The following is a 57,112-nucleotide window of genomic DNA, read 5'->3' as shown; positions in this document are numbered from 1 at the left end:
TCGGTCGCGACCGGGGCGGCGTCATCCCCGCACTGGGACGGGCCACCGCCCGGGCGCTCGTTCTGGGCATCGACAGCGATCGGCTGTTCCCCGTGGAGCACCAGCAGATCATCGCGGCGAACCTGCCGGGTAGCATCGACAACGGCGAGGCCGTTGTCATCTCATCCGAGTACGGGCACGATGGTTTTCTTATCGAAGAAGCCCTAGTCGGGGCTGAGATTAGACGACTTTTCGAACCGTAACAACCACCCCGGCACTACCAGCACCATTCGCTAGTATTGCTCACAGGGGGAAATACATGGCTCCACCGAACACCCGCGAAGAACCAGTACCGGTTATTCGCGTTGCACTTGTCGACGATCACCGTCTGGTTTTGGACGGACTGGTCGCGGGATTGCATAGCCCAGAGACGGGCATCGATGTGGTTGCAAGCGAAACCACGTGGGGTGCCCTTCTGAATCATGCCCAATTCCCCGTGGACGTCGTGGTTCTCGACCTTCGTCTCGAAGACGGAATTCCGGTCGGCACCAAGGTCCGCTCTCTCGCCGCGATCGGCACCGCCGCCGTCGTCATCAGCCGGCACGCCGACACATCATCCATTACCGCAGCCCTCCAGGCCGGTGCTCTGGGGTTTGTGGCCAAGACGGAGTCGGTGTCGGAACTGCTCGTGGCAATCCGGTCTGCCGCCGCTCACCAGCGGTACCTGTCCCCCGCGCTCACTGCGGCGCTGACGGAGTTTACGGCCGCACCCGACCCGGGACTCGGCAAGCAGGAACTCCGCGCGCTGGTGCTGTACGCGGGCGGCCGCTCGATCAAGGAGGTCGCTGTCGACATGACAACGACCGAGGAAACCGTCAAGTCGTACATCAAGCGCGCCCGGCGCAAGTATCGCGACATTGGAATCGACGTGGGCACGCGCATTCTGCTGCGGCGGCACGGGATTCGTGAGGGCTGGCTCAGTCCCGAGTAAAACGGGAACGGGAGCCGGGGCCACAGGTACTCCTGCGACCCCGAGCCGACCCCCCGGTCAAGTCCGATTCCTGACGAATCGGACAGGGCATCTCAATTCGGGCGAGATGCGATATCCAGGTCCAGTGCTAGGACACAAAACCCGATTTTCGTAACTGTGACGGCACTGAAAGTTCAGTACGCCCCTCTGGACAAATCGACCCTACCCCGCAGATCGCGCGGGATCGAGCGGAGCGTCACCCCCACTAGGGGTGGCAATCTGGCACCATATGATCACCATGGATCTCATCGCCAAAGAGCGCGATCGCCTTCTGCAACGCGCTGCCCGGCTTCTCGGTCTGTGCGGAACAGCCGCGGGCCTTCTCAGCATCAGCGTGCCCGGAGTGCTGCCCCTCACCTCCTACCTGCTATGCCTGCCCTTCGTGATCGTGCTGATCGGAAGCCACATCATGGTCGGCCGCACCGCCTCCCTGTGGTGGCCAGTGGTCGGCATCGCCTCCGGCTCCGTCGTCCTCGTCGTGGCCCGATTTGCCTATGACACGCCCTCCCCCTCCCTCGCGGCGGCCCTCGCCCCCCTGGCCGGGGCCGGGCTTGCGAGCTTTGCCTTCGTCCTCACCAGCAGCGTCGTACGCCTTGCCCTGCTCGGCTTCGGTGCTGCCTCCGGCACCCTCATCGTCCAGCGGGTGGGAGCGGACCCGGGAACGATTTCCGCCGTCGCCACGGCCGTCCTGCTCGGGTGGGCCATCGCCTGCTTCCTCAGTTACTGGCTGACCGCCAGCGTGCCCCGGGCGGCACGACGGATCTACAGCATCGGTAAGGCGCACCGTGCGGAACGTCAGGCTAGCGAGACGGAGGCCCAGCGCCGCCAGTCCGCGCGACTTCTGCACGACACGGTGCTGGCCACGCTGACGCTCTTCGCCCACTCCGGCGTGGGGGTCGCCCCGGCAGCCCTCCAGCAGCAGGCAGCGGATGACGCGCGCCTCCTGCGACAACTGCGGCTGGGGGCGACCCCGACACCCCAGTCCTCGGGCACCTACAACCTCGAACCGGTCGAGGAGACCGTGCTGGGCACCACCCTCGAGTCCGTCAAGCAGCGCTTCGGCCGGATGGGCCTGGAGGTGAGCTGGCACGGCACGGGACAGGTTCTGTTGCCGAGCGACGTGCTGGATGCGTTCCTGCTGTCGCTTGCCGAGTGCCTCGAAAACGTACGACGGCACTCTGGCGTGACCGAGGCCCACGTGACGATCACGGATGACGCCACCACCGTGCGCGCCATGGTGACGGACGCCGGCGTCGGCTTCAACCTGGCCGGCATCGACGAAGACAAACTCGGGTTCAAGGAATCCGTGGTCGGCCGTCTCCGTGAGGTCGGCGGCAACGCCCGTCTCTTCTCCAGTCCCGGAGCCGGCACCACTGTCGTTCTGGAGGTTCCCAAGTGACCACGTCCTACTCCCCACCCGATGAAAACACCCTCGGCGTCAGTGTGGGAGCGCGTGCGCGGTCGCGGGGCGCCACCGGCACCACGGGCGTCGCCAAGGCACTCACCCAGGCGAGCCAGCGCGGGGCCACCCTCGGTACCGGATACCTCGGTATCGGTTCGGCCATCATCAGCGGGGCCGGTGCCCTGTACGGGCTCGTCCTGTTCGCCGCCCGCTGGGATGACTACCCGTCCGTACTTCCGGCGATCGTGGCCTGGGCGTTGTTCATCGTGACGTTTGTCGCGACATCCGTGTCCCTCTCCGTCCTCGGCGACCGGGTACCCGCCTGGCTGTTCCCCGTGTACCTCGCCCTCCTCGCAGCGGTCGTGGCCTTCGACTTCGCGGCGATCTGGTCCCTCGACAACATCGGCGCGCACGCCACCAGCTCGATGATCGCCGGGTTCGGACTGTTGTTCGTCGTGACGTTCAGGCCCGCGCGTGAGGTGCTCTTGGCCACGGGAGTACTGGCCGCCGCCTTTATCGCCGCCATCGTCCTGACCACGCCACTGACGGCGGACACCGTCCCCGTGCAGGTGGGCGCCGTGGCCATCGCCGTTCTTCCCCCTGCCATCGGTGTCTACATCGTCGGCGGCTTCCGCCGGATGGTGCAGCTCGAGTTGGACAGGGTGCTCGTGCAAAGCACCGTGTCCGCTCCCCGCTTTGCGGTGGGAATGCTTGCCTCGGAGGAACTCGCCCGCCTCGACCTCGCGGCCGAAGAGCTGCTGAACTCGGTGGCGACGGGAACCACCGCGCTCCCCCTCGCGCCGAAGATCGCCTCGGTCGCGGCATCCCTGGCGACAGAGCTGCGCCTGCACCTGATCGAGGGCCGTCGCGAGACCTGGTTGTTCCACGCCGTGACCGAGTCAGAGATTCTCGGGAAGGCCGTGACCCTGACCGACCGGGGCAACCTTGCCGGCCTGCTCGACCCCGCCCAGCGGGACGGATTGCTCTCCGCGGCGTGGCTTCTCGTGAGCGATACCGCCAAGCCCAGCGCGACCCGAACCGTGCAGATCTCGGTCGGACCGGTCGCGGCAAGTGCTGAACGGCTTTCAGCAAATAAGATCGTGGTACCGATCGTGATCACCACTACTGAAATTCCGCGAAACCGCGTCGATCCCGCAGCTTGGGATTCGATAAGGAAAGTGGGCCGATACAGTGATTCCACGGAGAACTCCAGCCTGAGGGTCGACATCGAGTGTCTCGTCGACAATCCGGCCAAGCAGTAACCCCTCGTTGATCGCCTGGCGGCCCACCGCCGACGACCGACCCGCACCGTTCTAGACGACATCGAACCGACGTTCGACCGAAAAGATGATGAGGTTCGACAGTGACATCAAGTGACCCGATCCGTTTGGCTCTCGTGGACGACCACAGGATGCTGTTGGGTGCCTTGACCGAGTGGATCCGCAACGCAGCGACCGACATCAACATGGTTGCCGCGGTCACGACCTGGCCGGAACTGCTGACGCACCCAGAGTTCCCCGTCGACGTTGTGCTGCTCGACCTCGATCTCAAAGACAACATCCCGGTATCGCTGAAGATCTCGACGCTCAAGACCACGGGCGTCAAGGTGGTTCTGATGAGCACCTACTCCGAGCCCAACGTCGTGCGCGAGGCCCTCGCCGCCGGCGCCCTCGGATACCTCGTCAAGAGCGAGGAAGCCGACATGATCGCGGAGGCCATTCGTGCCGCGGCCGTCGGTGAGTCCTTCATCTCCGCCGAGCTCGATCTCGCGCTGAACTCCGGCGAGGTTGGCGGAGCACCCAAGCTCAGCGCACAGGAGCGTCGGGTCATGGCCCTGTATGGCGGAGGCGAACCGGTCAAGGCCGTCGCGTTCCAGCTCGGCATCTCCGAGGAGACCGCCAAGAGCTACCTCAAGCGAATCCGCGAGAAGTACCGTGTCGCGGGAATCGACGTCGGAACGAAGGTTGCGCTACGAAAGCGCGCCATCCAGGACGGCATCCTTCTGCAGACCGAGTCCTCCGCTCCCGCCTGATCGGCTGCGCTGGCGTGCCGCGACGAGGATGCTGACGACAACCAGCAGCACCCCGGGCACGCAGAGCGCGAGACCGACCCAGGTCGGCGCCAGGTAACCGAGTCCGGCGGCGATGACGACGCCTCCGAGGTACGCGCCGAGGCTGTTGCCCAGGTTGAGTGACGCGTGGTTGACGGCGGCCGCCAGCGTCTGGCTGTCACCGGCGACCTCCATCAGACGAGTCTGGATCACCGGCGAGAGCGCGGAGGCCGAACCGCCGACGAGGAACAGGAACACCAGCAGTCCCGGCACGGTCTGGGCGGTGAGCGCCAGCCCGAGCAGCGACACCGCGAAGATGCCGAAGAAGATGAACAGGCCGGGCATGAGCTTCCAGTCGGCTACGCGTCCGCCGACGAGGTTGCCCAGCGTCATTCCGAGCCCGATGCACACAAGGGCGACCGGAACGAACGACGCGTCGAGGTGCGTCACCGAGGTGACGACCGGCGCGACATAGGAGTAGACGGCGAAGAACCCGCCGAACCCAATGGCACCTGTCGCGAGGGCCAACCACACCTGGATGCGTCCGAACGCCCGCAGTTCCCGGCGCATGGTCGCCTCGGGGTTGCCCGCCTGGAACGGCACGAGGAACGCGACGGCGACAAAGGTGGCGGCAAACAGTGCCGCGACGACAAGGTAGGCAACGCGCCATCCCGCAACCTGGCCAAGGAACGTGATCGACGGCACACCGATGACGTTGGCGATGGTGAGCCCCGACAGCACGATGGCGATGCCCTGTCCGCGCTTGCCCGGGCCCATCAGTTCAGCGGCGACCAGCGCCGCAATACCGAAATACGCGCCGTGAGGAAGTCCCGCGATGAAACGCGCGGCAACGACCCATCCAAAGGTCGGGAGGAGAGCGGATGCCACGGTGCCGAGGGTAAACGCGATGAGCAGCGCGAGCAGCAGCTGCTTGCGGGGGAATCGCGCCGACAGCGCCGCGATCGTGGGGGCACCGACGACGACACCGAGGGCGTAGGCGGAGATCAGCAGACCCGCCTGCGCGTTGGCGTCCGCGTGGGACGTGGCATAGAGGTCCGGGAGCAGGTCGCTCGCGAGATTCGGAAGAAGTCCCATGGCAACGAACTCGGTCGATCCGATGGCGAATCCGCCGAGGGCGAGGGCGAGAAGCGCCATGCGGATGCGGGCGGGCGAGAGCGTTGTCATGTGCTGGGGTGAGCCATTCGTGTGATGGGGCGGAAGGGGACAGCTCACCGATGAGCAGTGCGGGACGGGCGGCTGAACGCGCGCCGGGTGCTTCTACTGTAGATCGCCCGGAGGCGAAATCAATGCGTGGCTAGTCGCGGGGGAAAGATTCTGGCGCCGCGAGTACACGCTCTACGCGTTCGACCTTGCCGGTGATCTCGCCTGTGTGGCCGGGGCGGATGTCCGCCTTCAGCACGAGAGAAACCCGGGTTCCGAACTTGCCAACCGCGTCGGTGGCCGCCTTGACGACGGCGAACACCTCGTCCCAGTCGCCCTCGATGGTGGTGAACATCGCGTCGGTGTGGTTCGGAAGCCCGGATTCGCGCACGATGCGGACGGCTTCGGCAACGGCGAGGTGCACGGAGTCGGCGGGACCGGATGTCTCGGGGGCGGCGCCGCTGGGCGCGACGGAGAAGGCTACAAGCATGATTACTCCTTGGGTGGGGTGTGGAGGTCGTGCGTGTCGGTGTGAGCGACAGTGTGAGCGGTGGTGGACGCGCCGACCGGAGCAAGCGGCCACACCGACGGGAGCCAGCTGGTCGGTTCATCCAGGCGTTCGTGGCGAACACCAACGCGGGTGAGTCGCCACAACGAATGGACAGCCCAGCCGAAGACAACGAACAGGAGGATGTTGCGCGAGCTCAGGACGATAAGGGCGAGGGGTTCCGTGTTGAGCACGTGCGAGTACGCGTAGGGATAGAACGCCTGCGTGAGCAGGGCGAGCACGAGCACCATGATCGCGGGAGCGCGGAACGGGCGACCGTGACCGGCGGCGTTGGTCGCGAGTCCTAGCAGCACGGGCACAACCAGCCACGTCAGGTATTGCGGAGATCCGACCTTGTTGAACGCGATCAGGGCTGAGACGAAAGCCAGCGCGAGGGGCGGCAGCATTTCGGAGACCGGCGCCTGGCGGCGAACCCCGAGCAGACCGAGAGCCGCGACGCCGATCACCGCGATCACCAGAAGCGGATTCATGAGCTTGGCGGCAAGGTCCGCTCCGGGACCCGAGACCTGGAAAGTCAGGATCTCCTGACTCCAGTAGACGGAAGCGCCCGGAACCTTGGCGAGAGCCTCCCACATCCAAATGGTGCTGACGGGCGCCTCGACCTGGAGGCCACGACCCGTCTGCTCGGTAATAAAGCTGAAGACGTGCAGGCCACTGCCGAAGGCGAGGGCCAACCCGATGATTGCCAGGCTCGTCGATACCGCCATGACGATGACCCGACCCCGCACCTTCGACGAGATGACGATGGCCGCAAGAATCGCGACGGGCCAGATCTTGATCCAGGCACCGAGGGTGAACAGGAGCGCGGCAACGCGCGGCCGGCTGGCGAGCAGCATCACACCAACGATCGCCAGCGGGATGGTGATGGAGTCGATCCGGCCGACGGCGACGGGACCAAGAAACAGCAGGAACGCCGTCCACCACCAGCCGAGGGCGACCGTGGTGCGTCCGCGTCCCCAGCCCGTCAGGAACGCGAGGGCGACGGCGTCGAGCACCATCACCATGCTGAGCCAGGTGCTGCTGTAGAGGGCGAACCCGAAGGCCGCCGAGGCAAACATGGGAACGATCGCGACGATCGGGTACACCCACGGAGCGTCGATACCCACCCAGTAGTTCGCGTACACGCCCTGCTGCATCCAGCCCAGGTAGACGTTGGACACGTCGCCCATGGGCTGGCTCGAGTTGTACAGGTTGATGTAGCCGAGCCACAGGTGGACGAGGACGAAGACCGCCCACAGGATGAGGTGGCTGTGGGAGATGGTGGAGAAGAACGTGCGCAGCCGCGCCTGCTGTGGCGCGGTTTCCGTCATGGGGTCAAGCGTAACCGCAAGCCGGACGACCTCTAGCGCAGACGCAGCAGGGCGGCGATCGTGGACGGTACCTCCGCGGCCAGATCCAGGATCGTCAACGGCCCCTCGGCGGACGCCCGGCGTGCGGACAACCCGTGGATCACCGCGGCCGTGGCGGCCAGTCTCGCCAGAAGCGCCGGGTCGTCGGTGATTCCGGCCGCGTGGGTGGCGACAAGTGCCCCGAGAATGCCGCCGAGCGCGTCTCCCGCGCCCGCCGTCGCCAGCCACGGGGTTGCCGACGTCACCGACAGGCGGGTTCCCTCCGGGGACGCGACGTAGGTGGTGCTGCCCTTCAGGAGCACGGTGACGCCCAGCGTCTCGGCGGCCCGCACTGCGGCCTCGGCCGGGTCGGCGGCAATCGTGTCGACGTCCCGGCCGATGACGCGCGCCAGTTCGCGGAAGTGCGGCGTGATCACCACGGGGCCCGTCGCAGAGTCGTGGAGGTCGAACGCTCCCCCATCCAGTACCACGGGAACACCCTGCGACATGGCTTCCGCCATGTACTCCCGGGTCTTTCGGTTGCGGGTGGCGGCGTCCATCCCGGAGCCGATGAGCCACGCCTGCACACGTCCCATCGAGGCCACAGCTTCCGGTCGGCGCTGCAGTACGAGATCGGTGGGGCGACGCGGTCCGATGTACCGCACCATTCCCACGCCCGTGCGCAGCGCCGCTTCCACACCCAGCACAGCGGCTCCGGGGTACTGCGCACTGCCGGTGATCACACCAAGCACGCCGCGCGTGTACTTGTCGTCGGAATCGCCGGGCACAGAGATGTGGGCGGCCGCGTCATCCGGTGTCCACGAAAGAAATTCGCTCATGTAGCTCACGATAGTTTGGAGACCATGACCCTGCGTATCCCGTCCCGAGTTGTTGTCTTCGACTACGGCGAGGTGATTTCGATTTCACCGACAGAGCGGGACCGCGCGGAGTTGCTCGCACTCGCCGGAATCGATCCCGCTGCCGACGCAGAATTCTGGGCGAGTTACTGGGCCCACCGCGACGGTCTCGACCAGGGAACGCTGTCCGTACACGACTACTGGGCACTCATTGCTGCAGAGATCGGCGTTGAGTGGTCGGCGTCCACGGTGCAGATGTTGTGGGCATGCGACTTCCGCGGCTGGATCAGCGTCGAGCCCGGCACGATCGATCTCATCGATGAGATGTACCGCGGCGGTACCCGCCTTGCCCTGCTGTCCAACGCGGGCTTCGACTTCGCCGGCCCGTTTCGGTACTCCCCCATGGGGCGATACTTCGAGCGCATCTTCGTCAGTGCAGAGATGGACGCGATCAAGCCCGACCCGGCGATCTACGCGGAGGTCGCGGACGAATTGGGAATCGACCTCACCGACATGGTGTTTGTAGACAACAAGAGCATCAACACAGATGCCGCCGCTGCCCTCGGGGTAACGACGCATCACTTCGTTGGTGTCGCGGGTCTCAGGGATTTCCTGACAAACCTCGCCGAGCGAGAGGTCGCCTAAGCACTATGCCGTCACTTTTTGATCCCATCACCCTGCGCGAAACCACCATTCGCAACCGCATCTGGGTGGCCCCCATGTGCCAGTACTCGGTGACGAAGCGCGACGGGATCCCCACGGACTGGCATTTTGTGCATCTCGGATCGTTCGCCACCGGCGGCGCCGGGCTCATCATCGTCGAGGCCACCGCCGTGAGTCCCGAGGGACGCATCTCCCCCAACGACGTGGGACTGTGGAACGGCGAGCAGCTCGACGCGTGGGCCCGGATCGTTGACTTCATGCACGCACAGGGCGCGGTCGCGGGAATCCAGCTCGCACACGCGGGGCGCAAAGCGTCCACGTATCCCGCCCTCGGCGGAGACCAGCACGGCACCGTGCCCGAGTCCGAGGGCGGCTGGCCGACGGTCGGTCCGTCGGCTGTCGCGTTCGGCAGCTACGCGGCGCCGACCGCGCTCGACACCGCCGGAATCGACGGGGTTGTCGCCAACTTCGTGCAGTCGGCGATCCGGTCCGTGCAGGCGGGTTTCGACCTGATCGAGCTTCACGCCGCGCACGGGTACCTGCTCCACCAGTTCCTGTCCCCGCTGAGCAATCAGCGCGAGGACGAGTACGGCGGCAGCCTGGAAAACCGGGCGCGTCTGCTGCTGCGCATCGTGCGCGAGATCCGCACGGCGATCGGTGAGACGGTACCCCTCGTGGTGCGGTTCTCGGCGACCGACTGGGCAGAGGGCGGCTGGGACCAGGACCAGACGGCGATCGTTGCCGGCTGGGCGCGGGACGCGGGGGCGGACCTGAGCGACATCTCGACCGGAGGAAACGTCTCGGGCGTCACCATTCCCATCGGCCCTGGGTATCAGGTCAGCTTTGCCGACCACGTCAAGAGCACGGCAGGGGTGGCCACGGCAGCGGTCGGGCTCATCACCGAAGCTGCGCACGCGGAGGAGATCGTGGCATCCGGTCAGGCTGACGCCGTGCTCTTCGGACGCGAGATGCTGCGCGATCCGCACTTCGCCCTGCGCGCCGCACACGAACTCGGCGTGACCCTCGACTACTGGCCCGCGCAGTACCTGCGTGCCCAGTGGACCGACTGACCCAGAGAAATTAACGAACGACCCCGCGCGACCGACGAATCGGTCGCGCGGGGTCGTTTGTCAGTTGCGGCGGGTTGCGTCCTGCACTTCGCCGACGAGTTCCTCGATGATGTCCTCGAGGAACAGCACGCCCTTGGTCGCTCCGGTCTCATCGAACACCCGGGCAACGTGCACGCCGGACCTGCGCATGGTCGCCAGCGCATCTTCGAGGTCGGTCGAGCGGTAGATCGAGATGAGTTGGCGAATGCGCTTGGGCGGGACGGGCTCGCCGAACTCGTCCTCGTCAAGGTCGATGACGTCCTTGAGGTGCAGGTACCCCGTCGGTTCGGCTTCGCCGTTGATGAGCACGTAGCGCGAGAATCCGTGTTTGGCGACCGCCTTCTCGACGTCGGCGGGCGACGCGTCTTCCGGCAGCGTCACGAGATTGGCCATTCCCACGGCCACGTCCTGAGCCTTCTTCTCGCTGAACTCGAACGCCGCGGACAGGGTGCCGGTCGAGTCGGTGAGAATTCCCTCGCGGGTCGACTGCGCCACGATGTTCGCGACCTCGTCGACGGTGAACGCGCTGTTCGCCTCGCTTTTAGGCTCCACCCGGAACAGGCGCAGCACGCCGTTGGAGGTCGCGTTCAGGGCAACGATGATCGGTCGGAAGATCGTCGCGATAAACACCAACGGCGGAGCGAGCAGCAGCACCGCGCGCTCCGGGAGGGAGAACGACAGGTTCTTCGGGACCATCTCGCCGAGAATCACGTGAAGGAACGACACAACTATCAGCGCGATAACGAACGCGACGGTGCCGATGACACCCTCCGGAAGCCCGGTCAGTCCGAGCGGGATCTCCAGAAGGTGGTGAATCGCCGGTTCCGACACGTTGAGGATCAACAGCGACGCCACCGTAATGCCGAGCTGGCTTGCGGCCAACATCAGGGTTGCGTGTTCCATCGCCCACAGGGCCGTCTTGGCCGCGCGCGACCCCTGTTCGGCTAAGGGTTCGATCTGCGAACGGCGAGCCGAAATGATCGCGAACTCCGCGCCGACGAAGAACGCGTTGACGGCCAGAAGGATGACCAGCCACAGGATTCCTGCCCAGTCGCTCATCGGTCACCACCGCCTTCCGTGTTCGGGTCGGGTTCCGGAGTCGGTGTGTACCGAACCCGGTCAATGCGGCGGCCGTCGAGCCGCTCGATCCGGAAGGTGCCCGGCTCGATCGACACGGTGTCGCCCACGACAGGCAGCCGGCCGAGTTCGCTCATCAGCCATCCGGCCACGGTTTCGAACGGGCCCTCTTCCGGCACGTGCACGCCGGTGCGCTCGAGAAGTTCGTCGGGACGCAGGATGCCGGGGAAGGTGAACCAGTCGCGGCTGCGCACCACGTCGGCCTTGGTGCGGTCGTGCTCGTCCGACACCTCGCCGACGAGTTCCTCCACCAGGTCTTCCAGCGTCGCGACGCCGGCGGTTCCGCCGTATTCGTCCACCACGATGGCCAGCTGGAATCCGCGGCCGCGCAGCTCTCCGAGCAGCACATCGAGTTTCATCGTTTCGGGCACCCGCAGCGGTTCGGAGAGGAGCGCCGACACCGGGACATCCGCCCGCTTATCGCGGGGCACCGCCACTGCCTGCTTGATGTGCACGATTCCCACCACGTCGTCGATGCTGTCGTCGATCACCGGGAACCGCGAGAACCCGGTCTTGCGCGCAAGCGCGATGACGTCGGCCGCGGTGAGGGTACGTTCGATACTCGCCAGCCGGGGCCGGGGCGTCATCACGTCCTGTGCGGTGTGGTCGGAGAACGCCAGCGTGCGGGCGAGCAGCGTCGCCGTGTCGCGGTCGAGGCTGCCCTCGAGGGCGGACCGGCGCAGCAGCGAGGTGAGTTCCTCTGCCGTGCGTGCGCCGCTCAGCTCCTCCTTCGGCTCAATGCCGATGGAGCGCAGGATCGCGTTGGCGGAGTTGTTCAGCAGCAGCACGATCGGGCGGAACACCATGGTGAAGCCGACTTGGAAGGGGATCACCAGCTTGGCGGTAGCCAGCGGGAGCGCGAGCGCGAAGTTCTTCGGCACAAGCTCGCCGAGAATCATCGAGACGAGTGTCGCCAGCACGAGCGCGACGATGGTCGAGATAATGCCGACGGATGCCTCGGGCAGCCCCAGTCCCGTGATGGGACCGTTGAGCAAGCCACTGAGCGCGGGCTCGATCGTGTATCCGGTGAGCAGCGTCGTCAGGGTGATCCCGAGCTGGGCGCTGGACAGGTGCGTCGAGGTGATCTTCAGCGCGGCAATCGTCATGCCGAGGCGTTTCTCACCCCGCGCCTGACGAGCTTCGAGGTCCGAGCGGTCGAGGTTGACCAGAGCGAACTCTGATGCCACGAAGAAGCCGGTGCCGATGGTCAGGAGAATTCCGATACCAAGCATGATCAGCTCATACATAGCGGCCACCGGCGTAAATACTGGGAGGGGGGTCATCCATTGTTCAACCGAGTATATAGAGCCATTGTTTCGGGCATGCTGCCGGTTGCTCAGGTATTGCTGCTAGCGGAATCGGGCTTCGGCCCGCCCGGCCCGATCACCAGGAAACGGGCAGGGCCTTTCCCTCTTCGTATCCCGCGGCACTCTGGATTCCGACGAGCGCGCGTTCACGGAACTCGCGGACGCTCGAGGCACCCGCGTAGGTGAAGGAACTGCGCACCCCCGACGTAATCATGTCGAGCAGGTCTTCGATCGACGGGCGCAACGGGTCGAGGTAGATCCGCGAGCTCGAGATCCCCTCGGCGAAGAGAGTCTTGCGCGCGAGTTCGTAGGGGTCGAGGCGTTCGAACCGCTGCTGCACCGCCTTGGTGGAGGCCATGCCCCAGCTTTCCTTGTACAGCAGGCCCGCGGCATCCGTATGAATCGTTCCCGGCGCCTCGATCGTTCCGGCGAACCAGGATCCAACCATGACGGATGACGCGCCCGCCGCCAGCGCGAGGGCGACGTCCCTGGGGTACCGCACGCCGCCGTCGGCCCAGACGTGGGCGCCGAGTTCGTGGGCGGTCGACGCCGTTTCCAGCACCGCAGAGAACTGTGGACGGCCGACGGCCGTCATCATGCGTGTTGTGCACATCGCGCCCGGGCCGACGCCGACCTTGATGATGTTGGCGCCCGCTGCGACGAGGTCGCGCACCGCAGCCTCGGTCACGACGTTGCCGGCGACCAGCGGGATGCCCAGTCCGAGGGCCGCGACCGTGGCGATCGCTCGCAACATGCCCTCCTGGTGACCGTGGGCGGTGTCGAGCACGAGAACGTCGACGCCAGCCGCGGCGAGCGCCTTGGCCTTGCCCGCGACGTCGCCATTGATGCCGAGCGCGGCGGCAACACGCAGTCGTCCGCTGGCGTCCACGGCGGGCGAGTAGAGGGTGGAGCGCAGGGCGCTGCGGCGGCTGAGGGTCCCGACCACAACCCCGTGGTGCAGCACGGGCGCGAAGTCAAGGTCGGCCTCGACCATGAGGTCGAACGCGGCGCGCGGGGAGTCGAGGTCATCGGCGTCGAGCGCGGTCAGCGCCCCGTGCACGAGGTCGCCGAGCCGGGCATCGTGGAGGGCGCTGCCGAGGCGCGCGGCGGGAATGCATCCAACGTAGGCGCCATCGGAGTCGTGCAGGACAATGCCGTGGCCCTCGACGGGCGGGATCTGCAGCAGCGCGTCCGCGACGGTGTCCTCCGGAGAGAGGCTGAGTGGGGTGTCGAACTGCACCGGCTGATCCTTGACCCAGCGGATCGCGGCATCCAGATCCTGAAGGTGCATGTCCTGGGGAAGAACCCCGAGTCCGCCACGCCGGGCGAGCGTCGCCGCAAGACGCGGTCCGGTGACGGAATTCATGTTCGCCGACACGATCGGAATCGTGGCGCCGGTGCCATCACCTGGAGCTAGCGACACGTCGAGCCTGCTGGTGACAGCCGACCTGTTCGGCACAAGAAAGACGTCCGAATAGGTGAGGTCGTGTTCCGGTGTTGTCTCGTAGAACTCCATGAAATAAACGCTACAGCGCCCGGAGTTGCCCACATGCCTTGACCGAACCGATTAGGCTTAACAGTGCTGTGGCCAGGGTAGGTCGCAGGCTATCCAGACGCACAAACAAGTGAAATTGAGAGTGGGCGGTCGGCTGTGTCTAGCCAAGTGACCGGAGTTGCCTCCGAAGACGGTACTTCAGGCGAATTCGGTGCGAACGAGTGGCTCGTTGACGAAATGTATGAGCGGTACATCGTTGACAAGAATTCTGTGGATGCCTCGTGGTGGCCAATCCTCGAGAACTACAAGCCCGTGACCGATCCACACCCCACAACGGCGATCCCCATCGTTGGTACCGGCGACGACGCCGGAGCTCCGGCTCAGGATCCGACCGCAACTCCAACCCCGGCTGACGCGCCGATCAGCGACGCTCCCCCCGCTGAGGTGGCGACCAGCGACGCCTCCGCGAGTGACCAGGCCTCCGGCGGCGAAGCGCAAATCCCCGACGAAGTGACCGCTCCGGCGGCCGCGGCAGCACCGGCGCCCACCCCCGCACCCGCGACCGGCTCACAGCCCGTCGCCCGCACCACCTCCGTGCAGGCCAAGCCGCAGCCGATCCCCGCGGAGGCTCCGACGACGTCATCGACGCCGATCTCCCCCACCGCCGCGACCCCCGCACCCGAGTCCGAGAACATGGTCTCCGCGCTCAAGGGAATGGCGAAGAGTCTCGCGTCCAACATGGACGCCAGCCTCACCGTCCCCACCGCCACCAGCGTGCGCACCATTCCGGCGAAGCTGATGATCGACAACCGGATCGTCATCAACAACCACCTCAAGCGTGCCCGCGGTGGAAAGGTGTCGTTCACCCACCTCATCGCGTGGGCAATGGTCGAAACGCTTAAGGAGTTCCCGAGCCAGAACGTCTTCTACGACGAGGTCGACGGAAAGCCCTCCGTGGTGGTTCCCGCCCACGTCAACCTCGGGATCGCGATCGACCTTCCGAAGCCCGACGGAACCCGCGCCCTGCTTGTTCCCGGCATCAAGCGCGCCGACACCATGGGATTCGGCGAATTCCTCGTCGCCTACGAAGACGTGGTGTCCCGCGCGCGCAGCAACAAGCTGACCGCCGCCGACTTCCAGAACAACACCATCTCGCTCACCAACCCCGGCGGAATCGGTACCGAGCACTCCGTCCCGCGCCTCATGCGCGGCGCCGGGTGCATCGTCGGCGCCGGTGCCCTCGAGTACCCCGCTGCCTTCCAGGGAGCCAGCCCCAAGACGCTGGCCGAACTCGGAATCGGCAAGACGATCACCCTCACCAGCACCTACGACCACCGGGTCATCCAGGGCGCCGGGTCCGGGGAGTTCCTCAAGAAGGTGCACGAGCGTCTCATCGGGCAGCACGACTTCTACGAGTCGATCTTCGCCGCGCTGCGCATCCCGTACGACCCCATTCACTGGGCATCCGACATCAACGTCGACCTCGACGCCCAGGTCGGCAAGACCGGCCGCGTGCAGGAACTCATCAACTCGTTCCGCGTGCGCGGACACCTCATGGCCGATGTCGACCCGCTCGAGTACCGTCAGCGCACCCACCCCGACCTCGAGCTCTCCAGCCACGGTCTCACCTTCTGGGACCTCGATCGCGAGTTCGTCACCGGTGGGTTCGGTGGCCGCAAGTCGGCGCTGCTGCGTGACATCCTCGGCATGCTGCGCGACGCCTACTGCCGCACCATCGGCATCGAGTACATGCACATCCAGGACCCGGTGCAGCGCCGCTGGATCCAGGACCACGTCGAAAAGCCCTACGCGAAGCCCGACCACGACGCGCAGATGCGCATCCTCGGCAAGCTCAACGAGGCGGAGGCCTTCGAGACCTTCCTGCAGACGAAGTACGTCGGCCAAAAGCGATTCAGCCTGGAGGGTGGCGAATCCACTATCTCCCTGCTCGACGCGTTGCTGCAGGGAGCCGCCTCCACCGGCCTCGACGAGGTCGCCATCGGCATGGCCCACCGCGGCCGCCTCAACGTGCTCACCAACATCGCCGGCAAGACATACGGCCAGATCTTCCGCGAATTCGAAGGCACCCAGGACCCCCGTACCGTGCAGGGTTCCGGCGACGTCAAGTATCACCTCGGCACCGAGGGAAGCTTCACGAGCGCAGAGGGCCGCGAAATGCCGGTCTACCTCGCCGCCAACCCCTCGCACCTCGAGGCCGTCGATGGTGTGCTCGAGGGAATCGTCCGGGCAAAGCAGGACCGCCGCCCCATCGGCAGCTACTCGGTTCTTCCGGTCATGATCCACGGCGATGCCGCCATGGCCGGTCAGGGAATCGTCGTCGAGGTGCTGCAGATGTCGCAGCTGCGCGGCTACCGCACCGGCGGAACCATCCACCTCGTTGTCAATAACCAGGTCGGGTTCACCACTCCCCCCGGTGAAGGACGCACCTCGGTGTACTCCACCGACGTCGCCAAGACCATTCAGGCTCCGATCTTCCATGTGAACGGGGATGACCCGGAGGCAGTACTCCGCGTCGCCGAACTCGCCTTCGCCTATCGCCAGGAGTTCCACCGCGACGTGGTCATCGACCTGGTCGGGTACCGCCGCCGCGGACACAACGAGGGCGACGACCCCTCGATGACCCAGCCGCTGATGTACAACCTGATCGAAGCCAAGCGCTCCGTTCGTACGCTCTACACCGAGGCGCTCGTCGGTCGCGGTGACATCACCGCCGAGGAATACCAGGCCGCCCACAAGGACTTCCAAGACCGCCTCGAGCGGGCCTTCGCCGAGACCCACGCCGCGCAGACCGGCTCCATCCCCATCATCACGTCGGACACCGGCGCGGTCTCCGACCTTGAGCGTCCCGATGCACAGCAGGACGACAACGTCGGCGAACCGCAGACGACGGGCGTCGCGTCATCCGTCATCGAACTCATTGGTGACGCATTCGACAACCCGCCCGCGGGCTTCACGGTGCACAACAAGCTCAACGCCCTGTTGAAGAAGCGTCTCGACATGAGCCGCAACGGATCCGTCGACTGGGCATTCGGCGAGCTTCTCGCCCTCGGCTCCCTGCTGCTCGAGGGAACTCCGGTGCGCATGGCGGGCCAGGACACCCGCCGGGGCACCTTCGTGCAGCGGCACGCGGTACTCCATGACCGGGAGAACGGCCAGGAATGGCTGCCGCTCGCCAACCTCAGCGACTCGCAGGCGCGGTTCTGGATCTACGACTCCCTGCTGAGCGAGTACGCGGCAATGGGCTTCGAGTACGGCTACTCCGTGGAGCGCGCGGATGCACTCGTGCTGTGGGAGGCGCAGTTCGGTGACTTTGCCAACGGAGCGCAGACCATCATCGACACGTTCATCTCGTCTGCGGAACAGAAGTGGGGCCAGCGCTCAAGCGTGGTGCTGCTCCTTCCCCACGGCTACGAGGGACAGGGCCCCGACCACTCGTCCGCCCGCATCGAGCGCTACCTGCAGTTGTGCGCCGAGAACAACCTCACCGTCGCGCGTCCGTCGACGCCGGCGTCGTACTTCCACCTCCTGCGCCGCCAGGCGTACCAGCGTCCGCGCCGGCCGCTCGTGGTGTTCACTCCGAAGGCGATGTTGCGGCTGAGGGGCGCCACGAGCAGCGTGGCCGACTTCACGTCCGGCAAGTTTGAGCCCATTCTCGATGACCCGCGCATCACCGGTGACAAGGCCGGAATCAAGCGAGTAGTACTGACCTCCGGCAAGATCTACTACGACCTGGTGGCCGAACTCGCCAAGCGCGAAGAACAGGCAATCGCGATCGTGCGTGTGGAGCAGTACTACCCCACACCGGATGTGGAGCTGATGGCGGTCCTCGATCGGTATCCCAACGCCGACATCGTGTGGGCGCAGGACGAGCCCGAGAATCAGGGCGCGTGGCCGTTCATCAGTCTCGAGCTGTCGAAGAAGGTGGGAGGACGCCCCATTGCCGTGTCATCCCGTCAGGCATCGGCCTCGCCCGCGACAGGTTCCACCAAGCGCAGCGCCCATGAGCAGGCAGCGCTGATCGACCGGGCTCTCTCGCTCTAAGCACCGCCCAGTCCCCCTCATAACGGGTCGCTACCTCGGTAGCGACCCGTTATTTGTTGTACCAACAACCGAACTAAGAGCACGAATTGTCTCCTAACGCTGTGCGTGGAACTAAGCACGGTGGCTAGAACTAAGCACTATGTATCCAAATACCAGCAGTTTCCCAGTAGTACGGAGGAAGATCGCTCTCCGGGCTGTTCATGAAACAGTGAACTCTCTGGGAGAAAAATGCGTAATCAATCAATACTGGCTGTACTACTGGGAACGGCGATCGTTCTGGGGGCCGGCCTCACCGCCCCCGCGATGGCAGCGAATGCCTCCGAGGCATCCACCTCTACCACCACTACTACTTCATCTGCCGACACGGCGGACCGCGTCGATGGCGACATGATCGTCGTGCCCGGGATCACGGATGCACCGACCGCGCCGGCGAAGGCAGCCAACGGCCGTCTTCGCGCCACCGCCGTCACGGTGCACACGATCTATGCGAGTGTCGCCAGCGTGACGAACTCCACCGCCGATGACAACGTCTCGGGCCTCGACCAGACCAGCGTGCAGACACTCGTCGCCGCGATGGACAAATACTGGTCGGCCGAATCCAACGGACACGTGCGCATTCAGTTCGGCGGTTACGAGACGCGTTCGCTCGGACAGGCCACCTGCGCCGGAACCAACGCGGCACTCGCCGCCGATGCAAGCGCTGCCTTCGGCGGCTCCTTTGCCAACTACGCGTGGTCGGGAACGAACCGTCACCTCCTCGTGCTGGCCAAGGAAAGCTGTGGATCGACACCGGTGGCATTCGCCACTGTTGGTGGATCCGGTGGAGAGATCTTCAGCGGCTATGGCACCTCGACGGCCTTCAGCGTGCCGGCGACCGTGCACGAGTTCGGTCACAACCTCGGGTTTGACCACGCCGATGCATCCATCTGTACCAACACCGCCAGCTTTGACGCCAAGATCGCGTCCTTCACGTTCGCCAGCACCGTCTGCCCCACGCAGGAGTACGGCGACTACCTCGACATCATGGGCTTCACCATCGCCTCGGGTCTTCCGCACCTGTCGAGCATCCAGCGCATCAACGCCGGATACATGACCGACTACCAGGCACTCACGAGCGGCACCTCGTCCGTCACCCTGACCGCGCTCGACGGAGCTGCCACTGGAACGCGCGCCCTGAAGATCACCGACCCCAACGATGGCGGTGTCTACTACGTGGAGTACCGCACGTCGTCCGGCGCGGATGCAACAAGCGGAGAGTTCCGCTACCCCAAGTACTGCAACGCCGCGGTCGGCGACGGCTACGTGCTGTGTGGCTCGACCGGGTCATCCTCGACCGGTGAGGTGCGCATCCTGCGGGAGCTTCCCTTCACCGATGGGTACTCGACCTGGTCGGGAACCACCGTCGTCGCCGTCGGTCCCGTCGCCGGTGCGAACGTCAAGACCCGCGACCTGCACCTCGACGCCGGCGAATCGTTCACAGATGTGAACGGTGGCTTCACCGTGTCAGTCGGGTCCCTGAGCCCGTCGGCCGGAGCCGCAGTCACCGTCACGTTCGGAGGCACCGCTCCCGTCGCCAAACCGGTTGCCGCTCCGGCCCCGGTCGCAGCAACCCCCACCACGACCACTCCCGTCACCTCGTCACCGGTGACAACCAAGAAGGCCGCCGCGACGACGATCGCCGTCACGCTCGATCACGGATCCGTGCAGACCTACGGCAAGGCACCGCGCGTCACAGCCACCGCCCGTCTCGCGCGGGTCAACGGCGCCTACCCACAGGGCCGCGTCGCCTTCATTCTCGACGGCAAGCAAACGCTCGCCACCGTGAGAGCGAGCACCAGCGGGGTCGCCGGATACACGCTTCCCGTGTCGATCGCAGGAGGAAAACACAAAATCACCGCCCGGTTCACGCCCTCCAGCGCGGTCTATGGATCGTCGATCAGCAGCGCTCGCGGTCTGATCGTTCGCAAGGCCGTTGCCACCACCACCATCGGCCTCCACACCGCGTCAATCAAGCGGTCGAAGCATGAGTCCGTGGTCGTCATGGTGCGGGCCGCCGGTGTCGCGGCACCCACAGGAACCCTCGTTGCGTACGCAAACGGCAAGAAGCTGAAGAGCTACAGCCTCACGGCGTCCAAGCACGGCAGGGTCACCATCGCTCTTCCCACGTTTGCGAAGAAGGGCACCGTGCGCATCACCGTTACCTACGCGGGTAACGGCAACGTCGCAGCGGATGCCTCGCCGGTTGCCCGGCTCAAGGTAACGAAGTAACAGGCACGTGTGAGCCCGCGGTCGTCATGGTGCCGGCCGCGGGCATCGCGGCTCCCACCGGGACGGAATCTTGTTGGGTACGCGAACGGGAAGAAGCTGAAGAGCTACAGCCTCACGTCGTCCACGCACGGCAGGGTCACCATCGTGTTGCCGAAGTTCGCCACGACGGGCACCGCGCGCATCACCGTCACCTAAGCGGGTAACGGCACCATCGCAGCGGATGCCCCGCCGGTCACCCAGCTGAGGGTGACGAAGTGACTAGGACTGCAGCTGGCTCAGGCGACCGAGGACGGCTGCACGCAGCTCATCGGGAGCCTTTTCCTGGCACGCCTTACGGACCTTCTCCGAGAGGGTGAGTCCGATGAGGTGCTCAGACGAGCAGTCAACACAGGTGTTGAGGTGCTCGGAGATGTCGCTGAAGTCAGCGTCGCTCAGTTCACGGTGCAGATACTCTTCGAGTTCTGACTTGGCCTTGTCGCAACCGCAGTCGGTCATTTCGTGCTCCTTGAAACTTTTTGCCGCGTTGACGCGGGCTTGGCCTCGATGCCACGCTCACGCGCATAATCGGCGAGAAGGTCCCGCAGCATGCGACGGCCGCGGTGGAGGCGGCTCATCACGGTGCCCACGGGGGTTTTCATAATGTCGGCGATCTCCTGGTAGGAGAACCCCTCGACGTCTGCGAAGTACACGGCCATCCGGAAGTCCTCCGGGATCGACTGCAGAGCTTCCTTGACATCGCTGTCGGGAAGGTGATCGATGGCCTCAGCTTCAGCCGATCGCGTCGACGTTGACTGGGTGACAGATTCGGCGCTGCCGAGCTGCCAGTCTTCGAGGTCGTCAATCGTTCCCTGGTAGGGATTGCGCTGGTTCTTGCGGTAGTTATTGATGAAGGTATTCGTCTGGATGCGGTACAGCCAGGCCTTCAGATTGGTGCCCTGCTGGAACTGCCCGAACGCCTGGAACGCCTTGATAAAGGTTTCCTGCACAAGGTCGGCGGCGTCGGACGGGTTGCGCGTGAGGCGCATGGCAGCCGCGTAAAGCTGATCCATATAGGGGATCGCCTGCTCTTCGAAGAGCTCTCTCGGGTCTGCCGGCTCGGTTGTGTCAGTCATCAGCAACAATTCTAGGTCGCTGAGAGTCGGGGCCTCGGGCGCGATGTTCAGTACAGCCACTCGGTCACCCTCCGTTTCGTCGTGTGCGGGTGTAATTACCCGCCGATACAGGGCATAACCTCTGCCGCACCGCCGCTATTCCATGGATGGGCACCCTCGTGATTGGTTACTCTGGTCAGTGATGGCCATATCGAAGATCGCGCAGCCCCAGTTCAGTCCCTATGGGGACGATCAGCCGGTTCCGGATGACACACCCGGCGCATGGCCGGCCCCGGCTGCGTCCGGACCGCTGTCCGCGTCCCTGCAGCTCCCCGGATCGAAGAGCCTGACGAATCGCGAGCTGGTGCTCGCAGCGCTGGCGGATGGACCATCACTGCTGCGCGCTCCCCTGCACTCCCGCGACAGCGCCCTGATGATCCAGGCCCTGCGCACCCTCGGCACACGCATCGACGAGGTCGAGGGCAGCGGCGCCTTCGGACCCGACCTGCTCGTCACCCCGGGCGAACTCACCGGGGGCGGCTACATCGACTGCGGTCTCGCCGGTACGGTGATGCGCTTCCTCCCTCCCGTCGCCGCGCTCGCCCTCGGGCCAGTCGCATTTGACGGCGACGAGGGAGCACGCCGGCGTCCCATGCGCACGGTCATCGACGCCTTGCGGGCACTGGGTGTCGACGTAAACGACGACGGTCGCGGTGCGCTCCCCTTCAGCCTGTACGGCACCGGATCGGTCGAGGGAGGGGAACTGTCCATCGACGCCTCGGCGTCGAGCCAGTTCGTGTCGGGTCTGCTGCTCGTCGCGCCGCGCTTCACCCGCGGCCTCGCCCTCCGCCACACCGGCGAGAAGCTGCCGAGCCTTCCCCACATCGAGATGACGATTGCCACGCTCGCAGCGCGTGGTGTGGTGGTCGAAAACCCGGAACCCGGCGTCTGGGTCGTTCCTCCGGCGGTCATCCGCTCGCGTGACGTCGATCTGGAACCCGACCTGTCGAACGCTGCCCCCTTCCTCGCGGCGGCCGTCGTCGCCGGGGGTACCGTGTCGATCCAGGGCTGGCCCGTGGAGACCACCCAGGTCGGGGCGCACCTCGCCCGACTCCTTCCCCTGTTTGGCGCGACCGTCACCGTCGACGGCACGACCCTCACGGTGGACGGCGGCGCCGGCATCGTTGGTGGCGCCACCTTCCCCGGCGTCGACATCGACCTGAGCATGGGCGGCGAACTCGCTCCCCCGCTAGTCGCTCTGGCTGCCCTCGCGTCCTCCCCCAGCCGCATCACTGGCATCGGTCACCTCCGCGGACACGAGACCGATCGCCTCGCCGCCCTCGCCGCAGAGATCAACGCGCTCGGCGGATCGGTGACCGAGCTCGATGACGGGCTGGAGATCACCCCGCGTCCGCTCCACGGCGGTCTCTGGCACAGCTATGAGGACCACCGCATGGCCACGGCCGGCGCGCTCCTCGGCCTCGCCGTCGAGGGCGTCTTCGTTGACGACATTGGCACCACGGCCAAGACGCTTCCCCAGTTCCCCGAACTGTGGGCGGGTCCCCTGCTGGGCATCTCCCGCCCCAGCGTGAACCCCCTCGAGCTGCTGTAGTCATGAGCTGGCTCACCGACGTCGAAGACGACGAATACGACGAGTACGACGAATCCGCGATTCGCGTGCGCCCGAACCCCAAGGGCAACAAGCCACGAACCAAGATTCGCCCGGAGCACAACGACTCGGTAACGGGTCGCGTGATCTCGGTCGACCGCGGCCGGTATGGCGTCATCGTCGACGAGGGCACCCCCAAGGAACATCGCGCGATCTCGACCCGCGCACGCGAACTCGGCCGCAAGGCGATCGTCACGGGTGACTTCGTCGACCTGGTCGGCGACACCTCCGGTGACGACGGAAGTCTGTCGCGGGTCGTCCGGGTGCAGCCGCGCAGTTCGCTGCTGCGGCGGAGTGCGGATGACACGGACGCCGTCGAACGGATCATCGTCGCCAACGCGGACCAGATGTTGATTGTCGTGGCCGCCGCAAATCCGGAGCCGCGACCTCGCCTCGTCGACAGGTATCTCGTGGCGGCCTTTGACGCCGGGATCACGCCGATCCTCGTGCTGACAAAGACCGACCTGGCCGACCCGTCGAAGTTTCTCGCCAATTTCGCGGGACTCGAACTCCGGGTCATCCGCAGCTCCACTGATGAATTCCCGATCGCGGAGTTGAAGGAGATGCTCGACGGCCACACGACCGTCGCCGTCGGACACTCCGGAGTCGGAAAGTCCACACTCGTCAACGCCCTCGTTCCCGATGCAAACCGCGCCATCGGCCGGGTCAACGACGTGACGGGGCGGGGACGCCACACGTCCTCGTCGACCATTTCGTACCGCGTCGGCTCCGGCTGGATCGTCGATACCCCGGGTGTGCGGTCGTTCGGGCTTGGGCACGTGAATCCCGACAACATTCTGCGGTCGTTCGGCGACCTCGCAAAGATCGCGGAGGGGTGCCCCCGCGGCTGCACGCACCTGCCGGATGCCCCGGACTGCGCGATCGTGGAAGCGGCCGACCGCGGCGACCTCGGTGAAATCGGCAAGCTGCGACTCGACTCCCTTCAGCGACTGTTGGCAACGCTCGCGTAACCTGCCGCCGCTACGCTGGCGGGGTGACCGATTACTCTCTCTCCGATGACCTGAGTCTGGCCATCGCCCTCGCCGGTGATGCCGACCACATTGCGCTCGACCGTTACACAGCGCTCGATCTCGTCGTCACGACGAAGCCCGACCGCACGCCCGTCACCGACGCCGATCAGGCCGTCGAGCGGTCGATCCGTGCGGGTATCACCGCGGCACGTCCGCACGACTCCATTCTTGGCGAGGAATACGGCACCGAGGGCGAGTCATCCCGACAGTGGATCATCGACCCGATCGACGGCACCGCCAACTTCCTCCGCGGCGTTCCCATCTGGGGAACGCTCATCGCTCTCGCGATCGACGGCGTTCCCGTCGTCGGCGTCGTCAGCTCCCCCGCGCTCGGGCGTCGCTGGTGGGCAGCCAAGGGCCATGGCGCGTGGCTCGAGGTCGACGGCGAAGCGGCAACGCGGCTGTCCGTCAGCGGAATCTCCGATCTCGCCGATGCCTCCCTCAGCTACAACAGCCTGCAGGGCTGGGATGAGGCCGGGTACCTCGACGAGGTCATCTCCCTCACCCGCTCGGTCTGGCGGTCGCGCGCGATCGGCGAGATGTGGGCGTACATGCTCCTCGCCGAGGGCGCCCTCGATATCGTCGGTGAGTTCGACCTGCAGCCCTACGACATGGCCGCGATCATCCCAATCATCGAAGAGGCCGGCGGCCGCTTTACCTCGGTCGAGGGCGAGGACGGCCCCTGGCACGGAAGCGCGCTGGCAACCAACGGCGTGCTGCACGACGCGGTGCTTCCGATCGTGCGAAAGTCCGGCAAGTGATCGTCACCCGCGGCCGACTGCTCGCCTCCGCCCTCCTGCTCATTGCCGCGACCGCCCTGAGCGGCTGCAGTGCGTTCGGCCCCGATACCTCGGTCGTGAAGGGTGACGGCGACAGCACGGATGTCTTCACCCTCAAGATCGGCGACTGCCTCAACGACGCTGCCGCCGATGGCGAGGTTTCCAGCGTCCCGACCGTTGACTGCGCGGAGCCGCATGACACCGAGGTGTTCGACGCCATCACCCTCACCGATGAGACCTACCCCGGCGACGACGCTCTCGGTAAGGAAGCCGACGAGGCCTGCCTCGCGGCATTCCCTGCCTTCGCCGGCATTGCCTACGATGACTCCAACCTTGACTACTCGTCGTACTACCCGACCGAGGCGAGCTGGAAGAAGCAGGACCGCGCCGTGACCTGCCTCATCCTGTCGCTGGACCCCGAGGGCAACGTGACCAAGACCACCGGCACGCTCAAGAACGCCAAGAAATAGCAGGACGAGTGGATGACCCGGTCGCCGCGCAGCGCGCCCGACTCTTCGCGGTCGCCCTCGCCCTCGTCGCCGCAACATCCCTGTCCGGGTGCGTCACCATCGTGCAGGCACCTCCCGACCCATCGCCCAAACCCAATGTGGTGGGCAGGAGCGCGGACGCGTTCGCGATCACGATTGGCGATTGGCGATTGGCGATTGCCTAAACGACACCCAGGACGACGAAGAAGTCGAAACGGTGCCGATCGTTAGCTGCAGGATTTCCCATCACAGCGAGGTGTACGACGATGCCGTCATAGCCGGGACCGAATACCCCGGCCTGGAGGCACTCGGAGAAGAAGCGGACCAGGTCTGCAAGAAGTCCTTCGCCGAATTCGTCGGAATCTCCTACGAAGACTCAGGCATCGACTTTTCCCGGTACATTCCCACCGAAGGCAGTTGGGAATCCGGCGATCGACTCATTACGTGTGTCGCCAGGGCAGTCGACATGAACGGCAACTGGGCACAGACCACGGGCACATTGAAGAACGCGCGCTGGTAGGGCGGCCGGGCGGATGCCCCGGGGTGCCGCAGTATTTCGATAGCGGAGGAGATCGTGTCATCCACTGCCCTGAGACGCGGTGAAATGACCGAATCTCCTCCCCCAGTGAAATCCCGGCCGAGGGATCGAGTTGTGTCGGGGATCGTCCAGCACACTTCGGCTCCCGGCGCGCGGATGCACAGCGCCCGAACGCACGCCTGTAGGGCGGCCGGGCGGATGACCCGACCGCCCCGCCCCGCGGCTAGGACTTGACGCGTCCCGACGGCAGGAAGAGCGCCGTCACGGCAGCGAGCGCGAGTGCTCCGGCCCCGACGATCACGGCGGGGACAGCCGCATCCACGTAGTGCGTGGGGTCGAGCTTTCCGCCCGCCCCCGTAAATACCGCCGCCAGCACGGCGATACCGAGGGCCACCCCGATCTCCCGGACGGTGGCGTTCGCGCCGGATGCCTTCGCCTGGTCGGCGGGCGCCATGTTCACCAGCACGGCGGTGGTCGACGGGGAGAAGACGAGCCCCATCCCCACACCCGTGATGAGGAACGGCAGGAACATTCCGCCGAAGGTCAGATCCACCGACATGGTCAGCGCGATCCACAGCACGCCGATGGCCTGTAGCGACAGTCCCGCGACGATGAGTACCCGGGTTCCGACCCTCGGCACGATGAAGCCCGTCAGCGGAGCGATGACGAGCGGGGCGAGAGTCCACGGCATCGTCATCAGTCCGGCCTCGAGCGGACTGTGCCCCTGCACGACCTGCAGAAACTGGATGAGGATGAAGATCGATCCGAAGATGCCGAAGCTGAAGACGAGACCGACGATGTTCGCCAGCGTGAAGCTACGGTCACGGAAGAGGCGTAACGGCAGCAGCGGGGCATCCACCCGCGACTCCCAGACGATGAACGCCGCGATCAACACGGCGCCGAGAATGAGGGAGCCCATGACCTCGAGGCTGTCCCACCCCGCTTCGTTGCCGCGCACGATGCCGTAGACGATCCCGAGTACGCCGACTCCGACCAACAGCAGCCCGATGACGTCGGCACGCACCCGCGCCCCGAAGCTGTTGGGAAGGGCGGCCAGCGCCAGGGGAATGGCGATGACCCCGAACGGAACGTTCAGCCAGAAGATGGCCTGCCAGTTCCAGCCCTCAATGACGGCCCCGCCGATGAGGGGGCCGAGTGCGACGCCGAGTCCTGAGACGCCACCCCAGATTCCAATGGCGAGCGGACGCAGTTTCGCACCGACACTCCCGACCAACAGCGTGAGGGACAGCGGCATGAGAGCGGATGCCCCGATGCCCTGCACAGCCCGGGAGGCAATGAGCATCCACGGCTCGGTGCTGAGAGCGGAGAACACGGAACTGAGAGTGAAGAGGGCGATGCCAATGACGAAGATGGTGCGGCGCCCCAGCCTGTCCCCGAGGGCGACGGCCATGAGCATGAACGTGGCGAAGCTCAGGGTGTAGGCGTTGACGAACCACTCCAGCTCGCCAATGGAGGCGTTGAGATCTGTGCGAATGACAGGGAGGGCACTCGTCATGATGAGGTTGTCGAGCGTCGCCATAAACATGGGGAGGGAAGCCGCCGTGATCGCCAGCCACACCGGGATTTTTCGTCGCGGAGCGGCCGCGGGAGCGGCGGTGACGTCGCTGAGAGTTGTGCTCATGAGAGTCTCCATTAAGTGATCGGTTGATAACTAAGCACCACAATAAGTGATCAGCTGATAACCTGTCAACCATGAGCGACGGAACACGAATGCGCGCGGAGGATCGGCGGGAACTGGTTCTCGCCGAGGCGACCCGGATCTTTGGCAGCTACGGATACGTGGGCGCGACCACCCACCAGGTGGCGGAGGCGGCGGGAGTCAGCCAGCCCTACATCGTCAAGATGTTCGGCACCAAGGAGAATCTGTTCCTCGAAGTGCTCGGGCGGGCGCTAGACTGCCTGATGACCGCATTCCGCGCGGAAGTTGCGGACGAGACATCCACCCAACCGCTCGGCGCACGCCTCGGTCTCGCCTACGTCAATCTCGTGTCACAGACGGGGATGCTGTTGTCCCTCATGCACGGCTTTGTGCTCGGCGCGGACCCCTGTATCGGGCCTGTCGCGCGCGCGGGCTTTATGACGGTCTATCGATTCCTGCGGGAGGAGGGCGGATTCTCGCCCGAGGAGTCGCACGCGTTTCTCGCCGACGGCATGCTCATGAACACCATGATCGGCCTGCGAATGACCGACGACTACGGAACCGACGCGTCGGTAGACGAACTGCTGACAACCACGTTCCCGAACAAGCTGGAGCTCATTCGGTCGAAGGCGGATCCCGCGCCCTCGGGCGGAGCGACGTCTCCCGCGGCAGGCGCTCCGGCCGACGGCACTCCGGATACCGCTTAGAGGAACTGCACGACCTCGGCGCTGTCGAGGCGCGGCATGCGCGGACGCGGTGCCTCCTCGCCGGCGCGTCCCAGGTTGACCACCAGAATGGAGTGCAGGCGGCCGTCGGAGAAGAACTCTGCGTCCACACCAGCGGAGTCGAATCCCGCCATCGGACCGACCGCGAAGCCGAGCGATCGGGCAGCAATGATGAAGTATCCCGCCTGGAGCGCCGAGTTGAACGTGCCCCACTCGCCGCGCATGGCGTCGTCGGTTGCGAACACCTCGGTCATGCCCGAGAGGAATGGCGCCACCGTGGGAATTGCCTCGTAAAACTTGTTGTCGACCGCGAGCACGGCAACGACCGGCGCGGCGAGCGTCTTTGCGCGGTTTCCCTCGTTCATGTGAACGCCGAGACGCTCGCGCGCTTCGGGAGTGTTGACGTAGACGAGACGCATCGGCTGCAGGTTTGCTGCCGTCGGTGCCCACTTGGCGAGATTCCAGATGGCCGTCAGCTCATCCTCGGTGATGGGGGTATCAGCGAAGCTGGCGTGGGTGCGAGCTTCTGTGAAGAGGGCAGAGAGGGCCTCGTCATTGAGGGCGGTGATGGTGTCGACGGACGAGGATTCCACTGTTTACAACTTTCATTTCGCTGGTCACTTTGAAAAAACTAGTTACAAGGTGAAACGTAGCACAGTGCTAGGGTGGACGCATGTCAGAGGAGATCACGGATACCCCGCATGACTCCCGAGCCTGCGACGGTGCGCTCACGCGGGCGTTCGGATTCCTCGGCAAGCGCTGGAACGGCGTGATTCTCGCGGTGTTGACCGGCGGCTCCGCCACCTTCACCGAACTGCGTCGCGCCGTCGGCGGAATCAGCGACTCGGTGCTGTCCGAGCGCCTGGTCGAACTGGCGACCGCGGGTCTCGTGGAGCGCTCGGTCGACGTCGGTCCGCCGGTCGCCGTGTCCTACGGGCTGACCGAGTCGGGCCTCGCGCTCCTCCCGGCGATGAACGAGCTCACCACATGGGCGCGCCACAACCTTCCGCCCACCGCGGCGAAGTAACTCAGCGTCCCGACAACACCCGCACGAAGTCGGCGACGAAGGCCCTGGAGTTCACCTCGAGCACCACGACGGTGTCGGGAGTTTCTTCGGTTGGCCAGCCGACCGGCAGTCCCTCGTCCGTGCGCACCAGATGCGCCCGGGTGGCAAACCCATCGGACGTGATGTTGACGGGACCGTCGACCGATCGGGTGATCCATTCCGGCTGCACGAGCAGGGCAGCGGCAAGTCCATCGTGGGCGGGCGACACGCGGCGCCCCCACGCGAACTGGTAGAAGTCCATGTAGGCGTCGAGGATCCGCGCCGAGAAGGTGCCCCATTCCGTTCCGGCGCGATACAGCGCCTGCACGGCCTGTTCGTCGAGGATGACCCCGGCCGTCACGTTGACGCCCACCATCACCACACGCGTGCGCGGTGCGGCAATCACGAGGGCTGCGGCCATCGCATCGTTCTGGATGTTCGCGTCGATCATCAGGGTGGTGCCGAGCGGAGGGAACGGCCCGGAGCCGCCCATGATGACGACCGACCGGAACAGGGTGAGCAACTCCGGCTCCACCTGCAGCGCGAGACCGATGTTGGTCAGCGGGCCGATGGGCAGCAGGTCGTAATACCCGGGACGCTCGCGCGCCATCGCCACAATGAGCTCGGCGGAACTGAGCGGCGACAGGTTCTGGGGTGCGATCGGATCCGACCACAGGTCCCCGAGACCGTCCGCGCCATGGACATGACCGGCAATGCTGGGTTCCCCCGACATGGGTCCCGCAGCGCCCTTCGCGACGAGGATGCCGTCGGCGCCAGCAACCTGAAGCACGCGGGCAATATTGGTGACGGATGCCTCGACCGGCGTGTTTCCGTACACACTCGTGATGGCGGAGATCTCCACATCATCCCGCCCCAGCAGGTACAGGAGCGCAAGCGCATCGTCGATCCCGGTGTCGGTGTCGACGATGACATGGCGGACATCGGTGCTGGATGAATCGGTCATGCGCTCATTGTCCGGCACCGAGTCACCGCAGTCCGGCAGTCACCGGGGCCTGGCTCGGATTGTCTGCGGAGTCGAGATCGCGACGCAGCGCCGCGACAGTGCGGATGAGGATTACGATCCACCCCAGGATGACGGATGCGGCCACCAGCTCGAGGGCTGTGAGGTTGTAGTACCCGATGGGATAAAACAGCAGCGTCACAACGACGATCGCGACGAGGAAGCCGTAGCCCAGCCAGTAAAACGTGGGTGGAAATCCCGGCAGCACAAACCGGAGCGCGACCACCAGGCCGACAAAGACAACAACCATGCCGGTGGCAACGGTGTTGTGAAGCGCAAGGAACCGGTCCACCGGGAAGATTCCGACCGCTCCGAGGAAGACACCGAGGGCGACGAGCCCCCACCCCACCGCTGACACGCGCTTCGGCTGGTAGTCGGGTCGACGGGACGCCCAGCGTCGCAGGTCCGCCGTGACGTAATCAGCGAGAGTGACAACCAGCAGCCCGGTCGCGATCAGAGTGAAGTTGAAGGCAAAACCCGAGAAGCCCGCCATCGTGCCGAGGGCACTGAAATTGAGTTTCCACCATCCGGGGTCGGGTGCCGTAATCATGCTCGCCAGCATGCCCGCGACGATGAAGATCGACAGCAGCGTTGATACCCGGAAGGCGCTGATGGTCGCCGCCGATGCCTGCATAAAGTAGGCACCGATACCCACGACGACAGACACGAGGATCGTGGCTGTCAGCAGGTCGACCTCGAGGCCCTCGAAGGCACGTTGGAGAATGGCGAATGTTCCGAGACTCAGGATGGCCCAGATCGCGAGGTGATTGAGGGCGAGCGCGCAGGTATCGAGCACACGGCGCGCGAGCCGCAGGCGATCATCGCCGGGAACCGACATCGGAGGCAGCGTAGACAGGTATGCGACCACAAAGGACGTCGTACCGAGTGCTCCGCCGACGATCGCGGCGACGGTTCCCACCGACCACGCACCGGACAACGCAACGTCGCCGTCCCAGAACACGATGGCGCTGATGACGGCACCGATGGCCGCGGCGATGAAGGCGACCTGCAGGGTCCGCGACTCCAGATGAATGGCGGACAGAGCAATGCGACGGTGACCCGTGTCTGACATGGACGACTATCTTCCCCTCGCGTGGTGTCCGGTTGCGGTACTGCCATCTTGGCAGCACCCACGCTTCGGAGGGGAAGGACGAGTCAATAGCGTGCGATAACGACCTGATGGTGGAGATGCGGGGAATTGAACCCCGGTCCACTGCTGTAATTCTGCGCCTTCTACGGGTGTAGCTCGTAAAAGCGTTCTACTCGGCTCTGATCTTTGCTACGAGCACCTAGGTCAACGAGCCCAGCCATAGTGCAAGTCCCCCGTAGCCCTAAGGCGTAACTACGGAGCAATCTCTCTAGATAGCGCCGGAACCCGGGTAGAGAGCATTCCCGGACCGACGGACTTCTTTAGTGCGCTCGCTTAGGCAGCGAGGGCGAAGTCAGTGCGCTTTGAATCGGCACTTATATTTTGCAGGAGGCGTTTACGAGATAACCCTGCATCCTCGACCCGCTTCTCGCAGTTTTGCAGGCAATGTCGAAACCGATCATCCCCATGCCGCACCCGGGCTCCGTATCACGGGAGCCTTCGAGGTGGGTCGTTATCGCACGCTGTTGACTTGTCAAAACTGCACGTGAAGTGCAGCCCTCTATTCTAGAACACACTCGCGTCTGATTGCATGCCCAGGAGGATCCCGTGAACGACACCGTCATAACCGTCCAGGGCAGGTTCTCCGCGTTTTACCCACCGGAGCGCGCGACCGTGTCTGTCGTGGTGCATCACGAGGCGGACGCGCGGCAGGACGCGTGGGAGAAGACGACCGCCGCGGCATCCGCTATCCGGGACCATATCAAGTCGCGCGTGCTCGAGGACAAGGACGCCAGCCCGGTGACCTGGTGGTCAAGCGACAGCGTTCAGGTCTGGTCGGAGAAGCCATGGAGCGCCGACGGTGCCCAGCTGCCCCTCGTGTATCACTCACGGGTAACCGTCTCGGCGAAGTTTCGCGACTTCCAAGCGCTGGCGTCATCGCTCGAACTGCTCGCGGACATCGACGGCGTGAGCATCGACGCCCTGTCCTGGGCGCTCACCGACGGACGGACGACCACCGTGACGGCGGAGGTGCGGTCGCGTGCGGTCAAGGATGCCGTCGCCAAGGCCTCGGTCTACGCGCAGAGCATTGGGCTGGGCACGGTGCGTGCCGTGGCGATCGCGGATCCCGGCATGCTGGGCGACCAGGTACACAGCGGCGCAACCGACGGGGCCGTCTACCTCACGCGAGCGAGCAAATCCATGGACTCGGGCAGCGCACCCACGTTGTCGCTGAAGCCCGAGGACATCGAAGTCAGCGCAATCGTCGACGCGAGGTTCATCGCGTCGTAGGCGGTGGCTTCCTAGTCCCCCATGTTGCGGCGAGCGGAGATGGCGCGATCCGACTCACGCTTATCCTGGCGCTCCCGAAGCGTCTGGCGCTTGTCGTATTCCTTCTTACCCTTCGCGACCGCGATCTCGACCTTGGCATTGCCGTCGAGAAAGTAGATCTGCATGGGGACGAGCGTGTAGCCGCCCTCCTTGATCTTCGCGTGGATCTTCAGGATCTGCTGCTTGTGCAACAGCAGCTTGCGCTTGCGACGCGGCGGGTGGTTGTTCCAGGTGCCCTGGTTGTACTCGGGGATGTGCACGGCGTCGAGCCATGCCTCGCCGTACTCCACGAACGCATAGCCATCGACGAGCGAGGCGCGACCGGCGCGCAGGGACTTCACCTCGGTGCCCGTGAGCACCATTCCGGCCTCATAGGTGTCCTCGACCAGGTAGTCGTGGCGGGCCTTGCGGTTGGTCGCCACGACCTTTCGACCTTGTTCCCTGGGCACGATGAACTCCAAATCTCATGAGCCCGGCTCAGTGCCGGGCAGCCCATCAGTCTAGCCGGAGAATGGATGACCCGGGCGACTGTCACCGCCCGGGTCATCCACCACTCCCCCACGCATTCGCGGGGTACGGCTATACCTTGAGGTACCTGCTGATCGCGGCGCCGGCGGAGACGGCCGCGAGCGCGGCACCCAGCACCAGCAGAATCGGCACAACGATGAACGCCTGGTTCAGTCCGACGAGGGTGGTGCTCGCGCCGAGGGTCGACCCGAGGTACCCCTCGACGAAGAGCTTCACGATCGCGACGATGGCGGCACTCGCCAGCACCGATCCGATGAGGGCGGCAAACACGCCCTCCAGAATGAACGGCGTTTGGATGAACCGGTTCGAGGCGCCCACCAGACGCATGATCCCCAACTCTCGCCGTCGGCTGAACGCGCTGAGCCTGATGGTGGTGGCGATCAGCAGTACGGCGGCGACGAGCATGAGGGCAGCCAACCCGACGGCGGTGAAACTGGCCGCGTTGAGCACCGCGAAGATCGGGTTCAGGTACGCGCGCTGGTCCTCGACGTCCTGCACACCGGCCATCCCCTTGAGGCTGTCCACGATGATCGCGGCTTTGTCGGGATCCTTGAGGTTGACGCGGTAGCTCTCGTTGAGCTGGTCGGCCGTGGTGAAGGTCGCGATGGGGCTTCCCGCGAAGCCCTTCTGGAAGTTGGCGAACGCCTCGGCGTGCGACTCGAAGTCGACCTTCTTGATGTACGGCTTGAGGCTCGGGGAGTCCAGCTGGGCCTGAATGGCGGTCTTCTGGTCATCGGTCGTCTCCGCCTGCGCACAGTTTCCGCCGGTGTCGGTGGAGGTACACAGGTACACGGCGACCTGCGCACGGTCGTACCAGTAGCCCTTCATCTGGCCGATCTGCATCTGCAGCAGGATGGCCGCGCCGACGAAAGTCAGCGAGATGAACGTGACGAGGATGACCGAAATGACCATCGAAATGTTGCGACGGAGACCCTGCCCGGCCTCGCTGAGAACGAGTCCAAACCTCACGACGTCACCTCGGGAGCTCCCGCGAGTCCGAAGCCCTGAATCGGGATCGACTGCGTCTGGTATCCACCCTGGCGCTCGTCGCGCACAATCTGACCGCTGATCAACTCGATCACGCGGCGCTGCATCTGGTCGACGATGCCGGCGTCGTGCGTGGCCATGATCACCGTCGTGCCACCGAGGTTGATGCGCTCGAGGAGCGTCATGATTCCAGCGGATGTCGCGGGGTCGAGGTTACCCGTCGGCTCATCGGCCAACAGGATCGCGGGCTTGTTGACGATCGCGCGGGCGATCGCCACCCGCTGCTGCTCACCACCGGAAAGCTCGTGGGGGAAGCGCCCGGACTTGCCGGCGAGACCCACCATCTTCAGGGTGTCGGGGACGGCTTCCTGGATGAAGCCCTTGCTCTTACCGATGACCTGAAGGGTGAAGGCGACGTTGTCGAACACGGTCTTCTGAGGCAGGAGGCGGAAGTCCTGGAAGACGACGCCGAGGTTGCGACGGAAGAACGGCACTTTGCGGTTCGGCAGGGTGTTGAGCTGCTGGCCGAGTACGTGGATCTGTCCCTTTGTCGGCTTTTCCTCCTTCAGCACCAATCGGAGGAAGCTCGACTTACCGGAGCCGGAGGCGCCCACGAGGAAGACGAACTCCCCCTTGAGGATCTCAAGGCTCACGGAATTGAGCGCGGGGCGCGTGTTCCCCGAATAGGACTTGGAGACTGAATCAAAGCGAATCATGACCCTCGAAGCCTAGGCAGGCATTGGCGGGATGGGCGCAGCGACACCCCCTCTTATGGAGTACTCAGTTAGTCCCGACCCCCGGCGAGCAGTCGCAAAATTGCCCCTTTCGCATGGCCGCAAACGGCGTAGCGTCGGCATCGTGGGACTGGTTGTTGAGGCTACGGGCCTCCGGAAGCGATTTGGTCAGGTACACGCGCTTGACGGGTTGGATCTCAGCGTGTCGGCGGGAGAGGTGCACGGCTTTCTCGGCACCAATGGTGCGGGCAAGTCGACCACCATCCGAATCCTGCTGGGGCTCGCCCGCGCCAGCGGCGGGACTGTCCGCGTCTTCGGCGCCGATCCGTGGGATGACGCCGTGTCCCTGCACCGGCGCATCGCCTACGTTCCCGGGGATGTGAGCCTGTGGCCAAACCTCTCTGGCGGCGAGGCAATTGATCTGCTGAGCCGGTTGCGTCGCGGTGCGCCCCACGACGTCGCGGAGTATCGCCGCCGCCGCGCCCGCCTGCTCGACGTGTTTCAGCTCGACCCCGCGCGCAAGGGACGGGCCTACTCCAAGGGCAACCGCCAGAAGGTCGCGCTGGTGACGGCATTCGCCACTCCCGCGGACCTGTACGTCCTCGACGAGCCGACCAGCGGTCTCGACCCGCTCATGGAGGCAGTGTTCGCCGCGGAGATTTATCGGGTGCGCGACGAGGGCGCGACGGTCCTGCTGTCGAGCCACATCCTGTCGGAGGTCGAGCAGCTCTGTGACCGGGTAACCATCATCCGCGCGGGCACGACGGCGGAGACCGGAACCCTCTCCGAGCTGCGTCACCTCACACGCACCGAAATCGCGTTCTCCTCGGATGGAATGGATGCCTCGCGGCTGGCCCAGATCGCCGGCGCCCACGATCTCGAGGTGCGCGATGGACGGGTGCGACTGACCACGGACAGCACGGACCTGGCCCCGACGCTCGAATCGCTCGCGGCCCTGCGGGTGCAGGCGTTGACGGTGGCACCCGCATCCCTCGAAGAGCTATTCCTCCGCAACTACGGCGAGCGCACCGTCGCGGCCCCTCCCCAACTCGCGACCCGGTCATGAATACCCTCGCTCCCCTACTGTGGCAGCGGGCACGGCGTGACCGCTGGACGCTCACCTACTGGATCCTCGGCACTGGGCTGCTCGCCCTCTTCGCCGCGACGGCGGTGCGAAGCGAGTACGGCGATGATGCGGCCCGCGCCGGCATCCTGCGCCTGGCCGTCGCGCACCCATCGATCCTTCTCCTCCGTGGCCTGCCGCAGGGAGCAGGACTCGATGCCTTCGTCTTCTTTCAGATTTTCACCTACCTCGCGCTCCTCGCCGCGCTCATGAGCACGCTGCTCGCCGTGCGGCACTCCCGGGCAGAGGAGGAGACCGGGCGTGCCGAGTTGATCGCATCCACCCGTGCCGCACGCGACTCTGCCGCGGTGGCAACCCTCGTGCACGGCGTAGCCGCCAACGTCGCCCTCGGGGTCGCGGTGGCGGGAGGATTCGCGCTGGGCGGCCTCGCCCTTCGGGGATCCATCGTCACCGGGCTGGCGGCGGCAGCGACCGGCATCGTCTTTCTGGCGATCGGACTGTTCGTCGCGCAATTCGTGCGCACCTCCCGCGGGGCGAACGGCGTTTCGGCTGCATTGGTCGGACTCGCGTTCGTCCTTCGGGGCGTCGGGGACGCGCTCGGCACCCCCACGGTCGACGGGCTACACATGACGAGTTCATGGCTGAGCTGGCTCTCTCCCATCGGGTGGGGGCAGCACGTGGCGGCGTTCTCTGGCGACACTCTCCTTCCCCTCGTCCCCAGCCTGCTGCTGGCGACCGCGGCAGGGGCGGGCGCGCTCCTGCTCGGCGCGAGGCGTGATGTCGGATCGAGCCTCCTGAAGGCACGCGCGTCCAGACCGCAGGCACGACGGTCGCTGTCGACGGGATTTGCCCTTGCCTGGCGATTGCAGTGGCCGTCCATCGTCGGATGGGCCGTAGGTGCGGCGGCGTTCGGGCTGTTCGCCGGAACCCTCTCGGGCCTCATCGAACAGGCGACCGCCGCCAATCCCACCGTTGCCGACACCCTGAGAGGCCTGGTCAGCAGCGATGGATCCGTCGATCAGGCATTGATCTCGGCAATGTTCTCCATCGTTGGAGTACTCGCCGCCGCCTGCGCCGTTCAGTCAGTGATCCGCCTGCGGCAGGAAGAGACGTCGGGGTTGGCGGAAATGGTGTTGGCGACGCCCGTGACCCGGGTGCGCTGGCTGCTCGACTACGTGGCCGTCGGCGCTCTCGCGATCGTGATTGTGATCTCTGCCGCATGGATTGTCGCGACCGCGGGCGTTCTCGCCAGCGGGGACGACACAGCACACATCGGGGATGCGACGGTGGCCGCCGCCGCTCAGCTCCCGGCAGCCCTGACCTACCTCGGTGTGCTGGCGCTTGTGTTTGCCGCACTGCCGACCGCGACTGTTGCGCTCGGTTGGGCGGTCCTCGCCGTCGGCGCCGTCCTGGGGATCTTTGGAGGCATCATCGGGGCGCCGCGGTGGGTCCGCGATGTGTCGCCGTTCAGTCACATCGCGGCGCTGTCCGGCAATTCCGTCGCGTGGAACGGCGGTCTCTGGATGGTGGTGATAGCGGCGGCAGCCGCCGGAGCTGCGGTCGCCTTCATGCGACGCCGCGATCTCAGGGTCTGAGGACTAGTCCTTGTCGCGCTTGCGCCACTTGATGCCGGCGTTGATGAAACCGTCGAGGTCACCATCGAACACGTTGGTCGGGTTGTTAACCTCGTAGTCGGTGCGCAGGTCCTTCACCATTTGGTAGGGAGCCAACACGTAGCTGCGCATCTGGTCGCCCCAGCTCGCGGTGATGACACCGGCGAACTCCTTCTTCTGCGCAGCTTCCTGCTCGCGCTGCACCAGAAGGAGGCGGGACTGCAGCACGCGCATGGCGGCCGCACGGTTCTGAATCTGGCTCTTCTCGTTCTGGCAGCTGACCACGATGCCGGTCGGAAGGTGGGTGATCCGCACCGCGGAGTCCGTCGTGTTGACCGACTGCCCGCCGGGCCCCGACGAACGGAACACGTCGACACGGATGTCGCTCTCCGGCACCTCGATGACGTCGGTCTGCTCGATGAGCGGAACGACCTCGACGGCCGCGAAGCTGGTCTGGCGCTTGCCCGCGGAGTTGAAGGGGCTCATGCGCACCAGGCGATGGGTGCCGGCCTCGACGCTCAGCGTGCCGAAGGCGTAGGGGGCGTCCACCTCGATGGTGGCCGACTTGATGCCGGCCTCCTCCGCGTAGCTCGTGTCCAGTACCGTGGCGGAAAACTTGTGCTGCTCCGACCAGCGGAGGTACATGCGCATCAGCATTTCGGCGAAGTCCGAGGCATCCACTCCCCCGGCTCCGGCGCGAATGGTGATGACGGCGGCGTGCGAGTCGAACTCGCCGTTGAGGAGCGTCTGCACCTCCAGATCGCCAAGGACCTTCTGAATGCTGGTCAGTTCGGTGCGCGCCTCGGCCGCGGAATCTTCGTCGCCTGCCTCATTCGCCAACTCGACGAGCACTTCCAGGTCATCGAGGCGTGACTCGATGCTGACGATTTTTGCGAGCTCCGCCTGGCGGTGGCTCAGGTCGCTGGTGACCTTCTGCGCCTTCTCGGTGTCGTCCCAGAGATCGGGCACCCCGGCCTGCTCGGAGAGGTCGGCGATTTCGGCCTTGAGCTTGTCGACGCCGACAACGGCTCGAATGTCGCCAAAGGTCGACCGCAGGGCAGCTATTTGCTCAGAAATATCAAGGTCGATCATGTCCATCACAGTCTACCGGACCCGGTCGCGCCGGGCCCGGGCGGTCACCACCCGCGAAGCTCGTCTAACGAGTTCTGGCAGAACACGAACGAACCGGACACGGCGACCGAGAGTGATCACAGAAGCAGGTACTTGTTCGCGCGCCAGAGCTCCCACGGAAGGGATTGGCATGTCTCCCGTTCCCCCACCGTCCGCCCGCATCGGCCTGACGACACTCATCGTGCTGTCGATCTGTGTGATCGTCGGACTCGTCGCCATCGTGGTGCTGCTGCGCGGCTAAACCGGTTTGTGACGGCGCACGCCGGGGCCGCACACCGCGGGTAGCATCGAAGTGATGAGTAGCGACGAGACACCCTTCCAATGGCGGTCCATCGCACTCCCGGCCTTCCTGCCGACGCTTCTGTTCTCCATCGGTGAAGGCGCGATCATCCCGATCATCCCGCTGGTCGCCGACCGGCTGGGCGCCTCCCTCGCGGTCGCCGGACTCATCGCCGCCATGATCATGGTCGGCGAGCTCATCGGCGATATCCCGAGCGGATGGCTCGTCAGCCGCATCGGCGAGCGCACCGCCATGATCTGCGCGTCCTTTGTCGCCGTCATCGGCCTGGTGCTGTCCACGTACGCACCGAATCCACTGATGCTCGGCGTCGGTATCTTCCTCATCGGAATCGCGACCGCGACCTTCGCGCTCGCCCGTCACGCGTTCATGACGAGTTTCGTTCCGCAGCACTATCGGGCCCGCGCGCTGTCGACCCTGGGCGGCACGTTCCGGCTGGGCTACTTTGTCGGTCCATTTATCGCGGCGGGGGTCATCCACCTCACCGGCTCGACGTCTGCGGTGTTCTGGGTTCATATTGTCGGATGCCTCGGGGCCGGTGCCGTCCTTCTGCTGCTGAAAGATCCGTCCTCGAAGTTCGGCAGCGGCCGCACCGCGCGCGCCGACAGCCGTCCCGCAGGGATCCGCCCCACCAGCGAGCTGGCGCTGTCCGAGGGGCGCGAGTTCGTCGCCGAAGAGTCCCACGGCCTCTTCCACACCATGTGGCTGAACCGGGGAGTCCTCTCCAAGCTCGGCACGGGCGCCGCCCTCATCGGTGCGATCCGCGCGAGCCGCTCGGTCATCCTGCCCCTGTGGGCGGTCAGCATCGGCATCGGTGATTCGCAGACGGCGATCATCATCGGCATCGCCGGCGCGGTGGACTTCGCCCTCTTCTACGCCAGCGGCCAGATCATGGACCGGTGGGGACGCCTCGCGAGCGCACTGCCCTCCATGGTGGGGCTCGGCATCGGCCACCTCGTGCTGGCGTTCAGCCACGACCTGCCGGGCAATGTCGTGTGGTTCATCTCCGTGGCGATGTTCCTGTCGCTGGCCAACGGAATCGGCAGCGGGATACTGATGACCCTCGGCGCGGACCTTGCCGACAAAAAAGACCCCGCGCCCTTCCTCGGGGCGTGGCGGTTCACCGGCGACCTTGGCGGCGCGGGGGCACCTCTGCTGGTCGCCGGTGTCACAGCTGTCTCTTCGCTCGCGCTTGCCACGGGAGTGATGGGAGTGCTTGCACTCCTCGGCGCCGGCATCCTCCTGCGCTACGTGCCCCGGTACGTTCCGCGCGCGCCGAGGCCTCCGCGCAGCTAGTGCACTAGCGGGCGTCGCGCCCCGTGATCGCCAGCAGGCGCAGCTGCAGCGGCGCCGACTCATCCACCTGAATCGGGTCGGCGAACAGGCCGCTCGCCGCGAGGGTCTCCAGCTGCGGTTCAAAGATCGACCACGCCGCCTCGACCAGTTCGTCGTCGAGCTTCTCGTCGGCACCGGCGGCGCGAGCGAGATCCCAGCTGTGGATCGTGACGTCGGAGACCTGCTCCTTGAGGTAGTCCTCGACCGTCACGGTGTCGTACGACAGCTGCACCGTCGCATCGAAAGGCACGCTCGCCCATGCGTCGGTGGCGGCCTTCGAGTGGCGACGCCACTCCCCGACCAGGTCATCACCGAGCGGCTCGAGCTTCTCCTGTGCCTCCTCGACGGTCATTCCCTGCAGAAGATACGGAACCCACTGCTGCTCCTCGGTCACGTGCCGCACGAGGGTATCGATGTCCCAGTCGGTGTCCGGCGTCGGAGCGCTCCAATCGGTGACCGCTGCCAGCCGATCGGCGAATTCTCGGTGGGCGCGGTGCTGCAGATCAATCCAGTCGAAAGCCATGACTCCACGATAGGGAATCAGGGTGGCCAAAAAGCGCGAAAAGCGGTTCGGGATGCCTCGCTACGAGCGAAACCCGTTCGGGAATACACCGGGCACCTCAGGCGTGAGTCCCTCGAGTACTTTTCGACACCTGTCGAAAAGGCGTAAGTGGGTCCGGTCCCACCGCCGCGACGCCTTTCTCCTGGCGCCCTCGACGATCTCGTCGGCGGCCCCTCCCTCCACGAAAGGCACCACCATGACCACCACCGCGCACGCCGCCGTTCTCCGCGGCACCGACTCTCCGTTCTCCTTCGAAGACGTCATTCTCGACGATCTGCAGCCCTCCGAAATTCTCGTGAAGATCGTCGCAACCGGACTCTGCCACACGGACCTCGCCGTCGTGCACGGCGACATCCCCGGCACCTTCCCCTTTGTCCTCGGACACGAGGGCGCCGGCATCGTCGAGCAGATCGGCTCCGGCGTGGGCGACCTGGCCGTCGGTGACCACGTCGCCGTGTCCTTCGCCTCGTGCGGCCGCTGTGCCAACTGCCTGACCGGACGCGAGGCGTACTGCCTCAAGTTCATGATGCTCAACATCGCGGGTGTGCGTGAGGACGGCAGCGGCACCATGACCGCGGCCGATGGCGGAGAGATGCACGGCTCCTTCTTCGGCCAGTCCTCCTTCGCATCGCACGCGATCGTCGCGGCCCGCAACGCCGTCAAGATCGCCCCGGATGTGCCGCTCGAACTCGTCGGCCCCCTCGGCTGTGGCATCCAGACCGGCGCCGGCACCGTCCTCAACTCTCTCGCTGTACCCGCGGGCAGCAGCATCATCGTCAGCGGCACCGGCGCGATGGGACTTTCCGCGATCATGGCGGCCAAGGCCGCAGGGGCAACTACGATCATCGCTGTGGACGTTCTCGAAGAAAGACTCGCTTTTGCGACGAAGCTCGGAGCGACCCACATCATCAATGGCAAGACCGACGACGTCGTCGCAACCATCATGAAGATCACCGAGGGCCTCGGCGCCGCCTACGCGATCGACACCACCGCGGTTCCCGCCGTGATCCAGAACCTCATCAACGCGACCCGCTTCGGCGCCTCGATCGCACTCGTGGGCGTGGGCAAGCCGGACGCCATGCTTCCCCTGGCACTCGTCACCGGTGCGGGCAAGACACTCGTTGGCGCAATTGAGGGCGACGCAGTCCCCCAGGTCTTCATCCCGCAGCTCATCTCCATGTTCCAGGCTGGCACCTTCCCCTTCGACCAGCTGATCACCACCTACCCGTTCGAGCAGATCGAAAACGCCATCGCCGACACGAAGAGTGGCGCGGCCGTCAAGGCCGTTCTGACCATGCCGTGACCGAGCGCGCACGGGACCCCCGCACCGCCCGCACCGTCGCATCACTACGCACGGCGCTGCGGGAGTCCCTGCGCGATCGCGCCCTCGACGACATCAGCGTCAGCGAGCTGTGCCGCATCGCCGGCGTGCAGCGCACCACCTTCTACACGCACTACTCGAGCGTCGCCGAGTTACTCACCGAAATGCTGATCACCGAGGTGGACGAGCCTCTCGACGTCGTTGACACCACGGGCATGAGCGTGGCGGCAGTGGCTGCCCTGTTCCAGGAGACGCTCATCGCGTCTTTCGAAGTGGTCTCCGCCGACCGTCACCTTTTTCAGGTGGGACTCGACTCGACCGCATCTGTCCCCATGCGCCGGCTACTCACATCCGCTTTTGTGCACAGGTTCGAGATTGCGTTCAGCATCTGGCATCAACACGGCGTCGCCCTCGACGTCGACATCCCGATCGCCTCTGCCTTCGCCGCCGGCGGGCTCACCGCCTCGATGGAGGCGTGGGCGTTCTCGGACGAGACCGACGCCGTGCGCTGGGCCAATACGGTCCGCGACCAGATGGCCCCGTGGTGGCCGCGCGGTGGGCCCGTCGACTCCTGAATGGACGGATGCCTCTGCCTCATGGCCCTCGCTCGCGAAGCGAAACGCGGTGCGCCCTAGGGATCGTGGAACCGCTAAAGTTCCGCTTGGAGTGTGTCTTCCCGGAGACGTCGAACACAGTGATCGACGCGCGACAACCGACTCTCCAGGAGTAGACATGCGGCGACCACGCTCGGCGTTAATCGGGCTGCTCGCCTTCGGGCTCGTCGTCGCATCCGACGTCGCCTACTTCGCCATAATTTACGTGTTCGGCGTAGATCCGCAGGCGCCATCGGCTGTGAACGCGGTGTTCCGCATGCTGACCATCTGGATGCCCGCGGTTGCATTCTGGGTCGCCGCGGCGCTGGCCACAACACGGCGAATGCCCGTGATTCTCGCCGCCCTGGCCGTCACGTCGTGGGCGAGCGGAGCGTTGATCTACAACCTCCTCAAGGGCAGCAACGCAGACGTGCCCTCGCCGGCGCCGTCCGATATTGGGTACCTCGCGTTCTACGCTTTCATGGTCGCGGCGTTCATCGCCCTCGGGTCGATCCTGACCCGTCGCGCGATGGTTCCGGTGGCACTGGAGGCGGTCATCGCGAGCCTGGGCACCGCCAGCGTGCTGCTCGTGCTCGTACAACCCCTGCTGGATGAGGCGACTCGACGGTCCGACACCCTGGAACGACCACTCACCCTCATCTATCCCCTCCTCGATGTGGTGCTCGTCGCCATCACCGCCGGATTTGCAAGCAACCCCGCGGTCACCGCAACTCGCAGGATTTGGTGGTTCGTCGCGGGCATCGCGGTGTTTGTGGCCACCGACCTCGCGTACGCCCTGTTGTCCGAGGGAGGCGACTACCGTGCCGGAAATTGGATTGACGGAGGATGGCCCATCGGACTGGCGTTGCTGGCGTGGTGGGCGCTCGGGTTCATCGATTCGGCGCCGAAGCTGACTACGTCGAACTCGACGACGGCGCTCGGACTCATCGCGCCCGTCTTCTCCGTTGTCGCCGCCATCGGCGTGCTGGTGTACGCGTCTCAACGTCCGGTGCACATAGTCGCCGTGGTGCTCGCCACCGTCACCGTCGGACTCACCGCCATTCCCGTCCTGACCCGCCAGACACTTCTGTCCCGCGTGGTGAACGGACAGACGCGAGTGCTGAGCGAACTGCGGGAGCTCGACGAGTCAAAGAGCGAGATGATCACGACCCTCAACCACGAAATGCGCACGCCGCTCACGTCGATCCTCGGCTACCTGGAGATCGTGCGGGACGGCGGTGGAGGCGACATCCCCCGCGAAGCAGACGAGATGCTCGGCGCGGTCGAGCACAGTGCCCGTCGCCTCCACTCAATCGTCGACGAAATGCTGATCCTCACCCGCCTCGACTCCCACGATCTGGGCGTGGAGATGGAACCGGTCAACGTGGGCGATATTGCCAGCCGCGTGGTGAGTCAGCTGGCGCCGATCGCAGAGGGCCGCGGAGTGCTCTTGCAACTGCACCTCGACGAGAACGCGCCCCTTGTGCTCGGGGATGATTCCCGGCTCGGGCACGCGCTCACAACAGTCGCGGAGAATGCGGTGAAGTTCACGCCTAACCGCGGGTCGGTCACCGTCTCCGTGACGGTTCGCAAGCATCTGCGACCCGTCGTCGTCACGGTGACCGACACCGGAATGGGGGTACCAGCCGATGACCTCCCCCGCCTCTTTGAGCGCTTCTTCCGGGCGACCAACGCCACGCAATCGGCCGTCGGCGGATCGGGACTCGGGCTGTCGATCGCCCGCGGAATCGTGGAGCTGCACGGCGGTCGCATCCGTGCGGAGTCGGTACTCGGCGAGGGCACGACCATGATCATCACGCTGCCTTCCGCGGACTAACGTGCGGGCGTGAACAAACCCGAAACGTCGGGGCGGTACCGTACAAGGATGGACGAACTTACCCAGACCGAGGCCATCGATCTAGTCGGACGGTACGAGGCGGAACATCGCATTCCCGCAACGATGCGCGCCGACGTTCGCATGCTCGGCGATCTCCTCGGACGAGTACTTCGCGAGAGCGGCTCCGCGGGGCTGTATGACGACGTCGAGCGCCTCCGCATCGCGACAATTCAGGCGTACACGGACGAAACTCCCGAAGCTTTCGCCCGTGCCGTGGGCATCGCGGATGAGTTCAGCATTCAGCGCGCCGACGAAGTTGCCCGGGCGTTCACCGTGTACTTCCATCTCGTGAACCTCGTGGAGGAGCACCAGCGGGTACGCATTCTGCGCGAGCGCGAGGGTCGCACGGTATCCGACGATCCGTCCAACTCCCTCGGAAGTGCATTCGCCCGGTTGAGCGAAGAGATCGGCTCTGATGCTGCCGTCGCCCGCCTGCAGGGCATGCGGTTCCACCCCGTCTTCACCGCGCATCCCACGGAGGCACGCCGACGTGCAGTGTCGACAACCATCCGGCGCCTCTCGGAGCTGCTGGGTGACCGTGACGTCTCGAGCAGCGAGGCAAACAGCGCGCGCATCGAGCGCAGCATGCTCGAGGAGGTCGAGACGCTGTGGCGAACTGCGCCCCTGCGCACCGACAAGCCGACACCGGTCGACGAGGTGCGGTCGATCATGGCCGTATTCGACGAGACCCTCTACACCTCGATTCCCGAGGCCTACCAGCGCTTCGACGACGTTCTCCGGGGCGACCACCCGAGCAATGAACCTCCCCTCGTGCGACCGTTCGTTCGCCTGGGCACCTGGGTCGGCGGCGATCGCGACGGGAACCCGTTCGTCACCGCCTCCGTGACGAAGAAGGCCGCCGGGATCGCCAGCGAGCACGTTCTCCTCGGTCTCGAGCGCACCGCCAGCCGGGTCGGGCGGGCTCTCACCCTCGACGCGACGACCACTCCGCCCACCGACGAGCTTGTCGAGCTATGGCAGCGTCTGCGCTCCGCCGATGAAGACGCGGCAAAGGAGATCGCCAAGCGGTCGCCGAACGAGCCACACAGGCGCATCCTTCTCCTCATCGCCCGCCGCATCGCGGCCACGCGCACCCGCGACGCGGACCTCGCGTACCGGGACCCCGAACACCTTCTTGCCGATCTTGGAGTCGTGCAGGAGTCACTCGTGGCTGCCGGCGCCACCCGTCACGCGTACGGACAGCTGCAGCACTTCATCTGGCAGGTCGAGACGTTCGGATTCCACCTTGCCGAACTCGAGGTGCGCCAGCACTCGGCCGTGCACAAGAAGGTTCTCGAAGAGATCGAGTCGGGCCAACCGCTCAGCGAACTCGCCGAAGAAGTACTCGAGGTAGTGCGCGCGATCGCCCATATTCAGAAGCGCTACGGTCCCCGTGCGGCCGGGCGGTACGTGGTCTCGTTCACCCAATCAGCGGACGACCTCGCCGCCGTCCACCGGCTCGCGCGTGCGGCCGTCGGACCGCAGGGCACCCCGCCCGTTCTGGATGTGATCCCCCTCTTCGAGACCTTCGCCGACCTGCAGGCAGCGCCCGGCATCCTCGAAGAGATCGTGGAGAACCCGGAGTTTGCCGCGCGCCTGGCCGCAACCGGTCGCCGCATGGAGGTCATGCTCGGCTACTCCGACTCCTCCAAGGACGTCGGACCCGTCGGCGCGACCCTCGCGCTCTACGAGGCACAGCGGCAGATCGCCAGCTGGGCCCGCGACAACGACATCGAGCTCACGCTCTTCCACGGTCGGGGCGGCGCCCTCGGCCGCGGCGGCGGACCGGCGAATTCGGCCATTCTCGCCCAGCCCCCGCACTCGGTGGACGGCCGCTTCAAGCTCACGGAACAGGGTGAGGTGATCTTCGCCCGCTACGGCGATTCCGAGATCGCGATGCGCCACATCGACCAGGTAGCTGCAGCTGTGCTGCTGGCGTCGGCACCGTCAATCGAACACCGCAACGAGGAAGCCGCCACCCGGTTCTCCGATGTGGCAGCGATCATGGACGAGTCATCCCGCGCCCGCTTCTTCGAACTCGTCAAGGCAGAGGGTTTCGCTCCCTGGTTTGCCACCGTCACCCCGATGGAGGAGGTCGGCCTGCTCGCGCTCGGCTCTCGGCCCGCCCGTCGCGGCCTGTCCGTGTCGTCTCTCGAAGACCTGCGCGCGATCCCCTGGGTGTTCTCCTGGACGCAGGCGCGCATCAACCTCACCGGCTGGTTCGGACTCGGCAGCGCCCTCGAGGCTGTGGGCGACGAAGACCGGCTCGTGGAGGCGTACCGCGACTGGCCACTCTTCCGCACCATGATCGACAACGTCGCGATGAGCCTCGCGAAGTCCGACGATCGCATCGCCCGCCTCTACCTCGCCCTGGGTGACCGGGACGACCTGGCTGGCCTCGTACTCGACGAGATGGGCCTGACCCGCGACTGGGTCGTGCGCATCGCCGGCGGTGGTTCGCTGCTCGCCAACCGCCCCGTCCTGCAGCGCGCCGTCAAGATGCGCAGCCCCTACGTGGATGCGCTCTCCCTGCTGCAGCTGCGGGCACTCCGCGCCCTGCGCGAGGCTCCCGAGGGCGTCGACGCCGATCCGGATCTGCAGCGACTGTTGCTCCTCTCGGTCAGCGGAGTCGCCGCCGGCCTGCAAAACACGGGCTGATCCACCGCGACGGGCCGTCTACCGCCTCAGCGGAAGACGGCCCGCGCGACGGTGCTCGCCTCGATACGAAACCCGTCGGGCGCTAGCAGATTGAGCACCGGAGGACGCCAGTACGCCGAGAGAGTGACCCGCGCGCTGAGCCCATCCGGCGTGCCCGCGTGCTCCACGGCCAACCCCGCGAAATTGCCGCGCGCGTTGTCGGCGACGTACTCGTTCACCGCGGCGGAGATCTGCGACGAGCGCAATCCGGGGCGCGGGCCGTCGCCGGTCAGTGAAATCGAGGCGATGTCGAATGACTCTGCCCCGACGAGGGCGGCGCCGTCCGCGAGGTCGAACAGCCGCTTTTGTTCGAGATACAGGGATGTCGCGGCCACTCCCATCAGGATGACTGTGAGCGTCAGCGCCGAAAAGAAGATGGTGAGGAGGAGTGTGGACCCGTCATCGTCCGACACCCGCACCCGGGTCATCCCGCCGTCCAAAACCGCGACACCTGCTGGGTGGCGCTCGAGCTCAGCGAAACACCCGCGGGCAGATCGGACCCGAACGCCGGGATCAGCGGGAGAGGAACCCGCGCGGTGACGGAGACGGTCACGAAGCCGCGGCGGTGCAGGCAGTCGGAGGCGACCGGTGCGCAACTGATCCGCACCCGGGCCGCGTCGGGATCGATGCCGTAGTCGGCGAGCGTGAGGTCGACGGCGCGTTCGGCACGCACCTGCGCGTCGGCGATGGATGTGCCGCGCACAAAGACCCTCGCGGCCTGCCGGGCAGCTCCTTCCGCCGCCATCGCCCCCGACTGCGCCGACGACAGGGCGAGGATGAGGTAGACCAGCGGCACGAGCAGGATTACCCCGGCGGTGATGAACTCGAGGGACGCGGAACCTCGCTCCGACTCAATCGCGGGATTCCAGCGCCGCATGTCCCACCACCTCGATTCCACGGGCGGGACCGAGCAGCCCGAGAAGGGGCAACGGGGTGTCGACGGTGACGACCACCAGCTGTCCTGCTGCCGAGTGCTGCACGCTGGCCGAGACATCCCGCGCGTAGCCGTCGCCGACGGCGATGCGGATGAGATCACGCGTGCGTTCCGCGCCCAGCGCAGGGCCGGTGTCAGCGAAGGATCCGAAACGCGCACCCTCGGCTGCCGCGTCGAGCACCGTGTTGCGCACATAGAGCGACAGCGCGAGCTGCAGCACCGACAGGGTCAGGACCGTGAGAAGGGCGCCCACCAACACGAACTCGACGGTCGCCGATCCGGTCTCACTTGAACGTCGTGACGCGGTCAATGGCCTGCTCGAACACTCCGCTCAGGGCCGGTCCCGCGATCGCCCAGATGACGATGACGAGGCCCGCCGTCATCAGGGTGATGAGGACCCAGCCCGGGACATCCCCTCGCTCGTCTTCCGCCCGTGCGCGCACGGCCGCCATGAATCGAGACATCTCTTGTCCTTTCGTTGCTGGTGATGCGTGGTTGTTAGAAGCCCATCTGGAGAACGAAGATGCCCGGGAAGATCGCGAAGACGATGGTGACGGGCAGGATGAGGAACACCAGGGGTATCAGCATCGCCACCTCCTTCTTGCCCGAGACTTCGAGCAGTTCGCGCTTGGCTTCGTCGCGGGCGTCCTGGGCCTGGGCGCGCAACACATCGGCGAGCGGCGTGCCGCGTTCGAGCGCGCCCGTGATCTGGTCGACGACACGGGACAGCGGTGCGAGGTCGAGCTGGCGGGCAAGGTTCGTGAGGGAATCCGCGAGCGGGAGCCCGGTAGAGACGTCGCCCACCACTCCCGAGATCTCGGTGGCGAGCTCGCCACGGGAGACCCGGGAGACCCGGCGCAGGGCGTCGAGAATCCCTTCGCCCGCCGACAGACTGAGCGTGAGGAATTCGAGCACCGTGGGCAGCTCGTCCGTCATGCGACGGCTGCGAGCGGCTGCTGCCCGCTGCAAGGCGTAGTCACGGGCGAGGAAGCCTCCGACGGCGGCGACCCCGACACAGGCAACCTGCGCGGCGATCGGAGCGGACCGCGACTGCCCGATGGCTATCGCGATGACGAGTCCCCCGGCCCCTGCCACGGTCGCCCAGAGCAGCTGGCGCGCACGAAATACCTCGACGCTGATCGGCACCGCTGCCTGGCGAAGCCGTCGGGACGTCACCTCTGTGCCGCCGACGAGTACCGTCACCGACCTCCGAATTCGGCCAAGCAGCGGTTCGAGCAGCACGCCGAAAACGGGCAGCGGGTTCGCGGTGCGCCGATCCAGCATCTCGCGCGCCTGCACGGAGACATCTGCGACATGGGGCGCGATACGCACGGCGAGGCTCGGCCGGCGGAGGCGCGGGGTGAGACTGACCAACAGCCACAGACCGAGACCCAGCGCCAGCCCACACAGGATGCCCGGGGGAACGAGTGCGCTCACCGGAACCACCGCCGCTCCTCGGGAAGGCGCCCGAGACTCATCATCAGGCGGTACGCAATGAGTGACAGCACGGCGCCGAACGCAATGACAGCCGTGCCGGCAGCGGTGTTGTAGGCCGCGGCCGCCTCGGGTCGGGTGGAGAGGAGGATCAGGATGACCCAGGGCGCTGCGACCCCGAGTCGTGCGGCGTTAACGACCCACGACTGGCGCGCCTCCACCTCGGCACGAATCACCGCATCCTGCCGCAGGTACACGCTGAGGTTGCGCAGCACCGCTGCCAACTCGTGTCCGCCGACCTCCCGCGACATCCGCAGGGTCTCCAGGATCCGGTCGGCGACGGGGTCTGCCAACCTGTTCTTCAGCCCGTCGATGGAGGACGAGAAGTTGCCCGTGAGGCGATAGTCCCTTTCGAAGTCGGCGAAGGCCGCACGTGTGGCGACCGGTCCGGTGCGCGCGAGAGACACGATTCCGTCGGGCAGGGCGAGCCCCGACCGCACGGCCGACACGAGGTGATCCACGACGTCCGGCCACACCACACGGGTTGCCCGACGCTGGGAACGTGCGCGCCAGGTGACGACGGCGAGCGGGAGCGTCAGCCCGAGGCATCCCGCAGCTATTCCGATGATGAGGACGGGTGCAAGAGCCAGCGCGATCGCGCCCGCAGCCACTCCGACGATCGTCGAGACGACGATGAGCAGGGGCACGGACACCCGTCCCAACCCCGCCTGCACCAGACGGTCCCGAACGCGGGTGACGAGCGGGGACGGTGTGCGCGCCGGCGGATTGCTCGCCCGGGGCCAGAAGAAGACCGACGAGGTGAGAACGGCGCCTGTTCCGAGCAGGAGGCCAAAGACGACAGCCATCAGCGGCCCTCTGCGAGGACGGCGACGGGGTCGAGCCCGGCAGCCCGGAACTTCGCGGACTTCGAGGGGAAACCTCCGGTCGGTTCGAGCACGCCGTGCACACGGGAGAAGATCGAGCTGGCCTCGATGGTTCCTCCGGAGGTCTGCCCGCTGGGCGCGATGATCTCCGCGATCCGTCGTTTGCCGGAGCGCTGCAGTTCGCAGTGCACAACGATGTCGATGCATCCGGCGACTGTCGGAACCACGAATGACGAGTCGATGTTGCGGCCGGCGAGCAACGGCAGGGTGCAGAGCTTCGAGAGCGCATCGCGTGCTCCATTGGCGTGGATGCTGCACATGCCGGGAAGCCCACTGTTGAGGGCGATCAGCAGGTCCAGGGATTCCGCCTCGCGTACCTCGCCGACGATGAGACGGTCGGGGCGCATGCGGAGGGCCTCTTTGATCAGCCGACGCAGCGTGATCTCACCCGTGCCCTCGAGACTTGGTGCCCTGCACTGCATCGCCACGACATCGGTTGCCGTCAGGTCGAGTTCGAAGGTCTCCTCCACGGTGACGATGCGTTCGGAGGCCCGCGCGACGGACAGCAGGGCGTTGAGCAGGGTTGTCTTGCCGCTTTGGGTCGCCCCCGAGACGAGGATGTTCTGCCCGCTGAGCACACACATGCGCAGGAATTCAGCCGCCTGCCAGGACAACGAGTCCAGCTCGACCAATTGCTGCAGGGTGCGGATGCGCCGGCTGAACTTGCGGATATTCACGGCGAAGTGGCGCAGCGTGATGTCGGGGATCACCACGTGCAGGCGCGAGCCGTCGGGAAGCGACGAGTCCACAAATGGTGAGCTCAGATCTACCCTCCGGCCCGATGATTGCAGCATCCGCTCGACGAGGTCGCGCACTTCGATGTCGGAGAGCTCCAGATCGGTCAGCTGGGGAACGCCGTCGCGGGCCACGAATATCTTGTCGGGCGCGTTGATCCAGATCTCCTCGATGTCGGGATCGTCGAAGTACGGTTGTAGCTTTCCGAAGCCGGTCAGCGTCGCCAGGATCTGATGCGTCGCGCTGGCCTCATCAGGTAACAGCGGTAGCGAGCCCCCGAGCGCTCGCTCGCTGTAGCGCTGCACCTCGTCGCGCACATATCGGTCAGCGAGCGAGGAATCCCGCGACAGGTCGACGCCCTCCCGACGCACACGCTCGCGCACACGATCGGTGATGATGGCCACTGCCCTCGACATGCACACCAGTGTCGACCGAGTTGGCACAACCCGAGGAAAACTATCCACAGGGTCATCCCGAACTTGACGCTGCACGCTCTTGGCTACACTTGATCAGCCCGCGGGAGTGGTGAAATTGGTATACACGCAGGTTTTAGGTACCTGTGCCGAAAGGCGTGAGGGTTCAAGTCCCTTCTCCCGCACAACAGTCGTGTGACACGTCGTGCCTGTTAGCGCACCCGGCCCGCGATGAAATAGGCGACCGGGCCGACGAAGTTCACCGCGATGATCGCGCCCCATAACCCCTTCGGACCGCGAACCCGGGCGGCCGGGCGACGGGCGAGATCCCGCCATGCGGATGCAGCCAGCGTCAGCTCCAGAGTCGCAGCAACTATGAGGGCGATGCGTTGGCCGGTCGTGAGGTCCGACCATTTCTTCCGTGGATGATTCTTCGCCACGCGTTGTTCCCTTTCGTCACGGTGCAGTGTCACCCAGTGTCTTCCGTGAAGCTCCCGGCGTCGAGCGATGGGCCGATTTCAGTCCTACTCTCGCGCTGCGGCCGGGACAAGGACGTTAGTCGCTCCGAGCCCTCGGCATTGTGAGCAAGATGTGAGGTTCGTCCCAAGGCGTTTCATGGGTTGGTGCTAGTACCCTGTCAGGTAGTACCTCCCCGAAGACCGCGCCGATTGGCCGCCTACGGCAACCGACGACTGGAGAAATCTGTGGTTCCCACCGCCCTCATCCCCTGGCTTGACCCGCACACCCTCATTGTCGACTTTGGCCCGTGGGCCGTGCTCGCCGTGTGCGTGATCATCTTCGCCGAAACCGGCCTGCTCATCGGCTTCCTCTTCCCCGGGGACACCCTCCTGCTCATCACGGGCCTTCTCACGTTCCAGGGCGTCATCCACGTCAACATCTGGTGGGTCGCCCTGGCGATCGGTCTCGCCGCATTCATCGGTGGAGAGGTCGGCTATTACATCGGGAAGAAGGCCGGCCCGTCCATCTTCGAGCGCAAGGAAAGCGGCATCTTCAGCGTCGCGAACGTCAAGCGCACGAACGCCTTCTTCGACAAGTACGGCGGATTCGCGGTCATCCTCGCCCGCTTCGTCCCCGTCGTGCGCACCTTCGCGCCGATCGCCGCGGGCGTCGGCAAGATGAACTACAAGAAGTACTCGCTCTACAACGCGATCGGCGCATTCATCTGGGGCGCTGGCATCACGTTCATCGGTTACCTGTTGGGAAACATCCGTCCCGTCGCCGACTTCGTCACGAAGTACATCGACATTGTGCTCGTCGCCGTCGTGCTCATCACCCTGATCCCGGTTGTCTTCCACTACATCCAGGGGGTGCTCCGCGCCCGCAAGGCCAACAAGGATGCAAGCACCACGACCCCCGAGAGCCTGGTTCTCGACGAGAGCCTCTTCGACCAGGACAAGAGCAACGACCGCACGTAGTCGATTGCTGGATGCCACGGCGCCGCGCGCGCTCGTGCGTCCCTGAACTTCTGCACCGCCCGTCTCACGCCCCGGCGTCGAACGGGCGGTGTCGTGTCTCCGGACACCAACTCGATCCCGAGCTATGTCACCTGACCCCAATTCGGGGGTGCGGAGGATCAGATCGCACTCTCGTTAGGGTACCCTCCCTAAGGCAAGCCTTATTAAGGTAAGCCTTACCAACATCGGCACACCCAAAGTGCCGCACAGCGCGATGCAGACAGTCGCGAAGCTGGGCGGCGGCGTGCCCGTACCCAGGAGGATCCGTGGATCACAGCCCAACCCCGGCGGCAAGCATTGCCGCACGGGACGCCCCCCGCTCGTTCCGTCGCGTCGTCGCGACGGTCGTCACCGCCGCGCTGGCCATTGGAGGCCTCAGCCTCGCGGGCGTCGCCCCGGCGAGCGCCGCACCGTCCGCAGCCACCACGGGCACTGTCACGCGCAGCACGTTTACCTGGAACGTCTCCGAGCAGGTCCACTCGGCTCTGCCGAACGCCACGGTCACCGATGGCGTCACGGTGGATGACACCACCCACGCGTTCACCTGGAGCAATGGAACCGGTTCCGTCAACACGACGACGGGAGCCTCCGACATCAGCTACACCGGATCGGCACGCGTCGCGTTCACCTCGGGATCCACCGAGTACTACTCGATCGTCCTCGCCAACCCCGAGGTCACGGTAGATGCCGCCGGCAACGGTGCGATCATCGCCGACGTGAGCTACGCAGTCATCGCGTTAGGCCCGAACAACCCGGCGGTATCGGGAACGACGGCCGATGTCGTGGTGACCCGATTCACCACTGGCAATGGCACCGGCGACGTCTGGACAACCGCCGACGGTACCAGCACGCTGACAGATACCCCCGTCTGGGCAAACGTCATCGCGCCCAACAGCGCGGATGCCACGTTCGCCGGGCTTGCCGCCGACCTCCCACTGGACGGCAAGTCGTTCGCAAAGGAATACCTCGCTGCGCTTCCCTCCACGCTTCGGCCTCACTTCTACGCCTCCGGTACCGCGGCGACGCCGACAGCCTCCAACCCCAAGAAGGCCCCCAGCGCCTTTACGCAGACAGCCAAGCTCGTCACCCCAACGGTCGACGCAACCGTGTCGACGGATTCCTACGCAACGGGCGTATCGATCCCCGTCACGGGCAACGGCTTCCGCGCAGTCACCAACACGGGTGATGCGGGCGTCTACGTTGCTCTCGCGCCGGTGGGAATGACGAACTTCTCGTCCCCCGCCGGGTTCCTCGGTGCGCAATGGTTGAATGCAGCGGCTCTCAGCACAGGTGCCTTCTCCAAGACCCTCCTGGTTCCGGCGTCGAAGCTCGACCCGACCAAGAGCTATGCCGTGTACACGTGGCAGGCACACACCCACTCCAACACCAGCCAGGACACACAGACGCCGGTCACGATTGACTTCGCCGCCCTGGCCTCTGCGACGACGCTCACCGTTGCCCGCACGACAATGACAACGGCAAACTCCACCACGCTGACCGCCGGCGTTACCAGTGGCGCCACCGGAACCGTCGAGTTCTTCGACGGATCGACCTCCCTCGGATCCGCCCCGGTCTCGGGCACGACCGCTACGTTGACGGTGTCCAAGCTCACGGCCGGCACCCACAGCATCACCGCCGTCTACTCGGGTAACACCGCACTCGTGCCCAGCACGTCGACCGCGGCATCAATCACCGTCACGTCCGCACCGGCAGTGCGGGTCAACTCCTACACGGGAAGCCTCAGCGGCGGACTGAAGATCAACGTCTCGGGCAGCGGATTCCGCGGAGTGACCAACTCGGGTGACGCGGGAATCTACATTGGCGTCACGCAGGCGGGTGGGTTCACCGACCACAGCAGCGCCAACATGGGCTCCTTCCTCGGCACCCAGTGGATCAACGCCGCACTGCTGAACTCGCAGAACGGCAGCTTCACCATCGATCTGGCGTCCATCCCGGCCGCCAAGCTCGACCCGACGAAGTCGTACTCCATCTACACGTGGCAGGCTCACACCTACTCGAACGACAGCCAGGACACCGAGATGCCGATCACGATCGACTACGGAACGCTCACGCACGATGCATCCACTGTCAGCGTTTCGCTGTCCGCATCGACCGTCGCCAACGGATCCGCTGTCAACGCGTTCGCAGCCGTGCCGGCCGGCGCAACCGGAACCGTCGACTTCTACGAAGGGTCCACCCTGCTCGGTTCCGCACCGATCGGCGACGGGGTCGCGAAGAAGTCCCTCACTGTCTCCGGTGTCGGTTCACACGCGATCACCGCTACCTACGCCGGTGACGCCCGCTTCACCGGCAGCACCTCGGCCGCGACAGTCCTCACCATCGGCCCCGCGCCGACCGTGGTAACGCTCACCACCTCCACCGCCAAGGCAATCTCCGGCAAGGCGTTCAGCGCCACCGTCGTTGCGACCAACCGCGCCACGACGGGATCGGTGCGCTTCTCCCTCAACGGAAAGGCCATCGCCACCCGCCCGCTCGTCAGCGGCAAGGCCAGCATCATCTTCGGATCGATGCCTGTCTCGACCAACAAGTTGACGGTGACCTACCTCGGTAACGCCGACTACGCGCCGGCCACGTCCAAGACCGTTGCGTTCATCGTGCAGAAGGCGACCACCGCGAAGGTCGTCGTGGGCGGTGGCTCATTCGCCAAGAAGACCACCCCGGTCGTCGCGGTGAAGGTCTGGCCGCTCAGCAACGGGCAGTACGCCACCGGAAAGATCAACCTCTACGTTGGCAACAAGCTGGTCAAGACGGTCACGATGACCGCCGCCAACAAGGGCACGATCAAGACCACGCTGCCCAAGCAGACGAAGTCGATCACCGTGCACGCCCTGTACGTGGGCACCGCGACCGCCGCGGGAAAGACGTCCGCGGCCATCACGCTGAAGGCCAAGTAACACCGCACTAACGCGCCAGGGCGAGACGGAAGCTGTGCTTCTGTCTCGCCCTCGTCTTGTTAACGCAGTGCTTCGGGATGACCCGGAGTCTGGTTACTCCTTGGCTGCGGGGAACCGCGCGGTGAGGCGCTTGCGGGCCTGATCGGCCGCACGGCGGACCTCGACCTCTTCGTCGCCGAACAGGGCGCCGATCGGATCCGTGTCGCTCAGGTCCCCGAGCTCACCGAGGGCACGGGCGGCTCCGCTGCGGACGCGTGCAACCTCGTCCTTGAGCAGCGGACGCACAACGTCGGCGACATCGAGCTTGCGCAGGGTTGCCACGCGCAGGCTCATCTCGCGCACGCGCCAGGCCTGGTTGGTGAGCCCGGCGGTGATCGCGGTCACGGCATTGTCGTTCCACACGAAGGTGAGCGCGCGGGCGCCCCACACCTCGGGCCAGTAGAGAGCAGGAGCGCCATCGAGGATGCCCTGCGCGTGCACTCCTCCGACGTACAGCAGCACGTCGTCACCGGCGTTGCGCCCGGCCATCAGGGCGATGGAGCGAGCGACGACCTCGTCCTCCCCCCATCGCTTCACGGCAGCCGCGATGCGGTCTGCGGG

The 57,112-nt window shown here is 65.7% G+C and carries 54 protein-coding genes, 1 tRNA gene and 1 other RNA gene (2 of these 56 cut by a window edge); 28 read left to right on the top strand and 28 right to left on the bottom strand.

Features of this window, described 5'->3' with window-relative positions:
• From HB677_RS01855 to HB677_RS01835, 5 genes are all read left to right on the top strand, one after another.
• Positions 1-242, top strand: the 3' portion of a protein-coding gene (locus HB677_RS01855) for a homoserine O-acetyltransferase (protein WP_213813940.1). Its footprint begins 964 nt before the window's first position; 242 of the gene's 1,206 nt are visible here — the last part of the coding sequence; its start codon lies off the left edge, out of view; it ends in the stop codon at positions 240-242.
• 56 nt (positions 243-298) lie between these two features.
• Complete coding sequence (locus tag HB677_RS01850; protein WP_213813939.1) at positions 299-970, top strand: response regulator transcription factor; 672 nt, start codon at positions 299-301, stop codon at positions 968-970.
• A 277-nt stretch (positions 971-1,247) separates the two neighbouring features.
• Positions 1,248-2,408 carry a sensor histidine kinase gene (locus HB677_RS01845; protein WP_213813938.1) on the top strand — a complete coding sequence of 387 codons (1,161 nt, stop codon included), beginning with the start codon at positions 1,248-1,250 and terminating at the stop codon, positions 2,406-2,408.
• On the top strand, positions 2,405-3,673 hold the full coding sequence (locus HB677_RS01840; protein ID WP_213813937.1) for a hypothetical protein: 1,269 nt from the start codon (positions 2,405-2,407) through the stop codon (positions 3,671-3,673). The genes HB677_RS01845 and HB677_RS01840 overlap by 4 nt, the downstream gene beginning before the upstream one ends.
• Positions 3,674-3,774: 101 nt before the next feature.
• Positions 3,775-4,443, top strand: coding sequence for a response regulator transcription factor (locus HB677_RS01835; RefSeq protein WP_213813936.1), 669 nt, complete (start codon positions 3,775-3,777; stop codon positions 4,441-4,443).
• Here HB677_RS01835 and HB677_RS01830 read toward each other — a convergent pair.
• The 4 genes from HB677_RS01830 to HB677_RS01815 form a co-directional block, all read right to left on the bottom strand.
• A complete protein-coding gene (locus tag HB677_RS01830; protein WP_213813935.1) occupies positions 4,381-5,646 on the bottom strand; it encodes an MFS transporter in 1,266 nt (421 codons plus the stop codon). The genes HB677_RS01835 and HB677_RS01830 overlap by 63 nt on opposite strands.
• A 130-nt stretch (positions 5,647-5,776) precedes the next feature.
• Entirely contained in the window at positions 5,777-6,112 is a 336-nt protein-coding gene (locus HB677_RS01825) for a thiamine-binding protein (protein ID WP_213813934.1), read from the bottom strand.
• Between the two features lie 2 nt (positions 6,113-6,114).
• The gene (locus tag HB677_RS01820) at positions 6,115-7,500 is read right to left on the bottom strand and encodes a glycosyltransferase 87 family protein (RefSeq protein WP_213813933.1); all 1,386 of its coding nucleotides are present in this window, start codon (positions 7,498-7,500) and stop codon (positions 6,115-6,117) included.
• 32 nt (positions 7,501-7,532) lie between these two features.
• Positions 7,533-8,357 carry an ADP/ATP-dependent (S)-NAD(P)H-hydrate dehydratase gene (locus tag HB677_RS01815; RefSeq protein ID WP_213813932.1) on the bottom strand — a complete coding sequence of 275 codons (825 nt, stop codon included), beginning with the start codon at positions 8,355-8,357 and terminating at the stop codon, positions 7,533-7,535.
• A 24-nt stretch (positions 8,358-8,381) separates the two neighbouring features.
• Here HB677_RS01815 and HB677_RS01810 point away from each other — a divergent pair, with 24 nt between their 5' ends.
• Positions 8,382-9,020, top strand: a complete 639-nt coding sequence (locus tag HB677_RS01810) for an HAD-IA family hydrolase (protein WP_213813931.1) — start codon at positions 8,382-8,384, stop codon at positions 9,018-9,020.
• A 5-nt stretch (positions 9,021-9,025) separates the two neighbouring features.
• Positions 9,026-10,108: an NADH:flavin oxidoreductase/NADH oxidase gene (locus HB677_RS01805; RefSeq protein WP_213813930.1), complete on the top strand. Its 1,083-nt coding sequence runs from the start codon at positions 9,026-9,028 to the stop codon at positions 10,106-10,108.
• A gap of 60 nt (positions 10,109-10,168) precedes the next feature.
• Here HB677_RS01805 and HB677_RS01800 read toward each other — a convergent pair whose 3' ends face one another.
• The 3 genes from HB677_RS01800 to HB677_RS01790 form a co-directional block, all read right to left on the bottom strand.
• Positions 10,169-11,206 (bottom strand): hemolysin family protein, encoded by a 1,038-nt coding sequence (locus HB677_RS01800; RefSeq protein WP_213813929.1) that lies wholly within the window; start codon positions 11,204-11,206, stop codon positions 10,169-10,171.
• On the bottom strand, positions 11,203-12,516 hold the full coding sequence (locus HB677_RS01795) for a hemolysin family protein (protein ID WP_374193760.1): 1,314 nt from the start codon (positions 12,514-12,516) through the stop codon (positions 11,203-11,205). Before HB677_RS01795 ends, HB677_RS01800 begins: the two co-directional genes overlap by 4 nt.
• Positions 12,517-12,667: 151 nt before the next feature.
• Positions 12,668-14,107 (bottom strand): GuaB1 family IMP dehydrogenase-related protein, encoded by a 1,440-nt coding sequence (locus tag HB677_RS01790; protein ID WP_213813928.1) that lies wholly within the window; start codon positions 14,105-14,107, stop codon positions 12,668-12,670.
• Positions 14,108-14,242: 135 nt separating this feature from the next.
• Between HB677_RS01790 and HB677_RS01785 the strand changes: the two genes are divergently transcribed.
• Positions 14,243-18,148, top strand: coding sequence for a multifunctional oxoglutarate decarboxylase/oxoglutarate dehydrogenase thiamine pyrophosphate-binding subunit/dihydrolipoyllysine-residue succinyltransferase subunit (locus tag HB677_RS01785; RefSeq protein WP_213813927.1), 3,906 nt, complete (start codon positions 14,243-14,245; stop codon positions 18,146-18,148).
• 228 nt (positions 18,149-18,376) lie between these two features.
• A complete protein-coding gene (locus HB677_RS01780) occupies positions 18,377-20,416 on the top strand; it encodes an Ig-like domain repeat protein (RefSeq protein ID WP_213813926.1) in 2,040 nt (679 codons plus the stop codon).
• Between the two features lie 258 nt (positions 20,417-20,674).
• Here HB677_RS01780 and HB677_RS01775 read toward each other — a convergent pair whose 3' ends face one another.
• On the bottom strand, positions 20,675-20,911 hold the full coding sequence (locus HB677_RS01775) for an alpha-ketoglutarate decarboxylase (protein ID WP_213813925.1): 237 nt from the start codon (positions 20,909-20,911) through the stop codon (positions 20,675-20,677).
• Entirely contained in the window at positions 20,908-21,528 is a 621-nt protein-coding gene (locus HB677_RS01770) for a sigma-70 family RNA polymerase sigma factor (protein WP_213813924.1), read from the bottom strand. Before HB677_RS01770 ends, HB677_RS01775 begins: the two co-directional genes overlap by 4 nt.
• A 181-nt stretch (positions 21,529-21,709) precedes the next feature.
• On the opposite strand from HB677_RS01770, the gene aroA reads away from it, so the two are divergent.
• The 6 genes from aroA to HB677_RS01740 are packed head-to-tail and all read left to right on the top strand — an operon-like array spanning position 21,710 to position 25,994.
• Complete coding sequence (gene aroA / locus HB677_RS01765) at positions 21,710-23,119, top strand: 3-phosphoshikimate 1-carboxyvinyltransferase (protein WP_213813923.1); 1,410 nt, start codon at positions 21,710-21,712, stop codon at positions 23,117-23,119.
• A gap of 2 nt (positions 23,120-23,121) precedes the next feature.
• Complete coding sequence (rsgA, locus tag HB677_RS01760; RefSeq protein ID WP_213813922.1) at positions 23,122-24,147, top strand: ribosome small subunit-dependent GTPase A; 1,026 nt, start codon at positions 23,122-23,124, stop codon at positions 24,145-24,147.
• 23 nt (positions 24,148-24,170) lie between these two features.
• A complete protein-coding gene (locus HB677_RS01755; RefSeq protein ID WP_213813921.1) occupies positions 24,171-24,968 on the top strand; it encodes an inositol monophosphatase family protein in 798 nt (265 codons plus the stop codon).
• Complete coding sequence (locus HB677_RS01750; protein WP_213813920.1) at positions 24,965-25,456, top strand: septum formation family protein; 492 nt, start codon at positions 24,965-24,967, stop codon at positions 25,454-25,456. The genes HB677_RS01755 and HB677_RS01750 overlap by 4 nt, the downstream gene beginning before the upstream one ends.
• Before the next feature lie 8 nt (positions 25,457-25,464).
• On the top strand, positions 25,465-25,659 hold the full coding sequence (locus tag HB677_RS01745; protein ID WP_213813919.1) for a hypothetical protein: 195 nt from the start codon (positions 25,465-25,467) through the stop codon (positions 25,657-25,659).
• Positions 25,638-25,994 carry a septum formation family protein gene (locus HB677_RS01740; protein ID WP_213813918.1) on the top strand — a complete coding sequence of 119 codons (357 nt, stop codon included), beginning with the start codon at positions 25,638-25,640 and terminating at the stop codon, positions 25,992-25,994. The genes HB677_RS01745 and HB677_RS01740 overlap by 22 nt, the downstream gene beginning before the upstream one ends.
• 241 nt (positions 25,995-26,235) lie before the next feature.
• Here HB677_RS01740 and HB677_RS01735 read toward each other — a convergent pair whose 3' ends face one another.
• On the bottom strand, positions 26,236-27,654 hold the full coding sequence (locus tag HB677_RS01735) for an MFS transporter (protein ID WP_213813917.1): 1,419 nt from the start codon (positions 27,652-27,654) through the stop codon (positions 26,236-26,238).
• A 71-nt stretch (positions 27,655-27,725) separates the two neighbouring features.
• Between HB677_RS01735 and HB677_RS01730 the strand changes: the two genes are divergently transcribed.
• The gene (locus HB677_RS01730; protein ID WP_213813916.1) at positions 27,726-28,379 is read left to right on the top strand and encodes a TetR/AcrR family transcriptional regulator; all 654 of its coding nucleotides are present in this window, start codon (positions 27,726-27,728) and stop codon (positions 28,377-28,379) included.
• Here the strand turns inward: HB677_RS01730 and HB677_RS01725 are convergent.
• Complete coding sequence (locus HB677_RS01725) at positions 28,376-28,990, bottom strand: malonic semialdehyde reductase (RefSeq protein WP_213813915.1); 615 nt, start codon at positions 28,988-28,990, stop codon at positions 28,376-28,378. The genes HB677_RS01730 and HB677_RS01725 overlap by 4 nt on opposite strands.
• A gap of 80 nt (positions 28,991-29,070) precedes the next feature.
• Between HB677_RS01725 and HB677_RS01720 the strand changes: the two genes are divergently transcribed.
• A complete protein-coding gene (locus tag HB677_RS01720) occupies positions 29,071-29,424 on the top strand; it encodes a helix-turn-helix domain-containing protein (RefSeq protein ID WP_213813914.1) in 354 nt (117 codons plus the stop codon).
• A gap of 1 nt (position 29,425) precedes the next feature.
• Here the strand turns inward: HB677_RS01720 and HB677_RS01715 are convergent, their stop codons facing one another.
• From HB677_RS01715 to ssrA, 3 genes are all read right to left on the bottom strand, one after another.
• On the bottom strand, positions 29,426-30,406 hold the full coding sequence (locus HB677_RS01715; protein WP_213813913.1) for a nucleoside hydrolase: 981 nt from the start codon (positions 30,404-30,406) through the stop codon (positions 29,426-29,428).
• Between the two features lie 22 nt (positions 30,407-30,428).
• Complete coding sequence (locus HB677_RS01710; protein ID WP_213813912.1) at positions 30,429-31,535, bottom strand: DUF998 domain-containing protein; 1,107 nt, start codon at positions 31,533-31,535, stop codon at positions 30,429-30,431.
• A 108-nt stretch (positions 31,536-31,643) separates the two neighbouring features.
• Positions 31,644-32,018, bottom strand: a transfer-messenger RNA (tmRNA) gene (gene ssrA / locus HB677_RS01705).
• Between the two features lie 141 nt (positions 32,019-32,159).
• Here ssrA and HB677_RS01700 point away from each other — a divergent pair.
• Positions 32,160-32,843, top strand: a complete 684-nt coding sequence (locus HB677_RS01700) for an SIMPL domain-containing protein (protein WP_213813911.1) — start codon at positions 32,160-32,162, stop codon at positions 32,841-32,843.
• Positions 32,844-32,854: 11 nt separating this feature from the next.
• On the opposite strand, the gene smpB is transcribed toward HB677_RS01700, so the two are convergent.
• The 3 genes from smpB to ftsE form a co-directional block, all read right to left on the bottom strand.
• Positions 32,855-33,331, bottom strand: a complete 477-nt coding sequence (smpB, locus tag HB677_RS01695; protein WP_213813910.1) for an SsrA-binding protein SmpB — start codon at positions 33,329-33,331, stop codon at positions 32,855-32,857.
• 130 nt (positions 33,332-33,461) lie between these two features.
• Positions 33,462-34,379 (bottom strand): permease-like cell division protein FtsX, encoded by a 918-nt coding sequence (gene ftsX, locus HB677_RS01690; protein WP_213813909.1) that lies wholly within the window; start codon positions 34,377-34,379, stop codon positions 33,462-33,464.
• Entirely contained in the window at positions 34,376-35,113 is a 738-nt protein-coding gene (gene ftsE / locus HB677_RS01685; protein ID WP_213813908.1) for a cell division ATP-binding protein FtsE, read from the bottom strand. Before ftsE ends, ftsX begins: the two co-directional genes overlap by 4 nt.
• Positions 35,114-35,255: 142 nt before the next feature.
• Between ftsE and HB677_RS01680 the strand changes: the two genes are divergently transcribed.
• Entirely contained in the window at positions 35,256-36,197 is a 942-nt protein-coding gene (locus tag HB677_RS01680; protein WP_307852438.1) for an ABC transporter ATP-binding protein, read from the top strand.
• Positions 36,194-37,810, top strand: a complete 1,617-nt coding sequence (locus HB677_RS01675; protein ID WP_213813906.1) for an ABC transporter permease — start codon at positions 36,194-36,196, stop codon at positions 37,808-37,810. Before HB677_RS01680 ends, HB677_RS01675 begins: the two co-directional genes overlap by 4 nt.
• Before the next feature lie 3 nt (positions 37,811-37,813).
• Here HB677_RS01675 and prfB read toward each other — a convergent pair whose 3' ends face one another.
• On the bottom strand, positions 37,814-38,920 hold the full coding sequence (gene prfB, locus HB677_RS01670; protein WP_213813905.1) for a peptide chain release factor 2: 1,107 nt from the start codon (positions 38,918-38,920) through the stop codon (positions 37,814-37,816).
• Positions 38,921-39,254: 334 nt separating this feature from the next.
• Between prfB and HB677_RS01665 the strand changes: the two genes are divergently transcribed.
• Positions 39,255-40,553 carry an MFS transporter gene (locus HB677_RS01665; RefSeq protein ID WP_213813904.1) on the top strand — a complete coding sequence of 433 codons (1,299 nt, stop codon included), beginning with the start codon at positions 39,255-39,257 and terminating at the stop codon, positions 40,551-40,553.
• A gap of 4 nt (positions 40,554-40,557) precedes the next feature.
• Here HB677_RS01665 and HB677_RS01660 read toward each other — a convergent pair whose 3' ends face one another.
• Complete coding sequence (locus tag HB677_RS01660; RefSeq protein ID WP_213813903.1) at positions 40,558-41,115, bottom strand: TIGR03086 family metal-binding protein; 558 nt, start codon at positions 41,113-41,115, stop codon at positions 40,558-40,560.
• A 235-nt stretch (positions 41,116-41,350) separates the two neighbouring features.
• On the opposite strand from HB677_RS01660, the gene HB677_RS01655 reads away from it, so the two are divergent.
• From HB677_RS01655 to HB677_RS01640, 4 genes are all read left to right on the top strand, one after another.
• The gene (locus HB677_RS01655) at positions 41,351-42,457 is read left to right on the top strand and encodes an NAD(P)-dependent alcohol dehydrogenase (RefSeq protein ID WP_213813902.1); all 1,107 of its coding nucleotides are present in this window, start codon (positions 41,351-41,353) and stop codon (positions 42,455-42,457) included.
• Positions 42,454-43,050, top strand: coding sequence for a TetR/AcrR family transcriptional regulator (locus tag HB677_RS01650; RefSeq protein WP_213813901.1), 597 nt, complete (start codon positions 42,454-42,456; stop codon positions 43,048-43,050). Before HB677_RS01655 ends, HB677_RS01650 begins: the two co-directional genes overlap by 4 nt.
• Positions 43,051-43,207: 157 nt before the next feature.
• Positions 43,208-44,905: a cell wall metabolism sensor histidine kinase WalK gene (locus tag HB677_RS01645; RefSeq protein WP_213813900.1), complete on the top strand. Its 1,698-nt coding sequence runs from the start codon at positions 43,208-43,210 to the stop codon at positions 44,903-44,905.
• 48 nt (positions 44,906-44,953) lie between these two features.
• Positions 44,954-47,623: a phosphoenolpyruvate carboxylase gene (locus HB677_RS01640; RefSeq protein ID WP_213813899.1), complete on the top strand. Its 2,670-nt coding sequence runs from the start codon at positions 44,954-44,956 to the stop codon at positions 47,621-47,623.
• A 26-nt stretch (positions 47,624-47,649) separates the two neighbouring features.
• Here HB677_RS01640 and HB677_RS01635 read toward each other — a convergent pair whose 3' ends face one another.
• From HB677_RS01635 to HB677_RS01605, 7 genes are read right to left on the bottom strand one after another with little or no spacing between them, the layout of a single operon-like run.
• Positions 47,650-48,090, bottom strand: a complete 441-nt coding sequence (locus HB677_RS01635; RefSeq protein WP_213813898.1) for a pilus assembly protein TadG-related protein — start codon at positions 48,088-48,090, stop codon at positions 47,650-47,652.
• Entirely contained in the window at positions 48,087-48,539 is a 453-nt protein-coding gene (locus HB677_RS01630; protein WP_213813897.1) for a hypothetical protein, read from the bottom strand. Before HB677_RS01630 ends, HB677_RS01635 begins: the two co-directional genes overlap by 4 nt.
• A complete protein-coding gene (locus tag HB677_RS01625) occupies positions 48,514-48,906 on the bottom strand; it encodes a TadE/TadG family type IV pilus assembly protein (protein WP_213813896.1) in 393 nt (130 codons plus the stop codon). The genes HB677_RS01630 and HB677_RS01625 overlap by 26 nt, the downstream gene beginning before the upstream one ends.
• Entirely contained in the window at positions 48,881-49,060 is a 180-nt protein-coding gene (locus tag HB677_RS01620; RefSeq protein WP_213813895.1) for a hypothetical protein, read from the bottom strand. Before HB677_RS01620 ends, HB677_RS01625 begins: the two co-directional genes overlap by 26 nt.
• Positions 49,061-49,094: 34 nt before the next feature.
• On the bottom strand, positions 49,095-50,033 hold the full coding sequence (locus tag HB677_RS01615; protein WP_213813894.1) for a type II secretion system F family protein: 939 nt from the start codon (positions 50,031-50,033) through the stop codon (positions 49,095-49,097).
• Positions 50,030-50,896, bottom strand: a complete 867-nt coding sequence (locus tag HB677_RS01610; RefSeq protein ID WP_213813893.1) for a type II secretion system F family protein — start codon at positions 50,894-50,896, stop codon at positions 50,030-50,032. The genes HB677_RS01615 and HB677_RS01610 overlap by 4 nt, the downstream gene beginning before the upstream one ends.
• Complete coding sequence (locus tag HB677_RS01605; protein WP_213813892.1) at positions 50,896-52,125, bottom strand: CpaF family protein; 1,230 nt, start codon at positions 52,123-52,125, stop codon at positions 50,896-50,898. Before HB677_RS01605 ends, HB677_RS01610 begins: the two co-directional genes overlap by 1 nt.
• 100 nt (positions 52,126-52,225) lie before the next feature.
• On the opposite strand from HB677_RS01605, the gene HB677_RS01600 reads away from it, so the two are divergent.
• Positions 52,226-52,307 (top strand) — tRNA-Leu (locus HB677_RS01600).
• A gap of 27 nt (positions 52,308-52,334) precedes the next feature.
• Here HB677_RS01600 and HB677_RS01595 read toward each other — a convergent pair.
• A complete protein-coding gene (locus tag HB677_RS01595) occupies positions 52,335-52,562 on the bottom strand; it encodes a PLDc N-terminal domain-containing protein (protein WP_213813891.1) in 228 nt (75 codons plus the stop codon).
• A 264-nt stretch (positions 52,563-52,826) separates the two neighbouring features.
• Between HB677_RS01595 and HB677_RS01590 the strand changes: the two genes are divergently transcribed.
• Complete coding sequence (locus HB677_RS01590; RefSeq protein ID WP_213813890.1) at positions 52,827-53,558, top strand: DedA family protein; 732 nt, start codon at positions 52,827-52,829, stop codon at positions 53,556-53,558.
• A 305-nt stretch (positions 53,559-53,863) separates the two neighbouring features.
• The gene (locus HB677_RS01585) at positions 53,864-56,512 is read left to right on the top strand and encodes an Ig-like domain-containing protein (RefSeq protein ID WP_213813889.1); all 2,649 of its coding nucleotides are present in this window, start codon (positions 53,864-53,866) and stop codon (positions 56,510-56,512) included.
• Positions 56,513-56,605: 93 nt separating this feature from the next.
• Here the strand turns inward: HB677_RS01585 and HB677_RS01580 are convergent, their stop codons facing one another.
• On the bottom strand, positions 56,606-57,112 hold the 3' portion of the coding sequence (locus HB677_RS01580) for a HEAT repeat domain-containing protein (RefSeq protein WP_213813888.1). The gene runs 42 nt beyond the window's last position; 507 of the gene's 549 nt are visible here — the last part of the coding sequence; the start codon falls outside the window, past its right edge; the stop codon is at positions 56,606-56,608.

The organism is Glaciihabitans sp. dw_435 (assembly GCF_018449675.1).
GTDB lineage: Bacteria > Actinomycetota > Actinomycetes > Actinomycetales > Microbacteriaceae > Glaciihabitans.
This window is presented reverse-complemented; position numbering and strand designations above follow the sequence as displayed.

What these genes read in the sequence shown, in the direction of transcription:
- HB677_RS01850 (WP_213813939.1), top strand. Translation starts at nt 299, where the DNA reads ATGGCTCCACCGAACACCCGCGAAGAACCAGTACCGGTTATTCGCGTT.
- HB677_RS01845 (WP_213813938.1), top strand. Translation starts at nt 1,248, where the DNA reads ATGGATCTCATCGCCAAAGAGCGCGATCGCCTTCTGCAACGCGCTGCC.
- HB677_RS01830 (WP_213813935.1), bottom strand. Translation starts at nt 5,646, where the DNA reads ATGACAACGCTCTCGCCCGCCCGCATCCGCATGGCGCTTCTCGCCCTC.
- HB677_RS01825 (WP_213813934.1), bottom strand. Translation starts at nt 6,112, where the DNA reads ATGCTTGTAGCCTTCTCCGTCGCGCCCAGCGGCGCCGCCCCCGAGACA.
- HB677_RS01820 (WP_213813933.1), bottom strand. Translation starts at nt 7,500, where the DNA reads ATGACGGAAACCGCGCCACAGCAGGCGCGGCTGCGCACGTTCTTCTCC.
- HB677_RS01815 (WP_213813932.1), bottom strand. Translation starts at nt 8,357, where the DNA reads ATGAGCGAATTTCTTTCGTGGACACCGGATGACGCGGCCGCCCACATC.
- HB677_RS01810 (WP_213813931.1), top strand. Translation starts at nt 8,382, where the DNA reads ATGACCCTGCGTATCCCGTCCCGAGTTGTTGTCTTCGACTACGGCGAG.
- HB677_RS01805 (WP_213813930.1), top strand. Translation starts at nt 9,026, where the DNA reads ATGCCGTCACTTTTTGATCCCATCACCCTGCGCGAAACCACCATTCGC.
- HB677_RS01800 (WP_213813929.1), bottom strand. Translation starts at nt 11,206, where the DNA reads ATGAGCGACTGGGCAGGAATCCTGTGGCTGGTCATCCTTCTGGCCGTC.
- HB677_RS01795 (WP_374193760.1), bottom strand. Translation starts at nt 12,516, where the DNA reads ATGCTTGGTATCGGAATTCTCCTGACCATCGGCACCGGCTTCTTCGTG.
- HB677_RS01790 (WP_213813928.1), bottom strand. Translation starts at nt 14,107, where the DNA reads ATGGAGTTCTACGAGACAACACCGGAACACGACCTCACCTATTCGGAC.
- HB677_RS01780 (WP_213813926.1), top strand. Translation starts at nt 18,377, where the DNA reads ATGCGTAATCAATCAATACTGGCTGTACTACTGGGAACGGCGATCGTT.
- HB677_RS01775 (WP_213813925.1), bottom strand. Translation starts at nt 20,911, where the DNA reads ATGACCGACTGCGGTTGCGACAAGGCCAAGTCAGAACTCGAAGAGTAT.
- HB677_RS01770 (WP_213813924.1), bottom strand. Translation starts at nt 21,528, where the DNA reads ATGACTGACACAACCGAGCCGGCAGACCCGAGAGAGCTCTTCGAAGAG.
- aroA (WP_213813923.1), top strand. Translation starts at nt 21,710, where the DNA reads ATGGCCATATCGAAGATCGCGCAGCCCCAGTTCAGTCCCTATGGGGAC.
- rsgA (WP_213813922.1), top strand. Translation starts at nt 23,122, where the DNA reads ATGAGCTGGCTCACCGACGTCGAAGACGACGAATACGACGAGTACGAC.
- HB677_RS01735 (WP_213813917.1), bottom strand. Translation starts at nt 27,654, where the DNA reads ATGAGCACAACTCTCAGCGACGTCACCGCCGCTCCCGCGGCCGCTCCG.
- HB677_RS01730 (WP_213813916.1), top strand. Translation starts at nt 27,726, where the DNA reads ATGAGCGACGGAACACGAATGCGCGCGGAGGATCGGCGGGAACTGGTT.
- HB677_RS01720 (WP_213813914.1), top strand. Translation starts at nt 29,071, where the DNA reads ATGTCAGAGGAGATCACGGATACCCCGCATGACTCCCGAGCCTGCGAC.
- HB677_RS01715 (WP_213813913.1), bottom strand. Translation starts at nt 30,406, where the DNA reads ATGACCGATTCATCCAGCACCGATGTCCGCCATGTCATCGTCGACACC.
- HB677_RS01710 (WP_213813912.1), bottom strand. Translation starts at nt 31,535, where the DNA reads ATGTCAGACACGGGTCACCGTCGCATTGCTCTGTCCGCCATTCATCTG.
- ftsE (WP_213813908.1), bottom strand. Translation starts at nt 35,113, where the DNA reads ATGATTCGCTTTGATTCAGTCTCCAAGTCCTATTCGGGGAACACGCGC.
- HB677_RS01675 (WP_213813906.1), top strand. Translation starts at nt 36,194, where the DNA reads ATGAATACCCTCGCTCCCCTACTGTGGCAGCGGGCACGGCGTGACCGC.
- prfB (WP_213813905.1), bottom strand. Translation starts at nt 38,920, where the DNA reads ATGATCGACCTTGATATTTCTGAGCAAATAGCTGCCCTGCGGTCGACC.
- HB677_RS01665 (WP_213813904.1), top strand. Translation starts at nt 39,255, where the DNA reads ATGAGTAGCGACGAGACACCCTTCCAATGGCGGTCCATCGCACTCCCG.
- HB677_RS01660 (WP_213813903.1), bottom strand. Translation starts at nt 41,115, where the DNA reads ATGGCTTTCGACTGGATTGATCTGCAGCACCGCGCCCACCGAGAATTC.
- HB677_RS01655 (WP_213813902.1), top strand. Translation starts at nt 41,351, where the DNA reads ATGACCACCACCGCGCACGCCGCCGTTCTCCGCGGCACCGACTCTCCG.
- HB677_RS01645 (WP_213813900.1), top strand. Translation starts at nt 43,208, where the DNA reads ATGCGGCGACCACGCTCGGCGTTAATCGGGCTGCTCGCCTTCGGGCTC.
- HB677_RS01640 (WP_213813899.1), top strand. Translation starts at nt 44,954, where the DNA reads ATGGACGAACTTACCCAGACCGAGGCCATCGATCTAGTCGGACGGTAC.
- HB677_RS01635 (WP_213813898.1), bottom strand. Translation starts at nt 48,090, where the DNA reads ATGACCCGGGTGCGGGTGTCGGACGATGACGGGTCCACACTCCTCCTC.
- HB677_RS01630 (WP_213813897.1), bottom strand. Translation starts at nt 48,539, where the DNA reads ATGCGGCGCTGGAATCCCGCGATTGAGTCGGAGCGAGGTTCCGCGTCC.
- HB677_RS01620 (WP_213813895.1), bottom strand. Translation starts at nt 49,060, where the DNA reads ATGTCTCGATTCATGGCGGCCGTGCGCGCACGGGCGGAAGACGAGCGA.
- HB677_RS01610 (WP_213813893.1), bottom strand. Translation starts at nt 50,896, where the DNA reads ATGGCTGTCGTCTTTGGCCTCCTGCTCGGAACAGGCGCCGTTCTCACC.
- HB677_RS01605 (WP_213813892.1), bottom strand. Translation starts at nt 52,125, where the DNA reads ATGTCGAGGGCAGTGGCCATCATCACCGATCGTGTGCGCGAGCGTGTG.